The organism is Serratia sp. DD3 (genome assembly GCF_000496755.2).
On the sequence record NZ_AYKS02000084.1, the window covers coordinates 115,344 to 173,014 of the forward strand.

The window sequence follows — 57,671 nt, forward strand, 5'->3', positions numbered from 1 at the left end:
GTCATCAATCTTCCCTATTAAAATATATACCAAGATGAATCTACCTGTTCGACTAAGAAAGCAACTCTAAAATCTCAGCCGTCTTTTGCTGCATTAGCATGACATCGGCTCGTGATTCCACATTTAAGCGTACAACGGATTCGGTATTAGAAAGACGCAAGTTGAAGCGCCAATCCACGAATTCAAAAGTAATCCCATCGGTATAATCAACTTCCCCGGCTAAATCTAAATAATACTGTTTAACCTTATTGATCGCGCTATCCATATCATTTAGTTTGATATTAATCTCCCCTGACGAGGGATAAGCGGCGATACGATGTTTAACTAATTGCCCTAAAGTTTGCCCCTTAACACAGAGCAACTCAGCCACCAACAGCCAGGGAATCATACCGCTGTCGCAGTAAGCAAAATCGCGAAAATAGTGATGAGCGCTCATCTCACCACCATAAATTGCTTCCTCAGTACGCATGCGTTCTTTAATAAAAGCATGACCGGTTTTTGACATCACTGGTACTCCGCCAGCTCGAGTAACAATATCAACAGTGTTCCAACTCAAGCGCGGATCGTGAATAATTTTCGCGCCAGGTTGTTTTTGCAGGAAGGCTTCAGCCAACAAACCAACAATGTAATATCCTTCAATAAACTCGCCATGTTCATCAAACAGGAAACAGCGGTCAAAATCACCGTCAAAAGCAATCCCCATATCGGCACCATTCTCACGCACTGCATTGGCAGTATCTGAGCGGCATTCCGGCAGCAACGGATTAGGAATACCATTTGGAAAGTGACCATCTGGCTCATGGTGAACCTTAATCAACTCCACAGGTACGCTTTTTGCCTTGAACTGAGCTTCAATAGCATCAACAACATGGCCCGCAGCCCCATTACCGGAGTTAATCACCAGTTTAAGCGGTTTGAAATTTTCAGTGTTAACATAAGAGAGCACATGCTCTATATAATCAGCCAATACATTCTGGTGTGTATAACGGCCGGCAACAGCAGATGACAGTGGGAAACGGTTCTCCTCAGCCAACTGCTGGATAATACGCAGCCCCGTATCACCACTGATCGGACGAGAACCTTCACGAATCAGTTTCATCCCATTATAATTGATTGGATTATGGCTGGCGGTGACTTCAATGCCACCATCGGCTTTAAGATGAGAGGTGGCAAAATAAACTTCTTCCGTACCTGTCATGCCGATATCAATAACGTCCGTCCCAGCATCCTGTAAGCCTTTTGCCAAACTCAGTTTTAAGCTTTCACTAGTCAAGCGCACATCGCTGCCCAACACAACCGTTTTTGGCTTGAGATATTCAGCATAGGCACGCCCAATGCGGTAAGCAATATCATCATTCAGCTCTTCACCCAGCTTGCCACGGATGTCATACGCCTTAAAACAAGTTAACTTTTCCATTACCAATCCTTCACTCAAACCCTGCCGTAACGATCATGTAAACGCTCAATATCGTCTTCTTCCAGATAGAAACCCGAACGAACTTCAATCATTTCAAGATCGATACACCCTGGGTTTTCCAGGGTATGCACACACCCAGCAGGAATAAAAGTAGACTGGTTCTCTGACAATAAAAACTCTTTATCATCAAGATTAACTTTGGCCGTACCGCTCACCACAATCCAGTGCTCGGCGCGGTGGAAATGACGCTGTAGGGATAACCCCTCCCCCGGATGGACAATGATCTTTTTCACTTGGTAATGCTCGCCACTGTCGACTTCGCAGATTTTGCCCCAAGGACGGTATGAAGAGGAGTGCTGACGGTAATGATGCAGATTACGCCTCTTTAGCTCATCAACCACTTTTTTAACGTGCTGTACCTGACCTTTTGACGCGATCAACAAAGCATCATTGGTATTGATAACAACCATATTGTCCAGACCAATAGTGGCAACCAAGGCAGAATCTGACGAAATGTAGTTATTGTGAGAGTTGATGGCGATGATTTCTCCACTGTTCACATTACCTAAGCTATCTTTTTCTGACACATCCCACAGAGAAGACCAAGAGCCTACATCACTCCAACCTGCGTCGATTGGGATCACCACCGCATCGCTGGTTTTTTCCATCACCGCATAATCAATAGAATCACTGGGGCAATGTTCAAAGGCTGCTTTTTCCACACGGATAAAATTCATATCACGCTTACTGTCCGCGATAGACTCCCGTGTGTTGATGAAAATCTTCGGGCTGAATGCTTTTAACTCTTGTAAAAATTTGGCAGCTTTAAACATAAACATGCCACTGTTCCAGCTGTATTCACCAGACGCGAGGTATTCACGTGCCTTTTCTAAACCGGGTTTTTCAACAAAGCAATCCACCTTGAAACAGGCGTCGGACAGTAAATTACCACGTTTGATATAACCGTAACCCGTCTCCGGGTGCTCGGGGATAATGCCAAAGGTCACCAAGTGGTTTCGTTTAGCAAACGGCAAGGCAGTTTCAATTGCGGAATGGAAATTTTCTACTTTTTTAACCAGATGATCGGCAGCCAGCACCAGCAGAATGCTATCTGGATCTTGCTCTGCGGCAAGATGAGCCGCCAGGGCAACGGCGGGAGCAGTGTTACGACCAACAGGCTCCAAGATAATATTGGTTGCCAATTGACCAATTTCGCGCAGTTGTTCAGCAACCAGGAAACGGTGATTTTCGTTGCAGATAACTAGTGGCGCAGCTATCTCTACGCCAGCTAAGCCAGACAAACGCCGCAAGGTCTGCTGCAACAGACTAAAACCACTGTCATCAATAGACAGAAATTGCTTGGGAAACGATTCACGCGATAACGGCCAGAGGCGACTCCCGGTCCCTCCAGCCATAACCACTGGAATGATTTTTGACATTAATTAATCCTTTAACTATACCTTTCTTACTTCAAACCGCTTGGGTGTTAGCTACGCTCAATCACTCTAGTCACATAATTGGCTATGCTCCTAGGGGTTAATGAACCTCATCCATAAGGTTCACCCTGCGCGCCAGCACAAGTGCTATTTAAAATGCGCTGCATTTTATCAAGCCATATAAAATACTTTTAATATACAACCTGCTTACTTTCCTTGAAAATCAACCATTTATTTTCTACGTAATTTTGAATTTCATTTCTAAATCTCTCCTCAGAAAAACGCAAGGCATTATCGCGGCAATCAGTCGGGGAAATTGAGTCGCCAACCTGTTCAAACAGATTAACGGCATCCATCAAGGAAGCTGGGGTTTGTGAATTATAAAAAATACCCGTTGCATTCTTCACGCCATAAGGACGAATAGTTTCCAGCACTCCACCTTTACCAAAGGCAATCACAGGTGTTCCGCAGGCCTGGGCTTCAACAGGTGTGATACCGAAATCCTCTTCTGCGGCAAAAACAAACGCTTTAGCTTTCTGCATATGATTTTTCATTATATCATCAGATTGGTAACCAAGAATTTCTACGTTACTACCTGCCTTCGATTTTATCTTGGCCATTTCTGATCCATCACCAATAACAACCAATTTTTTGTCCGGCATCAAACTAAAGGCTTCGACGATAAGGTCCATACGTTTATAAGGCACCATACGTGATGCAGTAAAATAGTAATCTGATTTCTCTTCATGGAGAGTAAATCGTTCAACATCCACCGGGGGATAAATTACATCGGCACTTCTTCCATACACTTTTTTTATTCTACGCGCAATAAAATGCGAATTAGCGATAAAATGATCAACGCTATTTGCCGTACGATAATCCCAGACTCTTATTTTATGTAATAGCCACTTGGCAATTAATCCTTTTAGCCCTTTATCCAACCCTGCTTCTTGCAAATATTGATGTTGCAGATCCCAGGCATACCTTATTGGCGAGTGGACATAGCTAATATGCAACTGGTCAGGACCAACCAGAATTCCTTTTGCAACCGCATGGCTACTAGACAGAATAATATCATGATTAGAAACATTCAATTGTTCGATGGCCAAAGGCATCAGAGGTAAGTATTTTTGATATTTTTTCTTAGCAAATGGTAGCCTCTGAATAAATGTCGTTTTTGCAACTTTACCATGAAATAGACCTCTGGTATTTTCTGATAGGAAGTCTATAACTGAGTATAACTCTGATTCTGGGTAAATATCAATAAACTCTTTAATTACTCGCTCAGCACCAGAATATGTCACTAACCAATCTGCTACTATCGCCACGCTTGTATCGCTTAATGTCATATATTCCTCAAATATTAAGATCACGTTCTGAACTTACCACATATGTTGCGCTGGTGCTTAGGTATTTTGCTTACGTTCAGATACTCAGAACTACCAGAGTCTCCCTAACCCACCAGCACAGGTATCGTTCAAAACAACACACACACTTTATCTATGCACCATCAAACCCTATTTCTTCGCTAATTATGTGAATGAGTATGGTGGTATATTTAATGCATATTATCGCTGGTAGTGGCTCATGAATTATTTTGGTAAAACTCCTACACATAGACAACTGGTTAGTCACATTTTAGTAGGTTTAACCTCTGGTTTATTAATACCACTCATTACATTTTACATTATTCAAAGAATGAATATTAACTTCTTATTAGAATGCTCAAAAAGCTTCAGGCTATGGCATAAATCGAAATGAAATTAATATTTTTAAGTCGAGCGGGTAGAGTTTTTGGTGATGTTTCCAATGATCTCCACGTAGACTATTGTTTACGTTGCTGACAACATGCAACAATCGCTTTGCAAACAAAAATGATATTTTCAAAACTACTATTATCATTTAGTAATCTGTAGGGGTAGAAATAAAATCTTCAATTCATAATCCCCGTGATCTTGCAGTGAATTATAGTGTAAACCAGTCACAACCAAAATAAGGATAACAACACCATCTAATTACTAAATTTTTTAAGCTCTCTGTAAACATAACAACAGGCTATACCAAGTGGAGCAGCGAGTTGGGGGGCACCCATGAACGGCTGGGGATCACCAAGTGGCATTATTACAGCCCCAAGTACAGCAACTAATTGTCCACTTGAACCTAGTGTATTACTTTTTATTATGTATCTCACTCCTCTATTTATAATTATAAAAATCAAAAAGATACAAATGATACTATTAAATATTCCAGAAGTTGACCAAGCATCTATAATACTATTATGCGGAGGCCAACTGGGACTAATACCATATTGACTAGCTAATACCCCTATTTTATTCCCCCAGCCACCATAGCCAAGACCAAGTAGTGGGCTACTCCAAAACATATCCGATGCAAATGCAATAAGATTTAATCTATCATCGGTTGTCTTAGCAACATCTTTGCCAAATGCAGATGACGTAATAATGCTGTCAATATAATAAGTCAACACCATAAATAGGAATGTAAATAAGAGAAAAATAAGCCATCGCAGTCCTAAATTTTTTTTACCAGGTTTTAAAAATGATAAGGCAAAAGTGAATATAAAAGAGCCTAACATTATAAGCACAGCTGATTTAGACCCCGAAAAAAATACCGCGAAAACATTCATTATAAGCAAACATAAAAACATGAATCTACTTACTACCCTTTTTATCATTATAATTAAACCAACACATACTAGATGAAGAGAAGCAGCAGTATTCGCATTATCGAAGACGCCACCGGCTTTATCTATACTCGTCACGTTGAAAGCGTTATCAAATACAAGCCGATCAGGATTCTTAAATAACTCAAGAAAGTTAATAATAAAAGCAGATTCGATGTCGGGTCTGAATCTAAACAATATAATCATAAATGCATTTAGAGAGGAAGATAAAAGAAAAATCTTTATGAGCTTTAAAGCTCCTTCACTGTTTTTTATCTCTTTAAATACTGCATATGTAACAATAAAAATATATCCAAAAACAATATGATACTGCCAAAGCCCTATTGCTGGCGACCAAAAAAAACTAATCAAATTTAGGAAAAGTGAAAGCAGAAAAAAAGAAAACAATGGATCTCTAAGATTTGTAACTTTAATAAAAGGGAGACACATTGCCATAACTATCGCAGATAATGGTATATACGAACCAGCGACCCTGAACAGGTATACTTGATAACAAGATAATATCATCAAGACTGAAAGTATATTTATTACAACTTTTTGTCTACTGAGCATCATAACAATTACATTCCCTAAACTGCTGCTAAGATTATGTCCTAAATTAACTTGACAATGCTTTCTTCAGTACCTGAAGTTATCATTAAATTGGGACATTAGCATGTAAAAAAACAGTTTTTTAATAAAAAGAAAACAGCAGATTCAAGTCCGAAGTATAACGCTACTGATCTGTTCTGGACTTCACTTCCAGCCCCGAGCCAACCAAAAGATCAAATGTCCAAATCAAATGCCCTTAAGTATACATATATTTTCGCTGTGGCTCGCTGTCTGAATACGTAGAATTCGGTAAGGATTTATTTATCTACTCGATGGCAATCTAAATATTCATGATAAGAATACACAGTTATTAATATAGATGAAAAAATATTTTTAATAAAAATAATTATATATCATTAATCGGAATTTGCCCCTGATTTTTTATTATCGTAAACCTCATTTATTATCTCTAGATACTGCATTGCCCCTTTTTCCCAAGAGTGTGCAATCGCAGTATTCCGTGCATTGATTGACATTTCCTTATACAGATTCTCATCTCTTATTAGTTTTATTATTTTTTCACTGATATCCTTTCCATCTTGCTTAATAAAGAACCCATTATAACCATCTTCGAGATACTCGGGGATGCCACCAACATTCGTCATCAATACTGGTAGACCAGTTGACATGCTCTCTAAACCAACTAAAGCCCATGTTTCGTAGGAACTAGGTAAAACAAATAAATCAGCTTTATGGTACATTTCAATCAGCTCTTTACCGAGTACTGTACCAGCAAAATGAACCCGTCCACTTACACCATGCGATTCTACAAGGTCTATATATTTTTTAGACGAACTTCCAGCCCCCCCTACAATATGCAACTGAATAAAATCAGGCAAGTAAGATAAGCTTTCTATAATGAATTGCAAACCTTTCGCCTTAAATTGATGACCAACAAAAATGAGATTAAATTTACCTGGAGATATATTCCTTTCCTTATAAGAATAATATTGAGGATTTACACCATTATTAATATTAAGTAAACTATTTTCTTTTGAACAATATGGTATTACATCAATTAGTGTTTTCTTCGAAACAGCCACTATTACTTTCCCTCTGGCAAATTTCAAAAAGCATAGTTCCCTTATACCTCTAAAAAGAAAAACTGGATTACACCACTTAAAGTACTTTATAATTCCAGTTCTAATTTTATTTTCATAGTTAAAAACATTATGCATGACATAAATATCACCGCAATTACCCTCAAGATTATGGTTTATTACAACTCTATTTTCATCTAACTGTCGAACACAGGCTTTTGAAAATAAAAAGAATAATAAAATCTGAAAAAAATGCCTTATGGTTTTTGTAAGTTTATTTTTTGCTTGCCATTTTTTGAGTTTATTTCCCAATGGAGTATATACAATATCTAAAGATTCAACCTTATTATCACATTGAGCATCAGTTATAAGAATAACATTATAGCCCTGGTCAATGAAGCATTGACTCGTTTCAAAAACAACACGCCCACCACCAGAATCAGTTGCATCACGTGCAACTTGCACAATATAGGGTTTTTTCACCTAATGTATCCTTGATTAAAAAAAATAGACATTTTAACGCAGTAACAAAAAAACACACACCTGTATAAAAATATAATGATTGGTTGGTCTATATACGTCCCAATCAAAACTGCTTGAGCGCAAATCACAATACTAATTTAATGATGAGTCTATACTTTATCATGCTCTAATAATTATGATTTATAGTCGAGTTAAATGATTCTTCTTGTACTCCGTGGAGTATAGAAAAGTAGTCTCAGTTTATTTTCACTGACGATAACGGTTAATTATCTCAAACATCTTTTCAGTCCTAGCTTCATAGGTATAATGTTTAGCTAATTCTTGTATTTTACTTAATGATGGTGCTTTCCCATCTAATATGTTTTCTATTGCCTGTATAAAACCCTCGTTCGAAGTCGTAATCATTATATATTCAGAAAACTCTCTTATCGACACAAGATCAACACTCACAATATTCCTGCCTGCTGCAAGATATTCGAAAAATTTCATCGGAAACATCGAAGCAGTATATTCGTTTATATTATTGGGAAGTAATGCAACATCGAATGCTTTCAAATAATTTGGCAATTCTTGATATGGACGAGGGCCGATAATCTTGATGTTATCTAATTCTTTTAAGCGAGAAACATCTGTAGAGGGGTCTCCCTCTCCGACATCGCCAATCATAACTAACGTCCATTCGGGGTGGGATTTAGCTATTGCGACTAATAGATCAAAATTGACCTTATAACTACTGATTGCTCCAATAAACCCGAGGATTGGAGTTTTATATTTTCGCATATCATCAGGAATTGCCAAGTTTTCATCTAAAGCCTGACTGAAATGATTATAATCGGCAACATTAGAGAAATAATGAACATTGTTGCTCCATTTCTTTCGCGATTCAAACAATGTGGGTGATGTTACAAATACAATATCAACCCCCTTTGTCAATGCTTCTTCTGCAGACTCAAGTATGCTAACTGGCATTCCTGGTTGAGCTTTTATTTCATCAACGCAATGATAGACTGTGTACGAAAACTTATCTATATTCAGAAAATTGCTTGTCAGAGGATTGTATGTCCATAGCATGGTTTCTTTAAAAGCGAGTTTTTTGCACCAAAAAGATAACAAACAACTTAACAAAAATTTATTTAACTTCCTTATAATGGCATATTTATTGAATGGTATTGATATTGGTGACCAAACCCATATGTTCTCCCTCACCTTTCTTGGTGGCTTACTGGCCTTAACCAGTCGAGACATGATTCTTTTTATATCTTTTTTGTTTACGCTAGGTCTGCGTAACCCCAACGATTCTATATATAAGACCCGATGTCCTCTTTTGGCGAGTGTAAGTGCAACATGTTGTTTATTGGTCCAAAAAGGGTTATCCCAGTCAGCTGTGGACAATACTACAATATCCTTTTTTATTTCTAAATCCATACCGATTACCCTTCTGCCATGTCTAATATATGCTTATTTTTTATGGGAAAAAGTGAGTATTCTACGCCTTGTTCCGGGAAGAGCCAAACACCATAGAAAAAAGTAAAGACTAAAAATCATGGTGTTGAATAAAATATTTAATATTAATATTCCACTTTCTATTTTAAGGAATGGACATAGATGCATAATAACCACATAAATAACCAACCCCATACAAACCTTGATAAATGGTAGGGCTAATCCACGATGAATACCCAACACATAAGAACTTAGCACTAATAGACAGATACCATAAAGCGAACTCCCTAGCCCTATACCAAAAGCACCTAAATATTTATAACTGAGTAGATTAAAACCAGCATTAATCACTAATGAAATACTCATTATAAATAACACTTGTTTATTTCTTAAATGTGCGTTCAACGCTTTAAGAAAAATATAACCTATCACTTGAGCCCATAAACCAAGGCACATACCTTGAATAAATTTAGTGGTGGTGATAACAGAGTTTATGTTAAATTCACCGCGATAAAAAAGCAGAGAGATTATATCGTTAGCATAATAAAAAATAAAAAAAGAAATAGCCCCCCCCAAAAAAACCAACAGGCCATATATCTCTAGCAATCTAACTTTGACTGACTCAATTTGCTCAACAGCCCATGTTGACAATCCTGCAAATGCAACCGGGATAGCTAGAAAAAAAACAACTGTATCTGTTATAAATCGGGCATAATCTAATGCAGATACTGCATCAATACTTACCAATGAAGACAGTGCACGCTCTAGAACAATATTGCCTTGCAAGATAATTGGCAATATTAATAGAGGCCGTAGTACTTTCCAGAAGTTAAACAGTATCTTTTTTACTTCTACCCATAAAAATTTTTCAGGGAATGCAACTATTCTTCTTATCCCACTCCTTGTTAATAGCCATCCACAAAAGAATATATAGCTACCGGTAAAACCCCAAGCCAAGAGTGTATAGTTATCTAAATAGAATGCACCGCCAACGCCTAGAAGCATTCCAATATTTTGTATTGAGCTCCTTATTGCCATCGGCCTAAAATCATCATGGGCCATGGAGATATAATTTAATAGCATTGAACATAAATAAAATGGACAACAAATCGCCATTATTTTTAGCAGCGAAATTGATAAATTCCGGGCATCCTGATTTATGCCAGGAGCTAAGACACTCACCCAAAATTCTGAGAAATAGTAAAGAAATAAAAACAAAAACACAGAGAGCGTAAAGAAGAAAAAAAACATGCACCACTTAAATGTGTCTGCTTTGTTTTTATCCTCGAGAAAATATCTTTTATATAATGGTATAAAAGCTGAATTTAAGCTATCGCTGGTCAAAAAAGTGATAGGAACCAGAGTTCCAGCTTGTGCTATCCGATAAGCACCGCTAACCTCCCCAGTACCAAAATATTTTGCCATTAGAACTTCACGAATCAAACCAAGTATTTTAGACAAAACATTACCACTGAATAACTGAGCAATATTTTTTTTCATATATTGTGACTTATCTTTTCTTTATCGAATAGTTTTATGTATTGGTTTATAGAATACTCCAAGGTGTTTTCATAAGGAATATATGCTCGCCGGCTTAATAATTGACCTTTTTTTAATAACTCAACAACAGCCGACGCGGCTTCCCCATAGTTAGCTGAGTGAACTTTACGCACATTCTCATTACATTCAAAAGGTAAATGGTCGGAAATTACTATAGGTAAACCAGCGCTCATTGCCTCAAGTATATTAAGTGGCAAGCCCTCAATCCGTTTTGTCAAGAAGATAAACACATCAGCGCATGCCATTAGCTCCGCTAACTCACTTTTGGTTTTAGCACCGAGAAAAATGACTCGCTCGGAAAGTCCCTCTTTTTTAACCAAGCTTTCCAGACTATTTCTTTCACGACCTTCTCCACACACTAAATAATATGAATTGCCATGCATTTTTAATATTTCTTTAAAAGCGTAAATATTATTGTCAACGCCTTTTTCCTCATGTAATCTCGATATTGATAATAACACCAATGAATCATGGGGGATTTTGTGCTCTTCACGCAATGTATCACGCAGCATAATACTATCGTTGAATACTATATTATCTATTCCATTTTCTATTTTTTTTATCTTTTTAAGATCAATTATCAATTTTGTCGGCATACTCCTCATACTTTCTTCTACAGCACTGCCGATAGCAACAATAGCATCAAATTTATTATAATAAAGTGCATCATTGAAGAAACCAATTACATTTTTTAATGATGACAAGCATGGCTTGATTGCTAAACGTTTCCACTTTGAGCAAAATTCTGCCCATGAAGTCCCATGAGCTTGCATAATAAAGGTACTATTGGGGAATTGCTTCTTAAATTTTAACGTGCGAAATCCAGCTGCACTGATGCTAACTACAGCTTTAACGTCAATTGGATTAAAGGTCTGAATAATCCGCTCAGTTTCTTCCCACCATCTGTGAGAATATTTACCAGACGAGACATCACTGGGTATAATCAACTCTATCCCATTGGGTATTGATTGGGTATTTCTGCTACTAAATGGTGTTGTAACCACCTTGACATCATAGCCTTTTTTAACCAAAACATTAGCCATATCCCAGGCAACAACTTCCATCCCGCCTACATGATGAAAGGGGAGTGAACGTGAAAAAATTATCACCTGTTCAGCCATTAATTAGCCCTTTATATATCGCTTCTAATTTTGTCGTTTGTATTTTTAAGTTGAAATTCTCAACGATGTGCGTCCTTGCGTTACCCCCCATAATACGCCTTAACTTACTATCATTTATTAGATGCAGAATTTTCTCTGATAATGAATTTACATCAAACTCGTCAACCAGATAGCCATTTTTTTCATCAATAACAACTTCAGGTATACCGCCATGCCGAGTTCCGATAATGGGCAGCCCAGTAGCCGCGGCTTCCAACAAAACCATACCAAGTCCTTCAGAGTCACCAGATTTTGCTTTAACACTTGGTAATACTAGCATACTGGATTTTCTCATCCACTTCATAACTTCGGAATGTGGTTGACCTCCAGCAAATATAATATGCTCACTTAAACCGAGAGATGAAACCTGTCCACTTAACTGAGAATAGAGGGGGCCCTCTCCTATTATTACCAATTTATGCCCGTCAAGCTTTTTAACAATTTTATGTAATGCTGAAATAAGCGTTGACGTTCCCTTCTTTTCCACCAATCTAGCAACGTGCAGGATAATTCGTTCCTCTTCACCGTACTCCCTGGGTTGATACTTATCAACATCAACTCCTATATAATGTCTAATAAGTTTATTTTCATCAACCCCATTGCGAACTGCTGTATTAGCTATAAAATCAGATACACAGATAAACTTATCCGCATTTAGTTTAAGTTTATTCCAGAAAAAATAATAATTAATCCAAGCTGGTGACTTTGAAAGCAAAAACCGCTCTCTTGAAGTTGTAATATCAAACCCATGTAACGTGGTTACCAACGGTACTTTTATTTTCTTGGCAACTTCTAACGCATACACAGAATCAATTGCAAAATGCGCATGAATTAAATTAACCTCACTGCCTTTAAGCAATTTTTCATAGGCATAGGGGTCCCTAGTTAGTGCATTCCACACTTCACTTGCCCTTATGCTTTTTTCCTTATTTTGAGCGAAAATCTTATAGTTACTTATATTCAAATTATTATCAAATGCCTTACGACCCAAATAAAAAATATTATATTTTTTGATCGCTTCAGATTGACTGGTAATAAATGTTTCTGACTTTTTAAATAGCTGATTTCTAAAAATAGCAACTGTGTCCATCAAATCCTCACACCTGGTGTATACCCATTATTTCTTGAATTACTTAGGCATTGGCCAGTCCTGCTCATCAAATAGTTACTTAATACTCAGATATATTCTCAGGCTTACCATCCATAAGTAAGCAGAATTATACCCCCCACTGGCTACATGTTAAGCACTTTATAATCTACCAGTATCCAGCTTTATTTATAAATTTTTTAAAATAGTCAAAGTGATTATCTTTAGAGCAAACCATACGTTCCAATTTTTTATGTGTAAGAGATCATATTCAACTCTTTTTCCATTTTATCGAGTGTATCTGTTTCACCACGCCAACCATTTGCTTGCGCCCATCCAGTTATTCCTGGCTTCATTTTATGACGAAGCATATTCCCTTTAATCATCTTCCTGTACTGCTCATTATGAGCCACTGTATGTGGTCTAGGTCCAACGATTGAGAAATATACTCGTCAGACTTCAAGCTGCTTGGGTGTTGGCTGCATCCGCTCGCACCAGTCACATAGTTATCTATGCTCCTGCGACTCCCGGCCAGCCCTGGCCTGGCCTGGCCGCCTACAAGCAACTCGAATTATTTAGTGTATAGCAAATGAAAAATCAATATCCTCAATATGTTTTAAAGGCATATTGAGCCCTGTCATTGAAAAATCGAATCTTGAATTATTTTGGGCATAGAACCTATCGCACTAGGTCCTTAATATCAGGACTTATAACTATAATCATAATGGTCATAGCCATAGCTATAATAGTTGGTGGCTTTCCTAATAACCCCATTTAAAATCACCCCTTTGATTTCGACGCCATTCTGTTCAAAACGTCTAATACTGACTTCAACTTCTTTTGGGGTATTTATTTCAAAGCGCGCCACCAGTAATGCAGCACCGGCAAGTTTACCTATAATCGCCGCATCAGTAACAGCGAGAATCGGCGGAGTATCCACCAACACCAGGTCATAATTTCCTGATGCCTCATTGATTATTTCCGAAAAATGTTTATGCATCAATAATTCAGACGGATTCGGTGGTATTGTCCCACGGGCGATAAAATCCAGCCCGGGCTGGGTGGTCTGTTGAATAACAGAAGCAATGCTAACTTTGCCGGAGAGTAGATCAGAAAGCCCCTTCCCTCCCTCCAGACCAAGCAGTTGGTGTACGTATCCCTTACGCATATCGCCGTCGATAAACAACACTTTCAGGCCTGCCTGGGCGACCACTGCAGCCAAGTTGGCACTAACAAATGTTTTACCGATGCCAGGACTAGCACCAGAGATCATTATTATATTATTTTTGGCTTCAATCATCGCGAAGTGCAGGCTGGTACGCAGGCTGCGAATTGCTTCAATCGCCAAATCTGTCGGATTATGTAACGACAACAGTGAGTTAGAGTCAGTATTTGCTTTTTTACCTTTGGCCCTATTTTTAGATTGAAACTCGATATCTTTCTTTTGTTGCCACTCTGACAGCGGAATACTGGCGTAGACATTAATCCCTAAATCTTCCAACTGCTCTGGGTTTTCAATGCCGCGATGTAAGAATGAACGCAATAATACATAACCGATGGATAACATGGCTCCCAGCACCATACTGAGTAAAATCACAATCAGCCTTTTAGGTTGTATCGGCTTTATTTGTGTCACCGCCTGATCGATAATGCGCACATTACCTATGGTGCTGGCCTTGGAAATACTCAGCTCTTGTTCTTTATTCAACAACTGCATATACACTTGCTGCCCTGACTGCACATCACGACTTAAGCGTAATATCTCCTGCTGCGTTTTTGGCATCGCATTAACGCGCTTATTGAATTTGTCACGCTCTGTTTCCAGGATTTTACGTTTTTCTAGCAACGCTCGGTAGGAAGGGTGTTCCTTGGTGTAAAGCTTGGAGATCTCAGCTTCTTTAAAGGTTAACTCATTAAGTTGAGTATCCACTGCTACAATCGAGTCCAAAACGGATTTTGCTTCCAACGAAAGATCCACCGAATCTTTCTGTTGCCGGTATTGATTGAGCTTACTTTCTGCAGCATCCAGTTCACTGCGCACTTTCGGTAATTGAATCTTTAAAAAATCCAGACTCTTCTCATCTTCTGCCGATTTTCTTGCTACGTTCTGTGCCAGATAGTTGTTGCTGATAGTATTCAGGATATTTTTTATCAATACTGGATCGGCTCCGGTCAAACCTAACCCCAGCACTCCAGTATTTTTACCTTTATCCGCAACCTCATAATTGTCGAGTAATTTAGTGATCGCGTCCAATTCATTGATTTTAGTGATTTTAAATTCAGTGCCTGGAGCAGCCTGAATATCACTAATCAATATGGAGAATCCGTCTTTTTCCAGCAAATTACCAACCTTACCATTGGCATAATGCTCACCATCTCTTGAAATGATGTAACTATTATCCGTACCGACCCTGAGAGTAACAACCGGTTCATCACTCCAGGAAGAAGGTAACGCAAACTTCGAAATCACTAGGTTGCCAGGCACCTGTTTGGTTAGACGGGCGAAACCCTTACCAAAAATTGGGAAATATTGCTGTTCAACGATGGTAGTGAGCGCCAAATCCTCGATTGTTTTACCTAAAATCATTCTTGATTTAAGTAATTCGATTTGTGGTGCTGAATCGGGCTGACTATCGGGTAACACCTGGCTAATGTTGTTAAGTAAAGAGTTACCACTATTTTGTTCCACCTGAATCAATGCATCAGCACGGTAAATCGGGGTGGCAAACAAAGAGTATAAGATCCCCAAGATCAAGAATGCTGTCGTAACCGCCATAATTAGCCAACGGCTATCAATTAACTCCCCGATCAAACGCCCTAGATCAATCTCATCTGACCTGTCATTACTGGAATTATTGACTTTGTATTTTTCTGACATTAGTAATCCTGACTGATTAACGGCTTAATGCTTGCACCCATTTTTGGGCAGAATCATTGAGTAGATGGTAGACAAACTCAAAGGCTTCACGACTCTTGCGGTAAGGATCACTAATTTCACTTTGCGCCAACCAGTGACCAAAAAGCATGGTTTTGCCCCTTACCTCCGGTGCTAACCGGCACACAGCCTCTATATGTTTCTTTTCCATCACAAGGATCAGATCATACTGCCGGCACATGGCTGCGGTTAACTGTTTACCCTGATGCCCAATAAGAGATAGCCCATGCTGATTTGCCACCTCGATTGCACTGGCATCCGCCGGTTTACCCACCAAGGCGCTGAGCCCGGCAGAGTCAATTTTCTTATCAGGCAGTGCCCGCTGCAACAGGCGCTCCCCAGTTGGGGAGCGGCATATATTGCCAATACAGACAACGAGTATCGAGCTAAACATCATAAAATCCTAAGGCCAGTTTCTTATACGTAAGATACCTTCAGTAAGTTCATTAAACCCTGAAATTGTAGGTACTAGCTGGCTAACTACACGGTTCCAACGCGTAACAGGCGCGGTGGTAACATACACAATATCATAAGGCTCTAATTGGAACTCGGTTCCCATCACTAATGCCGTTGCGTCAGAGGCATTTAGCTGATAGATGCTGGCCAGCTTGCTTCCCTCGCTGCCACGTAGAGGGCGAATCACAAATATTCCCGTTGCATCAGCGACTAACTGGTCTATACCGTCTGCATTTCCTAGGGCTTCAGTTAACGTCATACCGCTGCGGTCCATTTTCAAGGTCGCTTGTTTTTTAACTTCACCCATCACGAACACTTTTAGATCGTCGTTACGCGGAATGTAGAGAATATCACCTGGGTAAAGCAGGCGGTTTTGCTTCAAGTCGCCTTTTTGCAATAACGCCTGCAAAGAAATACGCTGCTCTTTGCCATCGTGTGTGAGCACCACGTTACGCCAGTCTGCATTTTCAGCAAGGCCGCCGGCATTATTAATAGCATCCATAACGGTTAGCGGCACGTTAGTGATTGGCTGCTGGCCAGATTTGGCAACCTCACCAGTTATATAGGCTTTTTGTGAACGGAAAGCTGCAATACTCACGTCCACCTGCGGGCTTTCGATATACTGCGCCAAACGGTCAGCAATATCATTACGTACCTGGCTTGCCGTTTTGCCAACGACGGACACTTTGCCAATATACGGATAAAAGATGGTGCCATCGGCATTAACCCAGTTACCGGTGTCACTGGCGCTGCGGTATTGGCCTGCAGGGGTGGTCAGCTCAGGGTGGTCCCAAACCGTAACCATCAGCACATCACCCACCCCAATGCGGTATTCATACTTCTGCAAGGCCAGTTCAAGTTCGGGGTTGTTCTGTGCTACTACCGGTTTTGGTCGCAATTTTTCAACCAGGCCCGGCGTCATAGGGTAGATATTCACCAGTCGGTTAAGGTTAAAATCGCTGTCGTCTTGGCGGATAACGTTTTTGCCGCTGGTGGAAAGGTTGGTTCCAGGAACGATAGTACAACCGCTGATCGCAGCGAACGATACCAGTAGTGGTATCAGTTTCCATTGTTTCTTTGCCATCGAGTTTTATCACTTCCAATGTAGTCAATCTTTAACGCTAAGCAACTGGCCGACCATGGTCGCCTAGTAACATGCTTAACAAATTTTATTTTGGGGTAGGTATGCCGTTATCTCCACACCTTTATATTCGTTATATTTCAAGTCGCCTGGGTGTTGGCTGTATACGCTCGCACCTGTTACATAGTGGACCTTGCTTCTGCTGGCTCTCAGCCTCAGCGCCTAGATGCAACTCAAATTATTTTGAATATAAACACACTCATAGAGCAAACGTTAAGACTGAGCATGCAAATATACTATTGTCAAAGTCGAAATGTATTGCCGCTTGCACTATGGCTGTAATCATATGCGGGTTATTTTGGTACGTCAAAGGGCCGCAGATCATTTTGCGCAGGACCATAACTATAAAGATTATTTATTTTGATTGCAGCAAAAATTGCTAAAGAGCTCGGCCCATTTACGGAAGGCTTTGCCCCAGGTTGGCTGCCATAAACCATCGGTCACAGAGGCACGCAATTTGATACGTCTTCTTCCGGCACCGGCTCCACCATAATCTTGCTGAAACCAGTCCACACAAAACGCTGGATCATCCTGGTCAGGTTTTCTTTACTCAGCTCGGCAGTCGTGTCGTACAGCAATACATCCTGCAGCAACACAATAAAAGGGTGATCGCCAACCATCAGTTTGGCACATAGCATCGAATGACCAAGTCCTTTAGCTTGCCCCTGCCGCACTCATATTTTTAATCAATAGATTACCACTGTGTTAAAGCACTTCAGGCACGCTACCGCCCTTGGCTTTCAGCTACCAATGCACTGTACACAATGTTTGAACCGGAAGTATTATGGCAATCACCACTAATGCAGATTAACCAGGGGTCCGTTCGGGATTTTACGAAAGACAAGTCGCAAAAGCTGTAATAAACCCGCATTTTATTGCTAAAAAGAGAACCCCAAATAATATTATACTATCATTCTAGTAAAACAAGCCTTAAATAGGCATTAAATGCTTTTTCAGAATAATACTAATAGCGAATTTTGGAGCCAAGCATCACGGCCGGCTGCTACAGACATATATGTTTGGCGGCGAGCATAACCATATCCATTTGATGGTGGCGTTCCACCCGAAGGTTTCGGTCTCCAATCTGGTTGGCAAGCTAAAAGGGAAGTCCTCATACATGCTGCGCCGAGAGTTCTGGGAGCGGATCAAGACGATGCTATGGGGCAACCATTTTTGGTCGCCCAGTTATTGCGTGGTGTCGTGCTGAGGCGCTACGTTGGAAGTGATAAAGCAGTATATCGAGGAGCAAAACGCCCCGCCGAGCGAACAGGCCGTGCAGCGGTCTAAGGCCTTGACCAAAACCAATTTACCTCCAGCTTGACCCAACCCTAAAGGAGCAGGATTGCGCGGGCGTTTCGTTCAATGGCGTCAACTACTGTGCTCACCTCAATAATAGTGGTCTTGTCTGCTGACCCGCTATGTTTGATAATACTCTCCCTCAGGTTAGGTAAAAAACTTACTGCACTGGCACCAATAGCTCAGTCGCCACTACCACCACAATCAGACCCACAATTACCGGTACTGAAGTGCGTTTTACCACTTCGAATGGGGATATTTTCGCCATCCCGGAAACCGCTACTACCACACCAGAAACCGGTGAAATTGTGCGCCCCAAGTTAGAAGCTTGCAGCATCGGGATCACCAAATAAGCCGGGTTGACGCCCATCTGTGTTGCCAGTTTTGGAATCAACTCCACAAAGGCATAGAACGGCGCATTACCGGAACCGGTCATCATGGCTGCTAGCATGGTAATCACCACCAATACCAACATCATAATGATGCCGCCGGTGCCAAACGACTGTGCAGTGTTAATCAGGGCACTGATAAAGCCCACGGTGCTTAGCCCTTGCGCGAAAACCCCAGCCGCAACCAACAACATCACCACGCTGGTAAAGGCATCTGCCATGCCACGGTAAGCCACTTCCAGCCCGGTAAACACCGTTTTGCCATTGAAGGTGCGGATAAATTCAATCACCGCCGCCAGGAACATGCAGATCACCAGTATGGTAATAATATGCAGTGAAGGCCCCCATTTACCGTCAAACACCAACACCCCAATGATCGGCGTAAACGGCAAAATGGCGTAAAAACTAGGCGCATGGGTGGTGATTTCACTCACGTCCATGATGTGGTGCTCTTCATTACTTCTCTTATCCAGATAACGTTGCCAAAAGAAATGAGCAATCGCCATGCAGATAATGGCCGCAATGGAAATGGGCAGTGTGGTTTTAAATGCGAAATCCACCAACGGCATTTCCGCCGCTTTGGCCGCCAGTACCACGTCACCCGAAGTCGGGGAAAGGATAATTGCCGCTGGTGAGGCGCAGATGGCTGCTGCCGCGCCACGGCTGATGCCCACATTCACCATCAGTGGGAACAGGGTCGCCATTAACAGCACCCCCAACCCGGTGGCTGAAGACACCGCTAATGACATCAGGCAAGCCACAAAATAAGCAGCAATCATCAGTAAATAGGGGGAGTTGATCATCTGCAATGGGCGTGACGCCAGCTTGACCACCACATCATTGGCACCAATGTGTGACATATAGGCAGCAAAACCGCATAGCATCATAATCATCATGCCGAGGTCGCCACCGCGACTCATCAGCAGGATTTTAACGTATTCAAAGACATCGGTAACTCGCCAGCCAGTTGACGTGGCGCTGGCAGGTAATACGCTTTTGCCCATAATGGCGCTCACTGCCAACAGCAGTAATCCGCCAACCAGCAATACCCCTGTCGCTGAGTACCCTTTGATAATATATCGGCCTACGCCCACGGCCACCAGAGCACCGATTAGAAGTTCGATCATAATTCCTCTGCTTATTATTTATTTAAGTTCAATGCTTTTCTGCCCAATAACGCCATACCTTGCCGAAAGTCTGCATAAGATATTATGACATCAATCAAGGTCGCACGCGGCGTCATCAGGAAAAAATTAAAATTTATGGCAGGAGTAACAGTTTCAGCTTAGGCAAAGTTGTGCCCATGCAAGTTGCAGTCTGTCTGCAACTTGCATGGCGATAAGTCTAAATAACAACGATTACAGCTTATCCAACAGCTTGTTCACATCACGGCCTGTCTGATTGGATTTATTTTTTTCCGTCCATTTATTCAGTGCCTCTTTGGCACGATCCTGCAACGTTTTACGCAGCAGTTGATCGAGCTGTATCTGGTAATTGAGCTGTTGCCACGGGCCATAAACACGTAGTGGGATAGGTGTTTTAATCAGTTGGGCGATCAGGGCGTTATTACCTTGCCACCCCTCTTTTACCAACACATTCATCATGATGTCACACTGCCGACCGGCTATATCCAGCCGGCCCTCCCCAGTCAAGCTGAGCAATGGCGATTCTGCGCTCAGCGTACTGAGTGTCAGTGTTCCTTTACTCAAACTGCCTTTGGCCGTCATCTGTTTGATTTCGGTATGCCGTTGGTAGTTGTCTTGCCCACGTACACTGTTGTCATTACGTGCTACTGCTTGCTGGATCAACTGCTGAATATTAAATTGTTTCAGTTGGGCATTCTGCAAACTCAACTCTGCGGTGCCTTGCCAGTTATGCTCGAAAGAAGCAGCGTTTAATTGGTCTCCACTTAAATTACCTTGCATGCTGAATGCGCCAGTTAATGCCAAAGGCATATCAAACGCTTTAAGCAAATCACCTAACTCAATTTGCCGCAATACCGGCTGGACTTTGATCAATGGCCGGTTTGTTCGAGCATCTAACGAACCTGGCAGGGCAAAATCCCCCGCCGCCAACTTGCCAGACAGCACGTTTACTGTCAGTAACCCCTGCTGATTGTTGGCGTCCGCCACCAATTGAGTGATGTTCATTCCACGGTAAGTAACCTGATCCACCTGCAGGTTAATTTGTGCCTTGAAATTGCGTAATGCCCGCAGACTCTGTTGCGGCCCATCTATCTGATTGGCGATAACTGGTGCGGCGGCCACCGCTTGTTGCGGCGCCGTGTTATCAGAAACCGCAGTCCGCCAACCGGAAAGTGCATCCATATTCAGTTGCGCCGCGCTGAGGTTTAATTTATAGGCTGGTATCGGCCCAAACTGAGCACTGGCATCACCAGTCAGTTGGCTATCATTGGCGCTGAGCAACAATTGGCTAAGCACCCACTGCTGTGTAGGCTGGTGATAAACCGCTTGTACGCTACCCTGCCCCTGGATCCCTGCAGTGGGAATATCTGCCCCCTCCAACTGGTAGTTGAACTGGCTAACCTTGGCAGTAATCTGCTGGGGGTACTGCAACAAATCAATATCTGCAGCCAAGGTAAAGGCCAAATCACGCTGGTCACGATTCACCCGGCTGGAAAGATCCATTTTTGCCTGATGCTGCCCAGTGCGTTGCAAGTTTAAATTAATGTCACGAACATTAATCTGCTCATTGTTGACTCGCTGCCAAATCAGCAAGCTATCGACAATCTGCAGATTATCAATTTCAAACTTCCACAGTGATTCACTGATTTCATCCAATTGATTTGCACCGGGGGCAACTGGCGCATTGGGCTGGTTCTGCTTTTCACTATCAGCGGTCAACCGGAACACTGCATTTTTAAGCATCACCTGTTTGATATCAAGCTGATGAGAAAGAAGCGGTAGCAAGCGGACATCCAGGCGCATATTGTCAGCACTGACCAGCGGTAGCGCAGCACCGGGCGCGGTCACCGTCATCCGCCCGGCAAGAATGCTTAATTGCGGCCAAACATGCCAACGCAGGTCACCTTCCAGCGTCAAATGGTAGCCACTGCGCTGCTCAACCTGCTTGACCATATAGGCACGAAAATCGTTCGGATTCACCAACAGCACCAATGCAGCCATCCCAGCTATCAGTACTACCAGCAAAATGGCCAATGTTGTTAGCAATCTTCTCATACCAACCTCTTGTCTATACTAATCTGGCTTACTTTCTGCATTTCTGCACTGTTAGTCCTTATCAATACGGCTGGCCACTGCCCCTTGCTGATCTTTATATTTCGCATCCTGGCGACGATTATAGGGGCGTGCTGCAGGCCCGGAAAGCGGCTCAAAACTCAGTGCACCAATCAGCATACCTGGGCGCAATGCTAACGGCAGCTTACCTGAATTATAGAACTCCAGCACAATTCGGCCCTGCCAGCCGGGATCAATTCGGTGTGCCGTTACGTGCACCATCAAACCCAGGCGTGCCAAAGAAGAACGGCCATCAAGCCAACCCACCAGATCGTCTGGCAGTGTCACCGACTCCAGCGTCACGGCCAAGGCCAGTTCACCGGGGTGCAGAAAAAAGGCTTCTCCCTCCGGCAGGACAATCTCATCGCTCATGACGCGATCAAGTGCCTCGCTAACTTCATCTTTTGGCCCGCTAAGATCGATAAATGCCGCGGTATGGCCACGAAATACACGAAACTGGTTGCCCAAACGGACATCTACAGTGGCCCCATTAATACGCTCCATAGGTGGGCGTGGGGAAATTACCAATTTGCCATTGTCCAACCAGGCTTCTATATCGCGGTCGCAGAGTCTCATTATTTTATCTCCATTCCATACTCTTCATTTTGTTTGGGTATGGGTGCGTAATCGGCTACAAAAACTGCCATATAATCAGTAAAAGGTCTATGCCAGCTTGTAAATACTTCACCAAAGATCACTGAATTTTTAATCAGTTACTCAAAAAACTGGCTGATTTTAGCCTTCAAGATATCAATTGCAATGCGGTTTTTACCCCCGCGCGGGACGATGATATCGGCATACTGTTTGGAAGGTTCAATAAACTGCAGGAACATCGGACGAACCGTTTTTTGATACTGCGCTATAACGGACTCCATCGAACGCCCGCGCTCATTCACATCACGCCTCATACGGCGCATCAGGCAGATATCTAATGGCGTGTCGACAAAAATCGAAAAGCTCATTTCCTGGCGTAAGCGGCTATCCGTCAATAGCAGAATGCCTTCCAGAATAATCACCCTTTTCGGTTCCAGATGGATAGTCTCTTTTTTGCGCGTATACTCGTTGTAGCTGTAGAGCGGTAATTCAATCGATTGACCTGCTTTCAACATTTGTAGATGCTGAAACAACAAATTGTGGTCCATGGAACTCGGGTGGTCATAGTTAGTTTTCACCCGTTCTTCCATGGTCAGATGCGTCTGGTCTTTATAATAACTGTCTTCCGGGATCACACCGATATGTTGATCACCCACTTGTTCACGCAACTCACGATACAAGGTACTGGCGATCAGGCTTTTACCCGAAGCCGATGCACCCGCAATACCAATAATGACACACTGATGTGACTGGTCAGTCATAACTTAACAACCTGATTTAATAGTCGATAATGGGGCAAGACAAGCTGCAGCCATCAGAACTGCAGCTTGATGTCTTAAAGACAGTTACAGCGCGCGGAAAGCGATCTCCGTGGGGATCGTGTCCCCTAGCCAGTACATCTGTGCAGCAACGCGCCCAGCCAATTGCCGGTAAATCTCGGCAAACTCGCTATCAGGGCGGCTGACCACCGTCGGTTGACCACGGTCGAGATCTTCACGCAGCGAAATATGTAACGGCATTTGCCCTAACAGGGTGCTGTTATATTTCTTCACCAGCTTATCGGCACCGCCAGTACCAAAAATAGGTTCATGGTGGCCACAGTTGCTGCAGATATGCACACTCATGTTCTCCACAATACCCAACACCGGCACATGCACTTTCTCAAACATCACGATGCCTTTTGCCGCATCCAACAAAGCAATGTCCTGCGGTGTGGTCACCACTAATGCAGCGGTCACCGGGATGTTCTGTGACAGCGTCAACTGAATATCCCCAGTACCCGGCGGCATATCCAACACCAGGTAATCCAGGTCAGGCCATATAGTATCCTGCAACAGTTGTAGCAGTGCCTTGCTGGCCATTGGGCCACGCCAAACCATGGCATTATCGTCAGTCACCAAATAACCAATGGAGTTGGTTGCCAGGCCGTGAGCCATAATCGGGGCCATATGTTGGCCATCTGGCGAGGTGGGCCGCTGGTGCTCGGTGCCCAGCATATTGGGGATCGACGGGCCATAAATGTCCGCATCAAGAATGCCCACCTTGCTGCCCTCTGCCGCCAGTGCCAACGCCAGATTCACCGCCGTGCTGGATTTACCGACACCACCTTTACCGGAACTAACCGCGATAATGTTACGTACGCCGTTAATACCTGCCTGTTCGTTGGCACGTTTTAAGGTGGCAATATCATGCTTGAGTTTCCAGTCAATAGCCTTGGCACCGGTCACGCGCAGCAGTTCATCGCTAACGCTTTCTTGCAAAGCGGCGAAACCACTCTGCCAGGCAAAAGGCATGGTCAACTCAATGTGCAATACATGGTCCAGCAACGCACAACGGTGGATGGCTTTCAGTGTGGTCAGGTTGTTTTTTAGTGTTGGGTGTTCAAAGGTGGCCAATACGCCGGTCACCAGGGCTCGCAGAACTTCAGGATTGCTCTGCTCAGGAGATTTTGCGTTCATCCCGGCTCCTTGATTTTTTTATATGGATAGCATGATGACAAGCATAACAGAACTCAGTAGCAACTCGCGCATATAACAGCAAGAAACCACCCTAGCAGCAGACAGCATGATCAGGTAACATCAAAGACCCTTTTATTACTCACTACAGAAAGCAAGTTCTCACTATGGCTCAAGTCGCGAAAAAATTACTGGTGACGTGCGCGCTACCATACGCAAATGGTTCCATCCATCTCGGCCACATGCTCGAGCACATCCAGGCAGATATCTGGGTGCGTTACCAACGAATGCGCGGCCATGAGGTTCATTTTATCTGTGCGGATGACGCGCACGGCACCCCAATCATGCTGAAAGCACAGCAGATGGGGATCAAGCCGGAAGAGATGATTGCGGAAATGAAGCGTGAGCACCAGCAGGACTTCGCTGGTTTTGGCATCAGCTATGAAAATTATCACTCCACCCATAGCGAAGAGAACCGTGAACTGTCGAGCCTGATCTATCGCCGTCTGAAAGAAAACGGTTATATCAAGCAGCGCGTCATTTCACAGCTTTACGACCCGGAAAAAGGCATGTTCCTGCCGGATCGTTTTGTCAAAGGCACCTGCCCTAAATGTAAAGCGCCGGATCAATACGGCGATAATTGCGAAGTATGCGGTGCTACTTATAGCCCAGCGGAACTGATCGAACCCAAATCGGTGGTGTCCGGTGCTACGCCGGTCATGCGTGACTCCGAACACTTCTTTTTCGATCTGCCTGCGTTCAGCGATATGCTGCAAGCCTGGACTCGTTCGGGTGCATTACAAGAGCAGGTCGCCAATAAAATGCAGGAGTGGTTTGAATCGGGTTTACAGCAGTGGGATATCTCCCGCGATGCACCCTATTTCGGCTTCGAGATTCCGGATGCTTCCGGTAAATATTTCTACGTCTGGTTAGATGCCCCTATCGGTTATATGGGTTCGTTCAAGAACTTGTGTGACAAACGCGATGACCTGGATTTTGACGAATTCTGGCGTAAAGAGTCCACCACTGAGCTGTATCACTTTATCGGTAAAGATATCGTCTATTTCCACAGTCTGTTCTGGCCAGCCATGTTGGAAGGCAGTAACTTCCGCAAGCCAACTAATCTGTTTGTTCACGGTTATGTCACGGTGAACGGTGCCAAGATGTCAAAATCACGCGGCACCTTTATCAAAGCCAGCACCTACCTGCAGCACCTGGATGCGGACTGCCTGCGTTATTATTACGCCGCCAAGCTCTCTTCGCGCATTGACGATATCGACCTAAGCCTGGAAGACTTCGTGCAACGCGTTAATACCGATATCGTCAACAAAGTGGTCAATCTGGCTTCCCGTAACGCTGGCTTTATCAGTAAACGTTTTGCCGGGCAATTGGCTGACCATCTGGCGGATCCTGCGCTGTATCAGACCTTTGTTGATGCGGCGGAAAGTATTGCCCAAGCCTATGCCAGCCGTGAAACTAGCCGGGCCATCCGCGAAATTATGGCATTGGCAGATCTGGCCAACCGTTATGTTGATGAGCAAGCACCTTGGGTTGTGGCAAAAGAAGAAGGGCGCGATGCTGACCTGCAAGCCATCTGCTCAATGGGGATCAACCTGTTCCGCGTGCTGATGAGCTACCTGAAACCGGTACTGCCTGCCTTAACTGAACGGACCGAAGCATTTCTTAACTGTGAACTGAGCTGGGACAGTATCCAGCAACCGTTACTGAGCCATCAGGTTAATCCCTTCAAGGCACTGTTTAATCGTATCGACCTCGATAAAGTTAATGATATGGTTAATGCGTCTAAAGAAGATATGGCAGCCCCCAAAGTGGTCACTGGGCCGTTGGCCGACGCTCCGATTCAGGAAACCATCAGCTTCGATGATTTCGCTAAAGTAGATATGCGTATTGCGCTGATCAAAAGTGCCGAATTGGTAGAGGGTTCCGACAAGCTGCTGAAATTGCAACTTGATCTGGGTGGTGAATCACGCCAGATTTTCTCTGGTATCCGTTCTGCCTACCCAGACCCAGCACAACTGGTGGGCCGTTTAACGATCATGGTGGCCAACCTGGCACCACGTAAAATGCGCTTTGGTGTTTCGGAAGGCATGGTGATGGCCGCAGGCCCAGGCGATAAAGAGATCTTCTTACTGAGCCCAGATAGTGGTGCGCAGCCAGGTATGCAGGTGAAGTAAACTTTATTCCTGTTACCCTAGTGATGGGCGCACCGGCGTGTGCGCCCATGGCTGATGTGCCGCTTGAAGTTGAATGGTGAAAGGTACATTTAAACAGGATGATTTATGAAAGGATTCCCCCCGCAAATTAAGTTCTTACTGGCCAGTTCATTAGTGCTGACCATTGGCCGTGGTATTACACTTCCTTTTATCACCATTTACCTCACCGAACATTTCCACTTGCTACCGAAAAGCGTAGGTGCAGTGCTGGGTATCAGCCTGGGTATTGGCATTATCAGCAGTTTTTATGGTGGTTATCTGGTAGATCGTTTCAATAAAAACCACCTGATACTGTTGGCCATTCTGCTATTTTCCCTGAGCTTTTTTGCTATTCCCTGGGCGCCAGGTTCAGTTGGCGTCATTATGGTGATGGCCATTCTGCACGCCGCTTATGCCATACTCGGCATCGCTATCAAAGCCTGTTTCGCCAGTTGGCTACCGGTCACGCAACGTATCAAAGCGTTTTCACTTAATTACACGCTAGTCAATGTGGGCTGGGCGATTGGCTCATCACTGGGGATGATGGTCGCCGGTTATGGACTGTTGTTGCCTTTTTACTTGTCTGGCGGCCTGGCGTTACTGGTGGTGATCACACTGAGTTTGCGTTTGAGATACTATCAGTCCCCTCCGTCAGCAGAAATCAGCGGTGCTCCGCTGACCATACCCAGTTTCCGCCAGACCATCGCTATTTTGCGTGGTGACCAACGGCTGATTTACTTCACCATTGGCGGCACCTTGGGGGCGGTGGTATACGGTCAGTTCGCCGGCTATCTGTCGCAATATCTGATTACGGTTGCCAATGCGGAGTTTGCCTATCAAGTGATTGGCGTGGTGATGATCGTCAACGCCGGTATCGTTATCACCCTGCAATATCTGTTCAGCCGTGGTATGCGCCAAGACAATATGTTTCGCTGGCTAATGCTGGGTACGCTGTTCTTTGTGCTGGGGTTGATCGGCTTTTGGCTGGCCGGGCAATCCATCCTGTTTTGGGCAGTGGCGATGGCGATTTTCAGCCTTGGGGAAATCATCGTTATCCCGGTGGAATATATGTTCATTGATTTCATCGCCCCAGCCCACTTGAAAGGCAGCTACTATGGGGTGCAAAGCCTCGGTAATCTCGGCGGAGCCATCAACCCGGTAATGTGCGGTTTCTTGCTCAGCTATAGCTCACCCGCAGTGATGTTTATGATGCTGATTGCCACAGCGTTACTCAGCCTGCTGTTTTTCTTTTTTGGCCATCGGTTGGCGGTACAGCAGCAACCCCTTGCCAGGCACAGTACGGTGCAATCAGAAAACGCCTAGTACATATTGTGGTGTAGCTCACATTTTAATTGTATGATGAATGTTTCGCGTTAGCTGGGAAATACTATGGGCAACCTTCTTCTTGTGGGCTGGAAGTACATCAGAGCCATCGCGCTGATCTACCTCTGTCTATTTATCGGTAATACCATCGCAGCACTGTTACCAATCGCCATTCCCGGCAGCATTATTGGTATGCTGGTGTTGTTTGTCCTACTTTCCTGGCAAGTTCTCCCTGCCAACTGGCTCAAGCCCGGTTGTCATTTGTTTATCCGTTATATGGTGCTGTTGTTTGTGCCCATCGGTGTCGGCGTGATGAAATATTACAATCAGATCGTTGACGACCTGCTGCCATTAGTGGTCTCTTGCCTGGTCAGTACCCTGCTGGTGTTTGTGGTTGTCGGCTATAGCTCACACTATTTCCACCGCGAGCGCAGGATTAGCGGGCAATCCCCAAACCAGGGGGAAGAGAAATGATCCACACTATCTGGTGGTCTCTGCCACTGACATTGTTGGTTTTTTTCGCCGCACGTAAGTTATCACAATGGCTGAAGATATCCCTGCTCAACCCGTTGTTGGTTTCGATGGTGGTGATTATTCCCTTTTTACTGCTGACGGGTATTCCCTATGCAGACTATTTTCAAGGGAGCAAAATTCTCAATGACCTGCTGCAACCGGCGGTGGTTGCCCTCGCCTTTCCGTTGTATGAGCAGATCCACCAAATCCGTGCCCGTTGGAAGTCGATCATTACCATCTGCTTTATCGGCAGTATCACCGCGATGATCACCGGGGGAGCTATCGCCCTGTTATTAGGAGCAAAACCCGATATTGCCGCCTCAATCTTGCCTAAATCGGTCACGACCCCGATTGCCATGGCGGTCGCCGACTCGATTGGTGGTATCCCGGCCATCAGTGCAGTCTGTGTGATATTTGTTGGTATGTTCGGTGCGGTTTTGGGGCACTCGCTGCTTAATCTGCTAAAAATCAATACCAAATCTGCACGCGGTCTGGTAATGGGTACCGCCTCGCACGCATTAGGGACTGCGCGCTGCGCGGAAATGGACTACCAGGAAGGGGCATTCAGTTCACTGGCATTGGTTATCTGCGGGATCATCACCTCGTTGACCGCCCCCTTTATATTCCCGGTGCTGCTGCGTCTATTTGGCTAATATACCCGTCGCCATGCAAGCTAAGCGCTTGCTGGCAGTCTGCTTAACGACAAAACTTGCGACAGCTCTCGCAATTTCGATTTACATTGCATTCATTTCATTACAAACAAGATAATCATCACATTTTGTTGTTGGCAAGCTGCCTAAAATGTTGCCTCGTCAACTTGTAGAGAGACTTGCTATGCACCCGCGCTTCCATGCAGCCTATCAGCAACTACCGTCTGTTTTGCAATCAGCTATATTGCCTTACCTTGATGCGGCAGATTTCTCAGCTATGTTCAAGGCGGACCAAGTGGCGACGCTCAAACAAGTTTGCGGGTTAAATGGCAGCACGTTGGCATTTGCCCTGCTCCCTTTGGCTGCGGCCTACTCATTAACACCCATTTCGCATTTCCAGGTAGGGGCCATCGCCCAAGGTATTAGTGGCAATCTCTATTTTGGCGCCAATATGGAATTTAGTGGCGCGCCTTTGCAGCAAACGGTGCATGCGGAGCAATCAGCCATCATCCATGCCTGGCTGCACGGGGAGAGCAAACTAAGTGCTATCACGGTTAACTACACGCCCTGCGGTCATTGCCGGCAATTTATGAATGAGCTAAACAGTGGTAGCGCACTGCAAATCCAGTTGCCAACACGGGCTGCTGCAACACTGGGTGATTACCTGCCGGACTCTTTCGGGCCGAACGACCTTGCCATTAGCAATTTGTTGATGGATCCGATTGATCATGGCTGCCAGTTGGCACTGAATGACCCACTGGTCAACGCTGCTCTGGACGCCGCCAACCGCTGTCATGCTCCTTATAGCACCGCCTACAGTGGTGTCGCCCTAGAGGGTGAAGATGGCGCAATCTATGCCGGCCGCTATGCAGAAAACGCCGCATTTAATCCTAGCTTGCCACCGCTACAGGCGGCACTGGTGCTGATGAACCTCTCCGGTGCTGATTGCCAAAAAATCCGTCGTGCCGTATTGGTTGAAGGCCAAAATGCTCTACTGACACAATGGGATGCAACCCGGGCAACCTTGGCATCATTAGGCTGTCAGCAGATAGAGCGGATCACTTTCTAGTACCATCATTAGCAATGGTTACAGGCAACCCCTTGCATTTTTAACAACGTATACGGCCTTAACTAACAGGGAAAGGTACTTTTCCAAACGCGACCCTGTATGTCTCCAAAACCGAAAATGACTACTGGCCGAGCGACGAAGAAATGTGCAAGACACCGGGCGCGATTAAAGTCACGTTTACCTTGGCACAAACGTCTATTGCTCCTTATACAACACAAGGTCGTCTGAAGTTATATTTTCCAAGTTCTACGTTGCTCCCAAGCATAGAAGTGCTTGCAACACCAATACATACGCCAAGCCATACTGCACATCTGTTCAACTCTGAAGGTCAACATATTTTACTCTGGATAGAACTAGTGCATAATCGTGCGCTAACGTTTATCAAATCTGAGATACCACTTGAGTTCGGCTCCGACCGCAAACAAGCAGTCACCAGACGCTTAAAACCCTTTGCAGATATCGCGTAAAAACAGCTATAGGTTGACGATGCACATTGACTCGCCACCCCATTGACCAAGTCACTAAGCGTGAAAAAGACTATCGCTGGGTACGTATAGAATACCCACCGTTCATGCTACCGTAACCGCGATCAAGCAGACGACCCGTTAAATAATATACCGTGGGCAGGTTCTTTGCTCACGTTGACCTTAAAGGCCATAGTTATGGATGCTATTCAAAATCAAGAAAAAACAGATTCCCTACTCTCATTCTATCGCGTCGGTGATGTAAACTTCCTGCTCACTGCTGGCCCCGACATGATTAATGAACATCTCCGTGAAGGGAAGATATGGGAGCCCGCCACATTACAAATATCACAGCTCTTAATTGAGGGTATTGAAAAGCCAGTTATTGTCGATATAGGGGCAAATATTGGCGCTTACGCGGTGCCTATGGGGAAGAGTATCTTAGCTCAAAAAGGGAAATTATTCGCCTTTGAACCACAGCGTCAGGTGTTCTACCAACTCTGCGCCAATTTATTAAACAACAATCTGAGTAACTGCTTTGCTTACCAGATGGCCATTGGGGATGTTGATGGTGAGATTGAGGTCCCTGTACTAGATATTTTAACCGAGAAAAATCTAGGAGCACTGTCGCTGGATGCCAATATTCGCATGCAGCAAAATATCCTCAGTTCAACTATTGAAGAGTACGAACAGGTAAAGATATCGACGCTCGATTCGTTGTCATTACCCAAAGCAAATCTGGTTAAAGTAGATGTTGAAGGACTAGAGCTCGAAGTCTTTAAAGGCGCTCGCAAATGGTTAGTCGAGTCGGGTCATCCAGCGATTCTCTTTGAGGTTTGGGGAGACTACATGAAAGATATGATAGCCAAACGTAACCGTTTAATGAATTTAATGACCAGAAACTTAGGTTACGAAGTCATATTGTTTGGTGAATTGTGTATCGCTCAACACCCAAGTAATAAACGCCTTGAAATCGAGCGCACAGCGGAAGGGTTAGAGCTTCGTCGACTTTAAGTACAGGTTAGCTCATGGGGATGACGTCGCACATTATCCGGTCTTCTCCTCCTCAAGGGCATAGATATTAATTATAGTTATACGCAAAATAATTCGAGATGAACCTCTCCGGCGCTGATTGTCAGAAAATCCGTCGAGCCGTATTGGTTGAAGGCCAAAATGCCCTACTGACACAATGGGATGCAACCCGGGCAACCTTGGCATCATTAGGCTGTCAGCAGGTAGAGCGGATCACTTTCTAGCGACATCCCTTTGCAACTTGCAGGTGAATATCCACCTGCAAGTTGAATAAATGTCACTATTACCCACAAATTTACCCACTCTTTACTAACAATTGCTGTACATATTTTTCGTATCTCTTAAGCTGTGCCCCTCAATTAGCGCTGAAGGTAGCCCGACGTTAGGTGTTTATCCTCGGATACCTGATCAGCACCAAAAAAACTATCTGATACGTTGAAGAGCAAAGTTGATGGAACTTGAACACGAAAGCAAACGTCCCCTCTATATTCCCTATGCTGGCCCCATTCTGCTGGAATTTCCCCTGTTAAACAAAGGCAGTGCCTTTACTGAAGAGGAACGTAGTCAATTCAACCTGCACGGCCTGCTGCCGGAAGCGGTAGAGACCATTGAAGAACAGATGGAACGCGCTTATCGTCAATATCAGGATTTCACCAACGACAACGATAAACACATCTATCTACGTAATATTCAAGACACTAACGAAACCCTATTTTATCGGTTATTGGACAGCCACTTAAGCGAGATGATGCCCATCATCTATACCCCGACGGTAGGGGAAGCCTGCGAACATTTTTCCGATATCTACCGCCGAGCTCGTGGCTTATTTATCTCTTATCCCAATCGTGAACATATCGATGATATGTTGCAAAACGCCACCAAGCAAAATGTCAAAGTGATCGTCGTTACCGACGGCGAACGTATTCTTGGCTTGGGTGATCAAGGTATCGGCGGTATGGGGATCCCGATCGGTAAGCTCTCGCTCTATACGGCTTGCGGAGGGATCAGCCCAGCTTATACCTTACCGGTGGTGCTGGATGTGGGGACCAATAATCCACAACGTTTAAACGACCCGCTGTATATGGGGTGGCGTCATCCGCGTATTTCAGGTGACGAATATTATGCGTTTGTTGATGAGTTTATCCAGGCGGTTAAACGCCGTTGGCCGAATGTGTTGCTACAGTTTGAAGACTTTGCCCAGAGCAATGCCACACCACTGCTTAACCGCTACCGCGATCAGCTATGCTGCTTTAACGACGATATCCAAGGCACAGCTGCCGTCACGCTGGGCAGTTTAATTGCCGCCAGTCGCGCTGCGGGTAGCCAATTACGCGACCAGACTGTCACCTTTCTCGGGGCTGGTTCCGCCGGTTGTGGCATTGCCGAGCAAATCATCGCCCAGATGAAATCCGAAGGGCTGAGCGAAGAAGAAGCCCGTGCCAGGGTCTTTATGGTGGACCGTTTTGGTCTGTTAACTGACAAGCTGCCAAACTTGCTCGATTTCCAAAGCAAGCTGGTACAAAAAAGCGAAAATCTGGCTGGGTGGCATACTGAGAGCGATGCTATCTCATTGCTGGAAGTGGTACGTAATGCTAAACCTACCGTTCTGATTGGTGTATCCGGTCAGCCAGGGCTGTTTACCGAAGAAATTATCCGTGAAATGCATCAGCATTGCCCACGCCCAATCGTGATGCCGTTGTCCAACCCGACCTCCCGCGTGGAAGCCCGGCCGGAAGATATTATCAACTGGACAGAGGGTGCGGCGCTGGTAGCCACCGGTAGCCCATTCCCGCCAGTTATCTATAAAGAGCAGCAATTCCCGATTGCCCAGTGCAATAACTCCTATATTTTCCCGGGGATCGGCCTTGGGGTGCTGGCATCAGGGGCAACACGGGTTACCGATGCCATGCTGATGGCAGCCAGCCGCGCATTGGCCAGTTGTTCACCACTGGCAACCGATGGCCACGGTGCCTTGCTGCCGAGTATCGAAAATATTCAACAGGTCTCCCGGTGTATTGCCATAGCAGTAGGTAAAGCGGCCCAGCTACAAGGCGTCGCGATGGTCACCTCGGAAAAGGCCCTCACCAATGCGATTGAACAGAACTATTGGCACCCACGCTACCGCAACTATAAGCGGACTTCGTTTTAACTAGTCGCGGAGTCAATCCGCTGAATCTCTGGGCAGGCAATCGGTTCTGCCCGGAGAGATACCCAAGATTGCTGAAAAATAACGCATAACGCCCGCTGTCTGCTGCACATCGCTTGCGTCTACGGTACAGGTACAGTAGCCTTGAAATTATCCCGATAACCCCGCGCATAAGGCATCGATATGTTGAGACGCCTAATAATTGGCCTGTTAACCATCATTTCAATACTGATGCTGACAGCTTTTGCGCTCGATCGCTGGATAAGCTGGAAAACGGCCCCTTATATTTACGATGAACTGCAAGCGCTACCATCGCGTCAGGTGGGTGTGGTGCTCGGTACTGCCAAATATTATCGCAGTGGTGTGATCAACCAATATTACCGCTACCGTATTCAAGGGGCGATCAACGCCTATAACAGCGGAAAGGTAAAGTACCTGCTGTTAAGCGGCGACAACGCTCAACAAAGCTATAACGAACCCATGACCATGCGTCGTGATCTGATTGCTGCTGGCGTTCCCCCAAGCGATATCGTGCTCGACTATGCCGGGTTTCGTACCCTCGACTCCATTGTGCGTACCCGTAAAGTCTTTGACACCAACGATTTCATTATCATTACTCAACGCTTCCATTGCGAACGCGCTCTGTTTATTGCGTTGCATATGGGGATTCAAGCGCAATGCTATGCGGTGCCCTCCCCCAAAAATATCATGACGGTACGTGCACGGGAGCTTTTCGCCCGCTTGGGCGCATTGACTGACCTCTATATCCTCAAGCGAGAACCACGTTTCCTTGGCCCGTTAATCCCCATCTCTGCTCTGCACGAGGTACCTGAAAATGCACAGGGCTACCCTGCCGTATCGCCGGAACAGTTAGTGGAATTAGAACAAAAACTAGCAGCAGAAAAGCAGAGCACCGCACCAGTAGAAAAAAAGAACTGAGCAGTTGATCCTTTATGGCTAGACTCTAATTGTCGGTATTATTAGCACGCATTGCGCCAGTTTTAATGGCAATGCTATTCCCCACCAAGGAGAGTGACTCTTATGACTCCACATAGCCAACCGGTACTGATTGTGATCGACTTACAAAATGATTACTTCCCACAGGGTAAATTCCCGCTGTGGAACACGGAAGTGGTATTGGAAAATATCAAAGCGGCCATCAATAAAGCCAATCAGGCAAATATTCCGGTGATTGTGGTACAACATATTGCTGATAGCAGTAAAGGGATTGCGCCATTCTTTAATGAAAACACCCCCGGTGCCGATAATCATGCTGAAATTGTTGCTGCGGCCCCTAATGCCATTGTGGTCAAGAAAGCCTTTGCCGATAGCTTTTTCGCCACGACGTTGGAACAAGAGTTACAAAAGTTGGGCGCAACAGATCTGTGGATTTGCGGCATGATGACGCAGAACTGTGTCACCCATACTGCCATTTCAAAATCAGCGGAAAAATATGCGGTTTCAATATTACCGGACTGCTGCACCACCGTCAGTGAAATACTGCATCTGATCGCCTTAAATGCCGTCTCCACCCGGGTTCCGCTGGTGAATTCAACAGCGCTGCTGTAACGTCCTCCCCCGCTCTAAACATTGGGCGGGGCGTTTTGACGCGCCAAGCCAAAACATCCATGCCTTACCCCATCACATACCGACGCTTTTATTCCACTGTGGGCGCGCCGGGCATCCCCACGGCCAGAGAAGTCAACTTTCGCCATAGCCACTCAACTGGCCCTTGCTTGAAATAGCGTAACCAGAGTGCGGAAAACAACAGATTAACCAACCAGACCAAGGGCACGATCGCCAGCAGTTGTAAGCGGTCGAATTGCTGATAAAACCCTAAACGGTAGAACAGTATGCTGCAGACCACGGTTTGCAGTAGGTAATTACTCAACGCCATGCGCCCAACCAGTGCTAACCCCGCGCTGATACGCAATTTTGATAACTTGGGCCAATAACCATAAATCAGTGCCAAATAGCCCATCGCCTGCAAGGGTGAACCGAGCTCCCGGGGAACTTGCAGCAGAAAACCACTCCAACGGTAATCCCAATTTAACCGCCATTGCAACGCTACAGCGGGCAGTTGTAATAACAATGAGAGGGGAATCAGCCAAGCCGCTTGACGTAAATAGTAGGCTGGGGGATAAGCGTGACTCAGCCAACCACTGCGCATCAAAACGGCCCCCAGCAGCATCAGACCCGCTAGTTGCCAACCATATTGCACGCCAATCGCCAACAGGGTAGAAGAGAGCTGATCGAGGCGGTTGCGCCAAGCTTCCACGCCCCCTTGGAGTTTCCAGAATTTCTCATATTGCAATTCAGCAGTACTGGGCAACCAGAAACTACTCGGTTCACCGTGGGGCAGTAAACCCAACAGCAACAGTAGTGCCACACCAATCAGATACAGCACTACAGCAGTTTTCAGCAGGCTATAAGTATCTGCGGCATCTCGCACCATCCGCCAGCACACTAGGCCAATCAGCCCATAGGTCAGCAGAATATCGCCATCCCACATAAAGATGCTGTGCACCAAACCAAACAGCACCAACCAGGATAAGCGGGCACGGATCCACTGCTTACCCCGTGGCAGTAACAGTTGTAATCCGGCACCAAATAGCAGGGCGAACAAAGTCAGAAACTTGACCTGTACCAGCAGATCCAACACCGCCCAAGTCCAGGCATCAGGCGTTGAGGGGGCACCAAGATAAGCGGGATTCAGGTAGGCGGCTTTCGGTAAACCAAAGGCCGAGATATTCATCAATAAAATACCGAGCACGGCAATACCGCGTGCGTAATCCAGCGTGGCAATACGGGGGCGCGGAGGGATGGGGTTAGTGGTGTTCATTGTATACCGCGGTGCCAGGTTCACTAAAAAGGCGCCTACTGGCGCCTGACTTTATACCCTTATACTAGCATCATAATTAATGATGGCGTACCGCACGCAGAAATTCCTGCCGGGTATTCTGGCTGGACTTGAACAATCCGCCCAATGAGGTGGTGGTAGTGGCACTGGTGGCATCACGCACGCCTCTGGCTTTAACACAGTAATGCACGGCATCAATCGACACTGCCACATTGTTGGTACCCAACAAGGTTTGCAACGCCAGCAGGATCTGCTGAGTCATCCGCTCCTGCACCTGAGGGCGCTGTGCAAAGAACCGCACAATGCGGTTAATCTTCGACAAGCCAATCACTGAATCTTTAGGGATATAAGCCACCGTGGCTTTACCATCAATAGTAACAAAATGGTGTTCACAGGTGCTGGTCAGCGTAATATCACGCACCGTCACCATTTCATCCACTTTCATCTTGTTCTCGATCAGCGTAATTTTCGGGAAGTTGGCATAATCCAAACCGGAAAATATTTCATCAACATACATTTTCGCAATGCGCTTCGGGGTTTCAGCCAGGCTATCATCGGATAAATCAAGATTCAGCAACTGCATGATTTCCGTCATATGCTCTTGAATACGGCGCTTGCGTGTTTCACTGTCCAGCATTTCCCCGCGCAGTGGGGTTTCCAACCCATGCGACTCAAGTGCAGCATGAACCAGTGCAGCTTCTTTGCTTAATAATGTCATGGCGATATCTCTCCAGCAGACGGCTTGACCCTACCTATACTCATTTCGATTCAAACTGTCAGCGTGTTAGTTCCATTTGAATTATTTGGGTATAGAACGTGAGCCCGATCATATTTCGTTCCACTCTAAATGAGAATGCGTCTTTTATCCAGTGATTGTATTTCATCCTGGAATGAAATTTCTGCAATCAGTTCACAGTAGATTGATATGAGCCCTTCTGATTGAATTGAATTCAATCAGGGCAATGTTGACTTGCATGCCATGGCACGTGTTGGTGTATTAATCACTAACAGACCAGCAATTACCAACCCGGCCACTGCCACATATAAGGCCGGCTCGAGGCTGTGGGTCAAGACCGTGGATAGTGCTGAAAGCATCGGGCCCACCAGTTGCCCAACCGCATATCCCGTGGTTAGTAATCCAGCCATATAACGGGCATGATTAGGTGCCAATTCCCGGCCATGTTGAATCGCCAGTTGTACCACACTCATCATCCCTCCCCCCGTTAACAGCGCCCCCAGAACCAGGCCAGAGATCCCCGGTACGACCTCCGCACTCAACACTCCCAATGCCTGAACCCATAAAGTGATGGCCAAACGGGTTTGCGTGGTCAGTTGATGACGAGTCAGAATACCAATAATAATGCCCAACACCGCAGCAGCACCAAAAACGGGCCAAACAAACTGAGCAAACAGACTGCCAGGAAAACGAACCGTAGCCATTTGTGAGAGAAATGTCGCTGGCAAGATATAACCGAAACCCGCCAGACTATAGCTCCATACCAAGCGCTTCAGCGCAGGGGTCAATACCAGTGGAACTACAGGCTCATCAGGACGGTGCCACTCGCCCGCCCGTGGCAGATTAACGCTAATCATCCCCGCCAATACCAAAGCCAATCCGCCATAAACCAACCAGGCTTGTGAAGCACTCAGGGCCAAACTATGGATTGCTACTGCTAACATACCGCTGATAAAGATCCCGGTACCAGGACCAGCGAATACCACAGCACTCAGCGCCGGATGACCATAATGAGCCAAGCGCTCGTTAGCCCAGGCAGCCACCAGTACCAGCGACCAGCCACTTGCCCAACCCACAGCAAAACGCACCGCACCATGCCACCACACGCCATCTATCACGGCAGAAAACAAGGTCAGCCCTACCGCTCCCCCTATCCCTAACCACAAGCGGCGCTCCACATGATGACTGGCACGCATGGCGTCATAAGCCCCGAACAGATACCCCAGATAGTTCAGGGCCGCCACCAACCCGGCACCCGTCAGGCTGAACTGATGCTCTGCAATCATCAACGGCACCTGCGGCGTAAAAGCAAAGCGGCCAATACCCATTGCCACAATCAATGCAATAAAACCACTCAAAGCAATTCTTAACGCCATGAATATCCCTAATCGGTTAAAAAAAGTTGCCGCCATCATGCCGCAGCGCAAATTACGCAAAAAATGAATCATGTTATAGCGTGAAATACCTCACTATACCCTGCATACTTATCGCTTAAATCTGTTTTAGTTAGCGACCACAACGCCAAGCAACGTGAGCGGGTGTTTATACCCAAGTACATTACACAAGGAAATAAGAATGGACATGATCAAAACCCGTGCAGCGGTGGCTTGGGGCCCAAACCAACCGCTGACAATAGAAGAAGTCGATCTGATGCCGCCGCAGAAAGGTGAAGTGTTGGTGAGGATTGTGGCCAGCGGTGTTTGTCACACCGATGCCTATACCCTGTCAGGCAAAGATCCTGAAGGCGTATTCCCGGCGATCCTCGGGCATGAGGGTGCTGGCATCGTCGAGGCGATTGGTGAAGGAGTCACCAGCGTCGCTGTGGGTGATCATGTTATCCCGCTGTACACACCGGAGTGTGGCGAGTGCAAATTCTGTAAATCCGGCAAAACCAACCTTTGCCAAGCGATCCGTGCCACTCAAGGTAAGGGATTGATGCCCGATGGCACTACCCGCTTCTTTAAAGATGGCAAACCCATTTTCCACTATATGGGCACCTCAACCTTCGCTGAACGCACGGTAGTCTCTGAAATCTCACTGGCAAAAATCAGCAAAGCAGCCCCGCTGGAAGAGGTCTGTCTGCTTGGTTGTGGGGTCACCACCGGGATGGGCGCAGTGCTCAACACCGCCAAGGTAAAAGCAGGCGATACGGTGGCCATTTTCGGCTTGGGTGGCATTGGGCTTTCGGCGATCATCGGTGCTCAAATGGCCGGTGCCAGCCGCATCATTGGCATTGACATCAACACCAGTAAGTTCGATTTGGCTCGCAAACTGGGTGCCACCGATCTGATCAACCCGAACGATTACTCTAAGCCGATTCAGGAAGTGATCGTAGAACTGACCGACGGTGGCGTCGATTTCTCATTTGAGTGTATCGGCAACGTCAATGTGATGCGTTCCGCGTTGGAGTGTTGCCACAAGGGATGGGGTGAATCGGTGATTATCGGTGTCGCCGGCGCGGGCGAAGAGATCGCTACCCGTCCATTCCAACTGGTCACCGGGCGGGTGTGGCGCGGTTCCGCATTTGGCGGTGTGAAAGGCCGTAGCCAGTTGCCGGGTATCGTGCAACGTTATCTGGACGGTGAGTTCGCGCTAAATGATTTCATTACTCACACCATGGGGCTGGATGAAATTAACCACGCGTTCGAGCTGATGCATGAAGGCAAATCGATCCGTTCAGTGATTAATTTCGATAAATAAGCCATTTCGATAAATAAGCCAGGAGGCTGAGGGTGAACACATCACTAGAACTTCTTGAAGAGCACCGACTGTTCGGTGGCTGGCAACGACGTTACCGTCATACAGCGCAGAGTCTGAATTGTCATATGAACTTCAGCCTTTATCTGCCGCCACAGTATGATAATAGCCCAGCGCCAGTGCTGTACTGGCTTTCTGGGCTGACCTGCAATGATGAAAATTTTACGCTGAAGGCCGGTGCCCAACGTATTGCCGCCGAGTTAGGATTGGTCCTGGTGATGCCAGACACCAGCCCACGTGGTGATGACGTACCCAATGATGAGAGCTATGATCTGGGCCAAGGCGCAGGGTTCTATCTCAATGCCACTCAAGCCCCGTGGGATCGGCATTTCCACATGTATGACTACATCAGTAACGAACTGCCGGCGTTGATTAAGCAGCATTTCAACGTCAGTGATCGGCAGTCGATTGCCGGTCATTCGATGGGGGGACATGGGGCGCTGATGATAGCCTTTCGCCATCCGCAACGTTTCCGTTCCGTGTCCGCTTTCGCCCCAATCGTCAATCCTTCTCAGGTGCCCTGGGGGCGCAAGGCCTTGGCGGCTTATCTGGGTGATGATGAAAGCCAGTGGTTGCAGTACGACAGTTGCCATCTGCTGGCCAATGGCGCAGAAAAGCTACCGGTGCTGATCGACCAAGGCGATGCCGACCCGTTTCTTGCCGAACAACTGCAACCCGCCACGCTAGTTAAACTGGCCCAGCAGCTTGACTGGCCATTAACGCTACGCATGCAACCCGGGTATGATCACAGCTACTTCACCATCGCCACTTTTATCGAGGATCATCTGCGCTTTCATGCCGAGCACCTGATCAAATGATGGCGTGTCCCCTCTGCAAAGAGGGGAAATACAGAAAATGGCTCACCCTTTCAATTTAGGATCCAACGCATCCCGCAAGCCATCACCCAACAAGTTGAACGCCAACACGGTAAGGAAAATTGCCAAGCTTGGGAAAATCGCCACATGCGGCGCAATCACCATATCTGCCCGCGCCTCATTAAGCATGGCACCCCATTCCGGGGTCGGTGGCTGAGCCCCCAGCCCAAGAAACGACAGACTGGCCGCAGTGATAATCGACGTACCGATACGCATGGAAAAGTAAACCACAATTGACGAAATGGTACCGGGCAAAATATGCCGCAACATAATGGTCCAGTCAGAAGCACCAATACTGCGGGCAGATTCAATATAGGTCAGGTGCTTCAACACCAAGGTATTGCCACGCACCAAGCGGGCAAACGCCGGGATACTAAAGATAGCCACCGCGACAATCACATTTGCCATGCCGCTCCCCATAATTGCCACCACACCAATGGCCAGCAAAATACCCGGGAAAGCAAACAGCACATCGCTGATGCGCATCACGATACGATCCCACCAGCCTTCGTAATAACCCGCCAACAAGCCGAGCACGGTACCGATCACGCCCCCCAATAATACCGAGAAGATACCGGCAGTTAAGGAAATTCGTGCCCCCATCAGGATGCGGCTGAAAATATCCCGCCCCAATGAATCAACCCCTAACCAATGGGCCAGCGAAGGGCCTTCGTTGAGTCGGTCATAATCGAAGTAGTTTTCTGCATCGTAAGGGGCCAGATAAGGTGCCAACAAGGCAGCAACAATCATTAACAGTACAAACACCCCCGCCGACATGGCCAGCGGTTGGCGCTGAAAACGACGCCAGAATTCGTGCCACGGTGTACGCACCCTATCAGGGTTGATAGCCGGCATGGCCTTAAGTGCAGCATTACGCCGCCAATACTTCATCATGCGGCCTGCCTATTGATAGCGAATTGAAGGGTTGATTGCCGCATACAGCATATCCACCAACAGATTGATCAAAATAAACTCCAGCGAAAACAGTAATACCTCCGCCTGAATCACCGGATAATCACGCATTTCCACCGAGTCCACCAGTAAACGCCCTAGCCCCGGCCAGTTAAATACTTTTTCGACAACAATCGAGCCACCAAGCAGAAAACCAAACTGCAACCCCATCATGGTGACCACCGGGATCATGGCGTTACGCAGCCCATGTTTGACGATCACCAACGACTCTCGCACCCCTTTGGCACGAGCGGTACGCATATAATCTTCCTGCATCACTTCCACAAACGAAGCACGGGTAAATCGGGCCATCACTGCCGCCACCGCCGCACCTAGCGTGATAGAGGGTAAAATATAATGCCGCCAGCTATCGGCCCCCACGGTAGGCAGCCAACCGAGATTAACCGAAAACACCTGCATCAACAGCATGCCCAAAGCAAAAGCCGGAAAAGAGATGCCAGAAACGGCCAGTGTCATCCCTAAGCGATCTGGCCAACGGTTTCGCCATACCGCAGAAACGATACCAATCGCCATACCCAGAATAACCGCCCATATCATGCTGGTCAGCGTCAGCCAGAAGGTTGGCATAAAACGCGAAGCAATCTCTTCACTCACTGGGCGCTTGGAAACCATCGAGGTACCAAAATCCCCTCGCACTATATTGGCCAGGAAATGCACAAACTGCTGGGGCAATGGCTTATCCAGCCCTAAATCCTGACGCACCAATTGGACTACGGTTTCATCGGCATCTTGCCCCGCCACCAAGCGTGCCGGATCCCCCGGCAGCAGATGCACAAACAAAAACACCAACACCGCTACGATCAACAGTGTTGGGATCAAGCCCAGCAGGCGTTTTATAAAATAATTAAGCATTACGCATATCCAGATTCAGGCCATCACTCCCTCTGGGCTTTCCAGCCCAAGAGGGAGTGCCCCGCTCTATTTCATATCTGCCTGATCAAAGTTAAATGAGGTATCTGGCATCACATAGAAACCGCTCAACTGCTTGTTATTGGCCGAGAGCAAACGTTCAGTGGCCAGGAATATCCATGGGGCATCTGCCCAGATATGGTCCTGCGCATCTTTATACAGCGCCTGTTTTTGCGTGCGATCGGTGGTGGCCAAGGCATCAGCCAAATCTTTATCTACCTGTGGGTTACTGTAGAAAGCGGTGTTGAACTGTTTGGGTGGTGCCGCTTGGGTAGAGAACAGTGGCGAAAGTGCCCAATCCGCCTCACCGGTGGAAGCCGACCAACCGGTATAGAACATCCGCACCCCAGTATCCTTCACTCCTACACTTTCCACCTGTGCTGCGCGTTGACCGGCATCCATCGCCGTAACGCTCACTTTCACCCCCACCTGCGCCAGTTGTTGCTGAGTAAACTGCAGCACTTTCTGCGCGGTACTGTGGTTATGGGAGGACCATAGGGTGGTGGTAAAGCCATCGGGATAACCGGCCTCTTTTAACAGTTCACGTGCTTTGGCTGGGTCGTATGGCCAGGGCTGATAGCGGGTAGCAAAATCGATGGCCGGTGGCACTGGCCCTTCTGCTGGCACCGCATAGCCTGAAAAAGCCACTTTAATCAGTGCATCTTTATTGATGGCATAATTCAGCGCCTGACGTACTTTCGGGTTATCGAACGGTTTTTGCGTCACATTCAGGCTGATATAACGTTGCAGGATGGAGGGCGCGGCCACCAGATCCAACTTGTCGTTTTTCTCCAGCACCTTGGCCTGCTCATAAGGAATCGGGAAAGCAAAGGTGGCTTCACCGGTTTGCAGCATCGCCGCTCGGGTGTTGTTATCTACCACCGGACGCCAGGTGATGCTATCGAGCTTCGGCAAGCCAGCTTGCCAATAGCCATCAAACTTTTTCACTTTGACAAAGTCGGTCTGGTTCCAGGTTTCAAACTGGTATGGGCCGGTACCCACCGGGTGGAAACCGATCTCTTTACCATACTGCTGAAGGGCCGCAGGTGAAATCATCACTGCTGCCGGGTGTGCCAGGTTGTTGATAAAGGCAGAAAATGGCGTTTTCAATACGATGTTCACCGTGCTGGGATCCACCACTTCGGTTTTATCAATCATTTTGAACAGATTGTAGCGCTTGAGGTGATTATCAGGATTACTGGCGCGATCGAGATTCACTTTCACTGCGGCGGCATCAAAAGCACTGCCATCATGAAATTTCACCCCGGGATGCAACTTGACGGTGTAGGTCAAACCATCGCTGCTCACCTGATAGCTGTCTGCCAGCACGTTCACCAGTTTCATGTCTTTATCAAAGCCAAACAGCCCCTGATAGAAGGATTTGGCTACTGCCTGCGACAAGGTATCATTAGCATCGTAGGGATCGAGAGTGGTGAAGTTGGACGCCACAGCAATGACCGCATCTTTGGCGGCCCAGGCTGGGCCCGCAGTCATCGCCAACAGTACCGTGGCTAGAAGATGACGCTGGAATTTTTGCTTATTCATAAGGCTCTTCCTCTTGAGCAAGGCTAAAATGCACCGGCGATAGGGTGCCGAGCCACAAAGTGCCCGGGCCCCACCTGCACTAACGGTGCAGTAACGGGTTCATCCCCCAGCGCGCGGATCGGGCTGGGTATTTCATCCACCAGCAGTGGCTGGGGTTGACGTTCATAAGCCGGATCAGCCACCGGCACCGCCGCCATCAACTTACGGGTATAGGCGTGTTGTGGGTTATCAAACACCGCACGACGTGGGCCAATCTCAACTATCTGCCCCAGATACATCACCGCCACGCGGTGGCAAATACGCTCTACCACTGCCATATCATGGGAAATAAACAGAAAGGCAATCCCCAGTTCACGCTGCAAATCGAGCAGTAAATTGGCGATTTGTGCCTGTATGGAAACATCCAATGCGGACACCGCTTCATCAGCAATCACCACTTTCGGATTAAGCGCCAACGCTCGGGCAATGCAGATACGCTGGCGCTGCCCGCCGGAAAACTCGTGCGGGTAACGCCGCGCATGTTCAGGTTTCAACCCGACACGCTCCAATAACCAGGCGACGCGTTTTTCTGCACTCTCCCCCCGAGCAACGTTATGCACCAACAACGGTTCCATAATCGAGAAGCCCACCGTCAAACGCGGATCAAGGGAAGCGTAAGGGTCTTGGAAAATAAACTGAATATCACGCCGCAGATGCTGCAAAGCCGAACCTTGCAATTGATTGATCTGCTGACCATTGAAAATAATAGTGCCGTGCTGACTCTCAACTAACTTGAGTAACGAACGGCCGGTGGTGGATTTGCCACAACCCGACTCCCCCACCAACCCCAGGGTTTCGCCAGGGTAGAGATCAAAACTGACATTCTCCACCGCATGGACACGGCGTGTAACACGGTTGAAGATGCCGCTACGTAAATCGAAATGCGTGCTTAACGCTTTTACCTGCAGGATCGGCGTAGCGCCAGCCGGTATGGTATCTTGCGGCTGCCCTGCCTGTTGGTCCCCCAGTAAAGGGAATTTTTCCGGAAAGTCTTTCTGCGCCATCGCCCCTAAACGAGGTACCGCCGCCAGCAATTCACGGGTATAGCGTTGCTGGGGTGCGGCAAACAGCGAACCGACATTCCCTTGTTCCACCTTCTGCCCCTGACGCATCACCAGGACGCGATCAGCGATTTCCGCCACCACCCCCATATCATGAGTAATGAAGATCACCCCCATCTGCATCTCTTGCTGTAATTCGCGGATCAACTGCAGAATCTGCGCCTGAATAGTGACATCCAGCGCCGTGGTGGGTTCATCGGCAATCAACAATACCGGTTTGCACGATAATGCCATGGCGATCATCACCCGTTGACGCATGCCGCCAGATAGCTGGTGTGGGTAACGATCCAGTACATTTTTTGCTTCAGGAATACGCACTAGGTCAAGCATATGCAATGCTTCTTGCCGGGCGCTACGGTGATTCATTCCCTGATGTAAACGTATGGATTCCGCGATCTGCTCGCCAACCGGAAATACCGGATTAAGTGACGTCATCGGTTCCTGAAAGATCATCGCCATATCAGCACCACGTAACGTCCGCAAAGTGCCTTGTTTTGCCTTGGCCAGATCCAGCACCTGCCCGTTACGACGGCGGAAATAGAGACTCCCTTGGGTTAACTCACCGCCACCCTGCTCCACCAAGCGCATTAATGCCAGGGAAGTGACCGACTTGCCGGATCCCGATTCACCGACAATCGCCAAGGTCTCCCCACGGTCAACCTCAAAAGAGAGATCATGAACCGCCTCGACGATTTGATCTTCCTGACGAAATTGCACCCCAAGATGACTCACTGCTAACACGCGCTGTGGCGGTAATATCAGTTCGCTGGTGCCCAATGGTAAAATAACGGTGTCGGTCATGTCCCTTTCCCGATAAACGTTCAGTGGTAGGTACCCATTACATGTATATCAATGAGAGCGCCAACGCGTTGGTCGTGAACGCCATGGCCGGGTTAAATGCCCTATGAGAAACAAGGAAATAATAATTATTCGCCGCTTTTCGACTATATTTAGCGCGGCAAGGGATGTAAAGCACAAACTTGTCAGCAAGGGTTAAAATGAGTCTTCTTAGAATTTTTTGTGCATTGAAATAACTGAATAGAATAAAAACAACGTATTATCAGTCCGTTAATAAGCAGTCAACCTGGTTAGGCGCAGTAACAGTGGCATTTGTTACCCATTCGCGCACTGTTAAAAACCCGACCCCGGTTGGCGTAGAAATTCCAACTCCTCAGGCGTTGATTCCCGGCCTATTATCGCGTTGCGATGGGGGTAACGCCCAAAGCGGTCAATGATCGCTTTGTGGCGTATCTCATACTCCAACTGATTAGCATTATTTAATTGGCGAAAGAGCAATAAAGCCTGCTGGTGAATCAGCGCAGATTCAGAGTGCATAAACGGCAAATAGAGAAAACCGCGTTGTACATCAGGCAACGTGGTGTCTAATCCGCTGGAGATCGCTTCTTGCGCCAGCACCAACGCCATACCGTCACAGGAAAAGGAGCGCGGCGTGTTGCGAAACAAATTCCGACTAAATTGGTCAAGGACAATAATTTCCGCCAGGCGCCCAGCAATCGTCTCACGCCAATGGGCCAGTTCCCCCTGCGCTGCCACGTGCCACAACTGGCCGAAGCGCTGATGCAACAAGCGATCAAACTCATCATCTTTCTTAAACCACATGCGCGGGTCAATTTCTTCAAACCAAAAATCCAATACCTGCTTATGCTCCAATACCTGCTTATGCATAGTTGCTCCTGTTAGTTACTCTCACACAGTTATTGTCAGACAGTCATTGCCACACGGTTGTTGGCCTCACTTGGCTTATCTTACATTCTCCCGTTCGACGTTATCTGCCATAATAACGCCACTTTGCCGGAAAGTTCGCCTACGTTGATTACGGAGTCCCTGTTATGGATCATTGCACTACTTCTGACCTTATTTCTCTTGAGCAAGCCCTAGAGAAAATGCTCTCGCAGATTATGCCTTTGCAGCAGACTGAATCCGTCGAACTGACCAATGCCGCAGGGCGTATTACTGCCACGCCGGTGATTTCACCCATTGATGTCCCCCCCTTCGCTAACTCGGCAATGGATGGCTACGCAGTACGTGTTAACGAATTAAACGCTAATACAGCGTTACCCGTTGCAGGTAAAGCCTTTGCCGGTGCCCCATTCACCGAACAATGGCCAGCTAATACTTGCATCCGGATTATGACTGGTGCCCCTATTCCCGCCGGTGCTGATGCGGTGGTGATGCAAGAACAGGCGGAAGTGAGCGACCAGGGTGTCTGCTTTAATGCGCCAGTGGTCGCCGGGCAAAATATCCGCCTAGCGGGTGAAGATATCCTGCAGGGTGCCCATGTGCTGCCTGCCGGCGTAAAACTAGGGCCTGCCCAATTGCCATTACTGGCTTCGCTGGGGATAGCTGAACTTCAGGTGATGCGCAAACTGAAAGTGGCGCTGTTCTCTACCGGTGATGAGTTGCAGCGGGTTGGTCAACCATTACAAGCCGGGCAAATTTATGACACCAACCGTTTTGCGGTACGCCTGATGCTGGAACAACTGGGTTGCAGCGTTATTGACCTGGGTATTATTCGCGATGATCAGGCGGCTTTGCGTGCCGCATTTATTGAAGCAGATCAACAAGCAGACGTAGTGATCAGCAGTGGCGGCGTTTCTGTTGGTGAAGCGGACTACACCAAAAAAATGCTGGATGAACTTGGTGAAATCAGTTTTTGGAAACTGGCAATCAAACCAGGTAAGCCGTTTGCTTTCGGTAAGCTTAACCATGCCTGGTTCTGCGGCCTACCCGGTAACCCGGTTTCTGCCGCCCTGACCTTCTACCAACTGGTGCAACCTTTGCTGGCGAAACTGGCGGGTCACACTGAATGGCAGCTACCACCACGCCTGAAGGCTCGTGCCTTAACCCCACTGAAAAAATCACCCGGTCGCCTGGATTTCCAACGTGGCATTTTCAGCAGCAATGCCGATGGTGAGTTGCAAGTCAGCACCACCGGGCACCAAGGTTCCCATATCTTCAGTTCCTACAGCCAAGGCAACTGCTTTATCGTACTGGAACGTCAGCGTGGCTCAGTAGCGGCGGGTGAAATGGTGGAGATTGAGCCGTTTAATGCCCTGCTGAGGAGTTGAACATGTTGCCGGAATTAACTGATGCGGAAACACTGCGCTATAACCGCCAGATTGTGCTGCGGGGGTTTGACTTCGAGGGGCAAGAAAAATTAAAAGCCGCCCATGTGTTGATTGTTGGCCTCGGCGGCTTAGGCTGTGCGGCCGCCCCCTATCTGGCGGCGGCTGGCGTCGGTCATCTGACCTTGGTTGATTTCGACACTGTCTCACTGTCCAATCTGCAACGCCAACTTTTGCACCGTGATGCACGTATTGGTATGGCCAAAGTGGACTCTGCATGCATCGAACTAGGCGCAATCAACCCACATATCCAGATTGATACCATCAATCATCAATTGGATGAGCAGCAGATGGCAGCGCAGATTGCCGCTTGCGATGTGGTGCTGGATTGTACCGATAACGTGCCCACCCGCGACCTACTCAACCGCCTTTGCCATGCACAACGTAAACCGCTGGTTTCAGGGGCCGCTATTCGTATGGAAGGGCAACTTAGTGTGTTTACCTATCAGCCCGATGAACCCTGCTACCACTGCTTAAGCCGGCTGTTTGGCGATAATGCGCTGACCTGTGTTGAAGCTGGGGTGATGGCGCCACTGGTGGGCACTATCGGTACCCTGCAAGCCATGGAAGCCATTAAGTTGCTGGCAAGTTATGGTCAACCCTTGCTGGGCAAGTTGTTGCTGTTTGATGCCATGAGTATGCAGTTTCGTGAAATCAAACTACCGAAAAATCCACAATGTGCGGTATGTGGCGCTAATAGCTGACGCCCTACACCCTGATTTATTCAAGCGGTACTGCAGATAGAGCGGCGACTGATTAGTCACCAGGCAGGATTAAATCATGGGCCATCAATAATGGCCCATGTTAGTCACCGTAAAATCAGACAATCCCTTGGCTACGCAGGTAGTCTTCATAGTTGCCGGTAAAGTCGATCACCTTGTTTGGCGTCATTTCCAGAATACGGCTGGCCAATGAACTGACGAACTCACGGTCATGTGAAACAAAGATCAAGGTGCCTTCATACAATTCCAGCGCCATGTTCAATGACTCAATGGACTCCATATCCATGTGGTTGGTAGGTTCATCCATAATCAAAATATTCGGGCGGTGCATCATTAGCTTGCCAAATAACATCCGCCCCTTCTCACCACCGGACAGTACCTTCACCCGCTTTTTAATGTCATCCTGGCTAAACAATAGGCGGCCTAATATACCGCGCACGGCCTGCTCATCATCGTTTTCCTGTTTCCACTGACTCATCCATTCAAATACCGTCAGCGTCTCATCAAACTCGTATTCATGATCCTGAGCGTAATAGCCAATACTGGCATTTTCAGACCACTTAACACTGCCGTGATCTGGGGCTAAATCACCCACTAATGTTTTCAGTAAGGTTGATTTACCAATACCGTTAGCACCCAGAATGGCTATTTTCTCCCCTACTTCGACCATCAGGTTGAGTTTCTTGAACAACGGGCCATTATCGAAGCCTTTGGTCAGTCCTTCCACTTCCAGCGCGTTACGGAACAGTTTCTTATTCTGTTCAAAGCGGATAAATGGATTCTGGCGGCTAGAGGCTTTAACCTCTTCCAGTTGGATTTTATCAATCTGACGGGCACGGGAGGTGGCCTGCTTAGATTTAGAGGCATTGGCACTAAAACGGCTGACAAATGACTGCAGTTCGTTGATTTGTGCCTTTTTCTTGGCATTATCCGCCAGCAACCGTTCACGAGATTGAGTGGCCGCGGTCATGTACTCATCATAGTTGCCTGGGTAGACCCGCAATTCACCGTAGTCCAGATCCGCCATATGGGTACATACCATATTCAGGAAGTGACGGTCGTGGGAAATGATCACCATGGTGCTGTTACGCTCATTCAGCACCTGCTCCAACCAGCGAATGGTATCGATATCCAGGTTGTTGGTCGGTTCGTCGAGCAGCAGAATTTCCGGATTGGAAAACAACGCCTGTGCTAACAAAACACGCAGTTTAAAGCCGGGAGCGATCTCGCTCATCGGGCCGTAATGCTGTTCCTGTGGAATACCCACACCCAGCAACAGTTCGCCAGCGCGTGCTTCGGCGGTATAACCGTCCATCTCGCCATAGGCTACTTCCAGATCAGCCACTTTATAGCCATCTTCTTCGCTCATCTCTGCCAAGGCATAGATACGATCGCGCTCTTCTTTCACCGCCCACAGTTCGGTATGGCCCATGATGACGGTATCGAGTACGCTGAATTGTTCAAAAGCGAACTGATCCTGGCGCAATTTACCCAAGCGCTCATTGGGGTCAAGAAACACGTTACCCGCCGTCGGCTGCAAATCGCCACCGAGAATCTTCATCAATGTTGATTTGCCACAACCGTTCGCCCCAATCAAACCATAGCGGTTACCGCCACCAAATTTAATAGAGATGTTTTCAAACAACGGCTTACTGCCGAACTGCATAGTAATATTGTTAGTGCTTAACACAGCGCTCGCTCTTCATGTCATTAAAATGTGATTTGGCGCGCATTATGCCATAACCCGACAGCGAGATGTGGGAAGTTTTGCTGATGATTTGCTCAACCTGAATGAAACCTGACCCGATGACTATCGGCGGCCACTAATACGATGTTGTTAAGTTTATAACTTGGTGATCTAACCATGAAAATGGCGACTATCAGCAGGAGCCTGTTCTCGCGGTTCCAGCCCATAATCACGAACCACCTCGGCTACCCGTAACCGATAATGTTTCAGGACCGTTTGCCGACCACAAGCCTGAGCCTGGCGGTGTTGTTCCAGGTTACGCCACTGCTCTACCGCAGCTTCATCGCGCCAGAAAGAGAGTGACAGCAACTTTTCTGGGTCATTCAAGCTCTGGAAGCGTTCAATGGAGATAAAACCGTCAATCTCCGCCAACAGTGGCTTTAACTGCGCCGCCAGCTCAAGATAGCTTTCCCGCTGCCCGTCTGCTGCCTGCAATTCAAAAATCACCGCGATCATCATTTGCTCCTTAAAGAAAACCTCCCCCAGCAGATCGCTTGGGGAGGGCATATGATTACTTTATATCGACCTGATAAAAGATATGTTTGCCAAAGGGATCGATTTCATAACCAGAGACTTCTTTACGCACCGGTTCAAAAATCGTCGAGTGAGCAATCATCACTGCAGGCATTTGGTCATGCATCATCTGCTGTGCTTCTTTATACAACACCGCTCGCTGTTGCTGATCAGTGATGGATTTGGCTTTAGCGATCAATTGATCAAACGGCGCATAACACCACTTGGCCGAGTTTGAACCATTGTTGGCTGACTGGCAGGTAAACAGTGGGCCAAAGAAGTTATCTGGGTCACCGGTGGCGGTGGTCCAACCCATCAATGCCGCCTGGTGTTCCCCCTCCTTTACCCGTTTCAGATATTCGCCCCACTCGTAGGTGGTGATCTTGGTCGTCACGCCAATTTTTGCCCAATCGGTCTGGATCATCTCCGCCATACGTTTGGCGTTCGGGTTATAAGGGCGTTGTACCGGCATTGCCCATAAATCGATGGTCATTCCATCGGCGAAACCGGCCTCTTTCAACAGCTCTTTAGCTCTTTGCGGATTATAATCGTAATCCTTCAACTCACTGTCGGCACTCCAGATACCTGGCGGCAACAGGTTTTTTGCCTCCGTACCGGTCCCGTGGAATACCGCTTCAATAATCGACGGTTTATTAATCGCCATCGCCAACGCCTGGCGCACTTTAACGTTATCCAATGGCGCTTTCTGGGTATTGAACGCCAGGAAACCGGTATTCAGCCCCGCTTTGCTCATCAGGTTGATGTTGGCATTCTCCTTGATGCGCGGTAAGTCCGCCGGATTGGGGAATGGCATCACCTGGCATTCGTTTTTCTCGAGTTTGGCATAACGCACCGAAGCATCTGGCGTAATGCTGTATATCAAGCGGTCGATTTTCGCTTTACCCTGCCAATACTCCGGGAACGCGGTAAACAGAATGCGCGAATCTTTCTGATATTGCGCCAATTTAAACGGCCCGGTGCCAATTGGGTCCATATCGACTCGCTCTGGTGTCCCGGCTTTAAGCATCGCATCAGCATATTCCGCTGACAGGATTGAGGCGAAGTACCATGCCAGATCAGCCACAAATGGTGCCTCTGCATGGGCCAGAGTAAAGCGCACGGTATGGTCGTCCACCTTGTCGATAGCGGTAATCAGTTTACCGAACTCGAGGCTTTCAAAGTTTGAGTAGTTGCCGTTAGAAACATTATGGTATGGGTGAGCGGGATCTTTCTGGCGCATAAACGAGAAGATCACATCGTCTGCATTAAAATCGCGCTGTGGCGTAAAATATTTATTGCTCTGAAACTTAACCCCTTGGCGCAAATGAAAGGTGTAGACCTTACCATCTTCGCTAATGTCCCAGCTTTCCGCCAGGCTGGGCTGCAGTTCGGTCGTCCCTACCTTAAAATCCACCAAACGGTTATAAACCGGTACGGCACTTGCATCAACACTGGTGCCTGCGGTATAGAGTTGCGGGTTAAAGTTTTCCGGAGATCCTTCTGAGCAGTACACCAGGGTCTTCGCTGCGATAGTGGTGCTTACAGTAAGTGCAGCTATCGCCAGAGCAAGTGTGGTCAATTTGCTTTTCATGTCCATTTCCTGTTCTTATTAGTTCAGTCCCACATAAATAACATCAAATTTAATTTGCAACCAACTGATTTTATAACCAAGTTCAATGAAGTTGCAGATAGGCGGCGACGCAGCGAAGCCCCAGGAGCTTACACGAGTAAGTGACTGGGGTGAGCGAGGAAAGCTAACAACCCTGTAGCTTTATTGGCGCCGGGTATATTAATAAAGAAGGAATCACTATGAATACCCCACTCTCCAGTCAATTAACCCAACGCTTCTTTCGTTACTTGGCAATCAGCAGCCAAAGTAACGCCAGCGCGACTACGTTGCCCACCACTCCCGGCCAATTCGCCATGGCCCAAGCGCTGGCAAAAGAGTTGATGCAGTGGGGGCTGGAGGAGATTGTCATTGACGAGCAGGCAACGGTAACTGCGGTTAAAAAAGGGAATGTCCCCTCGGCACCACGGGTAGGCTTTATCACTCATATCGATACCGTTGATGTCGGGTTATCACCGGATATTTATCCACAAATTCTGCGTTTTACCGGGGAAGACCTCTGTCTCAATACGGAGCAAGATATCTGGCTACGCGTGGCAGAACACCCGGAAATTCTGGCCTATCAGGATCAGCAGATCATCTTCAGTGACGGTACCAGTGTGCTCGGTGCCGATAATAAAGCAGCGGTCACCGTGGTGATGACCCTGCTGGAAAATCTGACCGCAGAACAGCGTCATGGGGATATTGTGGTGGCGTTTGTCCCGGATGAAGAAGTCGGTTTGCGCGGAGCAAAAGTACTGGATATTGAGCAACGGTTTAATGTCGACTTCGCCTGGACCATCGACTGCTGCCAACTGGGTGAGATCGTTTATGAGAACTTCAATGCGGCGGCGGCTGAAATCCATTTCACTGGCGTCACCGCCCACCCCATGTCATCAAAAGGGGTACTGGTTAACCCGCTGTTAATGGCGACCGATTACATCAGTCATTTTGATCGCCAGCAAACACCGGAGCACACCGCCGGGCTTGAAGGTTATATCTGGTTTAATGGTATGGAAGCGGGGCAGAGTGAAGCGGTACTACAAGCCAGTATTCGTGACTTTGACAAGGCCAGTTTTGAATGCCGCAAACAGCAGATTGCCGAGGTAGCAGAGAAAATTGCCCGGCAATATCCCACTGCAAAAGTGACCTATCAGATTGAAGATATTTATAGCAATATCAGCAATGCCATCGGTGAAGACCGCCGCGCCATTGACCTGTTATTTAAAGCGATGGAAACCCTGGGCATTACCCCAAAACCCACGGCCATGCGCGGTGGTACCGATGGTGCCGCGCTATCAGCCAAAGGTCTGCTAACCCCCAACTTCTTCACCGGTGCCCATAATTTCCACTCGAGATTTGAGTTTTTACCGCTGAAATCCTTCGAAGCCTCTTATCAGGTCGCCTTGCAGCTCTGTTTGTTGGCGGCAAAAAATGATGTTTAGTTAGCTGTTATAGGCCAGCGTTAATTAAAGGAGTGCTGGCCTTGTAGTTTACAATCCCGCCCCTGTAAGGGCTGATTTATTTGTATAACAAGGCAGTATCATAAATCCGCTTTTCGCTCTCCGACTCCTGCAAGTATTTTCGCGATCAGTTCCCCAAGGCCTCACACAAAGTTAAATAAAATGTGATCACTCTGATGCTGGCGGTTGTGTAGACTTCAATAAGGTAAATAAAGAGCGGTGATACAGCATGCAAAAAACAAAACGTATTCTGATTGTCGAGGATGACGCTAATATCGCCGAACTTTTGCAATTACATCTGCGCGATGAAGGCTATGACATCAGTCATGCTGCTGACGGTAATCTCGGTATGGCGATGCTGGAACAAGGGGGCTGGGATGCCTTGATCCTTGACCTGATGCTGCCGGGCATTGATGGCCTGGAGATCTGCCGTCGCGCCCGCAATATGACGCGTTATACCCCGATCATCATCATCAGCGCACGTTCCAGTGAAGTGCATCGGATATTGGGGCTCGAGTTGGGGGCGGACGACTATCTGGCCAAGCCATTTTCTATGCTGGAATTGGTCGCCCGGGTAAAAGCGCTGTTCCGCCGCCAAGAAGCTATGACCCATAACCTACGCATGGAAGCAGGAACATTAAGTTGTGCCGGGCTGACTATTGACCCTATCGCCCGCGAAGTTCACCTGAATCAACAGCAGATAGAGCTGACACCGCGTGAATTCGACCTGCTATACTTTTTTGCCCGCCATCCCGGCAAGGTATTTTCTCGTCTCAACCTGCTCAACCAAGTCTGGGGCTACCAACATGAAGGCTATGAGCATACGGTTAATACCCATATCAACCGCCTAAGACTCAAAATTGAACGTAATCCGGCAGAGCCCGAACTGATTATCACGGTGTGGGGCAAAGGCTATAAATTCGTGGCGTCACCGCAAGGATAGATGATGAAAAACCTCACACTAACACAACGCCTGACGCTGGTTTTTGCCCTGCTACTGTTACTTTGCTGTTCACTCTCTGGCCTGCTACAGGTGCGCAGCAGCACGCAATATAGCCATGCAGTGATCCAACAACTTTCGGGCAATCTGGCGCAACATATCGCCACCAGCAATCCGTTGTTAAGTTCAGAAGGCTGGAACAATCAATCCATACGCTCCCTGTTCGATCAACTGATGGCGGTGAACCCCAGTGTGGAAGTTTATCTTCTCGATAAACAAGGCAATATTGTGGCTGATGCCGCACCACAGGGGCATATAAAGCGCCAAAAAGTCGATTTGTTACCCATCCAATCGTTACTTGAGGGCGCAAAACTACCGGTTTATGGTGATGACCCACGTAATCTGACCAATAGAAAAGTGTTTAGCGCCGCGCCATTAACAGTGAATGGCGAGGTGGCCGGTTTCCTCTATGTCGTTCTGCTGGGGGAGGACTATGATGCTCTGGCCAATAATGCGCAGCTCAACGCCACCCTTTACTCAGCACTCTGGTCAATGGGATTAGTGGTGTTGTTCGGGTTGTTGGCGGGGAGTATTGCTTTCCATTGGGTTACCCGCCCTATTCGCCGCCTGACTCAGCAGGTTAGCCTGCTCGATAATGAGGGTATCGTTGCCCTGCAAAATTATGCCAATACACCCGCAGAAAAGCGTAATAACCACCGTGATGAAGTGAGTCTGTTGCAACAAGCCTTCCGCCGTATGGCGCTACGTATTACCGAGCAGTGGCAAGCTCTGTCACTGCAGGATCAACAGCGGCGTGAATTCATCGCCAATATCTCTCACGACCTGCGTACCCCACTCACCTCGCTACACGGTTATCTGGAAACCCTGTCGGTAAAAGCTGCCAGCCTGACGGAAAATGATCGGCAACGTTACCTGGATATTGCCTTGGCTCAGAGCCGTAAAGTGGGCAATCTGGCACAGGAGTTGTTCGAACTGGCTCGATTGGAATATGGCGTAGTGAAACCGCAGAAAGAACCCTTCTCTTTCAGTGAGCTGGTACAAGATGTCTTCCAGAAATTTGAGCTGGCGGTGGAAGCGCGTGATCAACAGCTACGGGCCAATATTCAGCCCGGCCTGCCACTGGTCAATGCCGATCTGAGTATGATGGAACGGGTGCTGACCAATTTGCTGGATAACGCCATCCGCCATACCCCGGCAAATGGCCTGATCGAAGTTAAACTGTGGCTACAGGATGACAAAGTCATGGTGCAGATCAATGACAGTGGGCCCGGCATTCCACATGAATTGCGGCCGGACCTGTTTATTCGCCCGTCCATTCTCAGCAACGCCCGTCGCCATGTAGGTGGTTTGGGGTTGATGATTGTAAAACGTATTCTGCAACTGCATGGCAGCGATATTATTTTGG

At 47.0% G+C, this 57,671-nt stretch carries 45 protein-coding genes and 3 pseudogenes (1 of these 48 only partly in view); 18 read left to right on the forward strand and 30 right to left on the reverse strand.

Features of this window, described 5'->3' with window-relative positions; translation table 11 throughout:
• Positions 1-52: 52 nt before the first annotated feature.
• The 14 genes and pseudogenes from cpsG to IO95_RS16615 all read right to left on the reverse strand — a co-directional run.
• Positions 53-1,417, reverse strand: coding sequence for a phosphomannomutase CpsG (cpsG, locus tag IO95_RS16555; RefSeq protein ID WP_023492173.1), 1,365 nt, complete (start codon positions 1,415-1,417; stop codon positions 53-55).
• A gap of 14 nt (positions 1,418-1,431) precedes the next feature.
• Positions 1,432-2,856: a mannose-1-phosphate guanylyltransferase/mannose-6-phosphate isomerase gene (locus IO95_RS16560; RefSeq protein ID WP_037386168.1), complete on the reverse strand. Its 1,425-nt coding sequence runs from the start codon at positions 2,854-2,856 to the stop codon at positions 1,432-1,434.
• Positions 2,857-3,044: 188 nt separating this feature from the next.
• The gene (locus tag IO95_RS16565; protein WP_037386171.1) at positions 3,045-4,202 is read right to left on the reverse strand and encodes a glycosyltransferase family 4 protein; all 1,158 of its coding nucleotides are present in this window, start codon (positions 4,200-4,202) and stop codon (positions 3,045-3,047) included.
• Positions 4,203-4,864: 662 nt separating this feature from the next.
• Positions 4,865-6,112, reverse strand: coding sequence for an O-antigen ligase family protein (locus tag IO95_RS16570; RefSeq protein ID WP_037386174.1), 1,248 nt, complete (start codon positions 6,110-6,112; stop codon positions 4,865-4,867).
• 392 nt (positions 6,113-6,504) lie between these two features.
• Positions 6,505-7,671, reverse strand: coding sequence for a glycosyltransferase family 4 protein (locus IO95_RS16575; protein ID WP_037386177.1), 1,167 nt, complete (start codon positions 7,669-7,671; stop codon positions 6,505-6,507).
• Between the two features lie 246 nt (positions 7,672-7,917).
• Entirely contained in the window at positions 7,918-9,096 is a 1,179-nt protein-coding gene (locus IO95_RS16580) for a glycosyltransferase (protein WP_037386179.1), read from the reverse strand.
• Positions 9,097-9,129: 33 nt separating this feature from the next.
• Positions 9,130-10,614 (reverse strand): murein biosynthesis integral membrane protein MurJ, encoded by a 1,485-nt coding sequence (gene murJ / locus IO95_RS16585; RefSeq protein WP_051791273.1) that lies wholly within the window; start codon positions 10,612-10,614, stop codon positions 9,130-9,132.
• On the reverse strand, positions 10,611-11,795 hold the full coding sequence (locus IO95_RS16590; protein WP_037386183.1) for a glycosyltransferase family 4 protein: 1,185 nt from the start codon (positions 11,793-11,795) through the stop codon (positions 10,611-10,613). Before IO95_RS16590 ends, murJ begins: the two co-directional genes overlap by 4 nt.
• The gene (locus tag IO95_RS16595) at positions 11,788-12,924 is read right to left on the reverse strand and encodes a glycosyltransferase (protein ID WP_037386185.1); all 1,137 of its coding nucleotides are present in this window, start codon (positions 12,922-12,924) and stop codon (positions 11,788-11,790) included. The genes IO95_RS16590 and IO95_RS16595 overlap by 8 nt, the downstream gene beginning before the upstream one ends.
• Before the next feature lie 166 nt (positions 12,925-13,090).
• Positions 13,091-13,361 (reverse strand): annotated as a pseudogene (locus IO95_RS24275) (sugar transferase); the annotation flags it as partial.
• Between the two features lie 260 nt (positions 13,362-13,621).
• The gene (gene wzc, locus IO95_RS16600) at positions 13,622-15,799 is read right to left on the reverse strand and encodes a tyrosine-protein kinase Wzc (RefSeq protein ID WP_037386187.1); all 2,178 of its coding nucleotides are present in this window, start codon (positions 15,797-15,799) and stop codon (positions 13,622-13,624) included.
• A 16-nt stretch (positions 15,800-15,815) separates the two neighbouring features.
• A complete protein-coding gene (locus IO95_RS16605; protein WP_023491722.1) occupies positions 15,816-16,250 on the reverse strand; it encodes a protein-tyrosine-phosphatase in 435 nt (144 codons plus the stop codon).
• Positions 16,251-16,259: 9 nt separating this feature from the next.
• Positions 16,260-17,396, reverse strand: coding sequence for a polysaccharide export protein (locus IO95_RS16610; RefSeq protein WP_023491721.1), 1,137 nt, complete (start codon positions 17,394-17,396; stop codon positions 16,260-16,262).
• 515 nt (positions 17,397-17,911) lie between these two features.
• A pseudogene (locus IO95_RS16615) lies at positions 17,912-18,127 on the reverse strand (UTP--glucose-1-phosphate uridylyltransferase); the annotation flags it as partial.
• Positions 18,128-18,468: 341 nt separating this feature from the next.
• On the opposite strand from IO95_RS16615, the gene tnpA reads away from it, so the two are divergent.
• Positions 18,469-18,660 carry an IS200/IS605 family transposase gene (tnpA, locus tag IO95_RS26525; RefSeq protein WP_072011691.1) on the forward strand — a complete coding sequence of 64 codons (192 nt, stop codon included), beginning with the start codon at positions 18,469-18,471 and terminating at the stop codon, positions 18,658-18,660.
• Positions 18,661-18,909: 249 nt separating this feature from the next.
• Here tnpA and dcuC read toward each other — a convergent pair whose 3' ends face one another.
• The 5 genes from dcuC to apbC all read right to left on the reverse strand — a co-directional run bounded on the left by dcuC (position 18,910) and on the right by apbC (position 24,947).
• On the reverse strand, positions 18,910-20,265 hold the full coding sequence (gene dcuC, locus IO95_RS16620; RefSeq protein WP_023490071.1) for an anaerobic C4-dicarboxylate transporter DcuC: 1,356 nt from the start codon (positions 20,263-20,265) through the stop codon (positions 18,910-18,912).
• Between the two features lie 231 nt (positions 20,266-20,496).
• Positions 20,497-22,338 (reverse strand): outer membrane assembly protein AsmA, encoded by a 1,842-nt coding sequence (gene asmA / locus IO95_RS16625; RefSeq protein ID WP_023490070.1) that lies wholly within the window; start codon positions 22,336-22,338, stop codon positions 20,497-20,499.
• 51 nt (positions 22,339-22,389) lie between these two features.
• On the reverse strand, positions 22,390-22,971 hold the full coding sequence (gene dcd, locus IO95_RS16630; RefSeq protein WP_023490069.1) for a dCTP deaminase: 582 nt from the start codon (positions 22,969-22,971) through the stop codon (positions 22,390-22,392).
• 137 nt (positions 22,972-23,108) lie between these two features.
• Positions 23,109-23,750 (reverse strand): uridine kinase, encoded by a 642-nt coding sequence (gene udk / locus IO95_RS16635; RefSeq protein WP_023490068.1) that lies wholly within the window; start codon positions 23,748-23,750, stop codon positions 23,109-23,111.
• 84 nt (positions 23,751-23,834) lie between these two features.
• Entirely contained in the window at positions 23,835-24,947 is a 1,113-nt protein-coding gene (gene apbC / locus IO95_RS16640) for an iron-sulfur cluster carrier protein ApbC (protein ID WP_023490067.1), read from the reverse strand.
• Between the two features lie 164 nt (positions 24,948-25,111).
• Between apbC and metG the strand changes: the two genes are divergently transcribed.
• The 10 genes and pseudogenes from metG to IO95_RS16685 all read left to right on the forward strand — a co-directional run bounded on the left by metG (position 25,112) and on the right by IO95_RS16685 (position 35,923).
• Complete coding sequence (gene metG / locus IO95_RS16645; RefSeq protein WP_023490066.1) at positions 25,112-27,139, forward strand: methionine--tRNA ligase; 2,028 nt, start codon at positions 25,112-25,114, stop codon at positions 27,137-27,139.
• A gap of 105 nt (positions 27,140-27,244) precedes the next feature.
• The gene (locus IO95_RS16650; RefSeq protein WP_023490065.1) at positions 27,245-28,480 is read left to right on the forward strand and encodes an MFS transporter; all 1,236 of its coding nucleotides are present in this window, start codon (positions 27,245-27,247) and stop codon (positions 28,478-28,480) included.
• Between the two features lie 66 nt (positions 28,481-28,546).
• Entirely contained in the window at positions 28,547-28,954 is a 408-nt protein-coding gene (locus tag IO95_RS16655) for a CidA/LrgA family protein (RefSeq protein ID WP_023490064.1), read from the forward strand.
• Positions 28,951-29,646, forward strand: coding sequence for a CidB/LrgB family autolysis modulator (locus tag IO95_RS16660; RefSeq protein WP_023490063.1), 696 nt, complete (start codon positions 28,951-28,953; stop codon positions 29,644-29,646). Before IO95_RS16655 ends, IO95_RS16660 begins: the two co-directional genes overlap by 4 nt.
• A gap of 181 nt (positions 29,647-29,827) precedes the next feature.
• Positions 29,828-30,712, forward strand: coding sequence for a cytidine deaminase (cdd, locus tag IO95_RS16665; RefSeq protein ID WP_023490062.1), 885 nt, complete (start codon positions 29,828-29,830; stop codon positions 30,710-30,712).
• 662 nt (positions 30,713-31,374) lie between these two features.
• On the forward strand, positions 31,375-32,190 hold the full coding sequence (locus IO95_RS16670) for an FkbM family methyltransferase (RefSeq protein WP_023490060.1): 816 nt from the start codon (positions 31,375-31,377) through the stop codon (positions 32,188-32,190).
• Between the two features lie 98 nt (positions 32,191-32,288).
• Positions 32,289-32,432 (forward strand): annotated as a pseudogene (locus tag IO95_RS26140) (cytidine deaminase); the annotation flags it as partial.
• Between the two features lie 227 nt (positions 32,433-32,659).
• Complete coding sequence (locus IO95_RS16675; protein WP_023490059.1) at positions 32,660-34,357, forward strand: NAD-dependent malic enzyme; 1,698 nt, start codon at positions 32,660-32,662, stop codon at positions 34,355-34,357.
• A 180-nt stretch (positions 34,358-34,537) separates the two neighbouring features.
• Positions 34,538-35,293 (forward strand): outer membrane permeability protein SanA, encoded by a 756-nt coding sequence (gene sanA, locus IO95_RS16680; protein WP_023490058.1) that lies wholly within the window; start codon positions 34,538-34,540, stop codon positions 35,291-35,293.
• Between the two features lie 102 nt (positions 35,294-35,395).
• Complete coding sequence (locus IO95_RS16685; protein ID WP_023490057.1) at positions 35,396-35,923, forward strand: isochorismatase family protein; 528 nt, start codon at positions 35,396-35,398, stop codon at positions 35,921-35,923.
• 88 nt (positions 35,924-36,011) lie between these two features.
• Here IO95_RS16685 and yeiB read toward each other — a convergent pair whose 3' ends face one another.
• The 3 genes from yeiB to IO95_RS16700 all read right to left on the reverse strand — a co-directional run bounded on the left by yeiB (position 36,012) and on the right by IO95_RS16700 (position 39,326).
• Positions 36,012-37,196 carry a DUF418 domain-containing protein YeiB gene (yeiB, locus tag IO95_RS16690; RefSeq protein WP_037386191.1) on the reverse strand — a complete coding sequence of 395 codons (1,185 nt, stop codon included), beginning with the start codon at positions 37,194-37,196 and terminating at the stop codon, positions 36,012-36,014.
• A 76-nt stretch (positions 37,197-37,272) separates the two neighbouring features.
• On the reverse strand, positions 37,273-37,932 hold the full coding sequence (folE, locus tag IO95_RS16695; protein WP_023490055.1) for a GTP cyclohydrolase I FolE: 660 nt from the start codon (positions 37,930-37,932) through the stop codon (positions 37,273-37,275).
• A gap of 236 nt (positions 37,933-38,168) precedes the next feature.
• The gene (locus tag IO95_RS16700) at positions 38,169-39,326 is read right to left on the reverse strand and encodes a YbfB/YjiJ family MFS transporter (protein ID WP_023490054.1); all 1,158 of its coding nucleotides are present in this window, start codon (positions 39,324-39,326) and stop codon (positions 38,169-38,171) included.
• Positions 39,327-39,525: 199 nt separating this feature from the next.
• Between IO95_RS16700 and IO95_RS16705 the strand changes: the two genes are divergently transcribed.
• A complete protein-coding gene (locus IO95_RS16705; protein WP_023490053.1) occupies positions 39,526-40,650 on the forward strand; it encodes an S-(hydroxymethyl)glutathione dehydrogenase/class III alcohol dehydrogenase in 1,125 nt (374 codons plus the stop codon).
• A 32-nt stretch (positions 40,651-40,682) separates the two neighbouring features.
• Complete coding sequence (gene fghA / locus IO95_RS16710) at positions 40,683-41,525, forward strand: S-formylglutathione hydrolase (protein ID WP_023490052.1); 843 nt, start codon at positions 40,683-40,685, stop codon at positions 41,523-41,525.
• A 42-nt stretch (positions 41,526-41,567) separates the two neighbouring features.
• Here fghA and gsiD read toward each other — a convergent pair whose 3' ends face one another.
• The 5 genes from gsiD to IO95_RS16735 form a co-directional block, all read right to left on the reverse strand.
• The gene (gsiD, locus tag IO95_RS16715) at positions 41,568-42,473 is read right to left on the reverse strand and encodes a glutathione ABC transporter permease GsiD (protein ID WP_023490051.1); all 906 of its coding nucleotides are present in this window, start codon (positions 42,471-42,473) and stop codon (positions 41,568-41,570) included.
• A 12-nt stretch (positions 42,474-42,485) separates the two neighbouring features.
• A complete protein-coding gene (gene gsiC / locus IO95_RS16720; RefSeq protein WP_023490050.1) occupies positions 42,486-43,406 on the reverse strand; it encodes a glutathione ABC transporter permease GsiC in 921 nt (306 codons plus the stop codon).
• A 66-nt stretch (positions 43,407-43,472) separates the two neighbouring features.
• Complete coding sequence (gsiB, locus tag IO95_RS16725; RefSeq protein WP_023490049.1) at positions 43,473-45,008, reverse strand: glutathione ABC transporter substrate-binding protein GsiB; 1,536 nt, start codon at positions 45,006-45,008, stop codon at positions 43,473-43,475.
• A 23-nt stretch (positions 45,009-45,031) separates the two neighbouring features.
• Entirely contained in the window at positions 45,032-46,909 is a 1,878-nt protein-coding gene (locus IO95_RS16730) for a dipeptide ABC transporter ATP-binding protein (protein WP_023490048.1), read from the reverse strand.
• A 330-nt stretch (positions 46,910-47,239) separates the two neighbouring features.
• Entirely contained in the window at positions 47,240-47,794 is a 555-nt protein-coding gene (locus IO95_RS16735; protein WP_023490047.1) for a DUF924 family protein, read from the reverse strand.
• A gap of 164 nt (positions 47,795-47,958) precedes the next feature.
• On the opposite strand from IO95_RS16735, the gene moeA reads away from it, so the two are divergent.
• Together moeA and moeB are read left to right on the forward strand one after the other, a co-directional pair.
• The gene (gene moeA / locus IO95_RS16740; protein ID WP_023490046.1) at positions 47,959-49,197 is read left to right on the forward strand and encodes a molybdopterin molybdotransferase MoeA; all 1,239 of its coding nucleotides are present in this window, start codon (positions 47,959-47,961) and stop codon (positions 49,195-49,197) included.
• Between the two features lie 2 nt (positions 49,198-49,199).
• Positions 49,200-49,958, forward strand: a complete 759-nt coding sequence (gene moeB, locus IO95_RS16745; RefSeq protein ID WP_023490045.1) for a molybdopterin-synthase adenylyltransferase MoeB — start codon at positions 49,200-49,202, stop codon at positions 49,956-49,958.
• A 115-nt stretch (positions 49,959-50,073) separates the two neighbouring features.
• Here the strand turns inward: moeB and IO95_RS16750 are convergent, their stop codons facing one another.
• From IO95_RS16750 to IO95_RS16760, 3 genes are all read right to left on the reverse strand, one after another.
• Positions 50,074-51,666 (reverse strand): ABC-F family ATPase, encoded by a 1,593-nt coding sequence (locus tag IO95_RS16750; protein ID WP_023490044.1) that lies wholly within the window; start codon positions 51,664-51,666, stop codon positions 50,074-50,076.
• Positions 51,667-51,834: 168 nt separating this feature from the next.
• Complete coding sequence (locus IO95_RS16755; RefSeq protein WP_023490043.1) at positions 51,835-52,179, reverse strand: antibiotic biosynthesis monooxygenase; 345 nt, start codon at positions 52,177-52,179, stop codon at positions 51,835-51,837.
• A 55-nt stretch (positions 52,180-52,234) separates the two neighbouring features.
• Positions 52,235-53,827 (reverse strand): ABC transporter substrate-binding protein, encoded by a 1,593-nt coding sequence (locus tag IO95_RS16760; RefSeq protein ID WP_023490042.1) that lies wholly within the window; start codon positions 53,825-53,827, stop codon positions 52,235-52,237.
• A gap of 218 nt (positions 53,828-54,045) precedes the next feature.
• Here IO95_RS16760 and pepT point away from each other — a divergent pair, with 218 nt between their 5' ends.
• The 3 genes from pepT to IO95_RS16775 form a co-directional block, all read left to right on the forward strand.
• On the forward strand, positions 54,046-55,287 hold the full coding sequence (gene pepT, locus IO95_RS16765) for a peptidase T (RefSeq protein WP_023490041.1): 1,242 nt from the start codon (positions 54,046-54,048) through the stop codon (positions 55,285-55,287).
• A gap of 247 nt (positions 55,288-55,534) precedes the next feature.
• On the forward strand, positions 55,535-56,248 hold the full coding sequence (locus IO95_RS16770; protein WP_023490040.1) for a response regulator transcription factor: 714 nt from the start codon (positions 55,535-55,537) through the stop codon (positions 56,246-56,248).
• A gap of 3 nt (positions 56,249-56,251) precedes the next feature.
• Positions 56,252-57,671 carry the 5' portion of a HAMP domain-containing sensor histidine kinase gene (locus IO95_RS16775; RefSeq protein ID WP_023490039.1) on the forward strand. Its footprint extends 53 nt past the window's final position, so 1,420 of the gene's 1,473 nt are visible here — the first part of the coding sequence; it begins with the start codon at positions 56,252-56,254; its stop codon lies beyond the right edge, outside the window.

What these genes read in the sequence shown, in the direction of transcription:
- cpsG (WP_023492173.1), bottom strand. Translation starts at nt 1,417, where the DNA reads ATGGAAAAGTTAACTTGTTTTAAGGCGTATGACATCCGTGGCAAGCTG.
- IO95_RS16560 (WP_037386168.1), bottom strand. Translation starts at nt 2,856, where the DNA reads ATGTCAAAAATCATTCCAGTGGTTATGGCTGGAGGGACCGGGAGTCGC.
- IO95_RS16565 (WP_037386171.1), bottom strand. Translation starts at nt 4,202, where the DNA reads ATGACATTAAGCGATACAAGCGTGGCGATAGTAGCAGATTGGTTAGTG.
- IO95_RS16570 (WP_037386174.1), bottom strand. Translation starts at nt 6,112, where the DNA reads ATGATGCTCAGTAGACAAAAAGTTGTAATAAATATACTTTCAGTCTTG.
- IO95_RS16580 (WP_037386179.1), bottom strand. Translation starts at nt 9,096, where the DNA reads ATGGATTTAGAAATAAAAAAGGATATTGTAGTATTGTCCACAGCTGAC.
- murJ (WP_051791273.1), bottom strand. Translation starts at nt 10,614, where the DNA reads ATGAAAAAAAATATTGCTCAGTTATTCAGTGGTAATGTTTTGTCTAAA.
- IO95_RS16590 (WP_037386183.1), bottom strand. Translation starts at nt 11,795, where the DNA reads ATGGCTGAACAGGTGATAATTTTTTCACGTTCACTCCCCTTTCATCAT.
- IO95_RS16595 (WP_037386185.1), bottom strand. Translation starts at nt 12,924, where the DNA reads ATGGACACAGTTGCTATTTTTAGAAATCAGCTATTTAAAAAGTCAGAA.
- wzc (WP_037386187.1), bottom strand. Translation starts at nt 15,799, where the DNA reads ATGTCAGAAAAATACAAAGTCAATAATTCCAGTAATGACAGGTCAGAT.
- IO95_RS16605 (WP_023491722.1), bottom strand. Translation starts at nt 16,250, where the DNA reads ATGTTTAGCTCGATACTCGTTGTCTGTATTGGCAATATATGCCGCTCC.
- IO95_RS16610 (WP_023491721.1), bottom strand. Translation starts at nt 17,396, where the DNA reads ATGGCAAAGAAACAATGGAAACTGATACCACTACTGGTATCGTTCGCT.
- tnpA (WP_072011691.1), top strand. Translation starts at nt 18,469, where the DNA reads ATGTTTGGCGGCGAGCATAACCATATCCATTTGATGGTGGCGTTCCAC.
- dcuC (WP_023490071.1), bottom strand. Translation starts at nt 20,265, where the DNA reads ATGATCGAACTTCTAATCGGTGCTCTGGTGGCCGTGGGCGTAGGCCGA.
- asmA (WP_023490070.1), bottom strand. Translation starts at nt 22,338, where the DNA reads ATGAGAAGATTGCTAACAACATTGGCCATTTTGCTGGTAGTACTGATA.
- dcd (WP_023490069.1), bottom strand. Translation starts at nt 22,971, where the DNA reads ATGAGACTCTGCGACCGCGATATAGAAGCCTGGTTGGACAATGGCAAA.
- udk (WP_023490068.1), bottom strand. Translation starts at nt 23,750, where the DNA reads ATGACTGACCAGTCACATCAGTGTGTCATTATTGGTATTGCGGGTGCA.
- apbC (WP_023490067.1), bottom strand. Translation starts at nt 24,947, where the DNA reads ATGAACGCAAAATCTCCTGAGCAGAGCAATCCTGAAGTTCTGCGAGCC.
- metG (WP_023490066.1), top strand. Translation starts at nt 25,112, where the DNA reads ATGGCTCAAGTCGCGAAAAAATTACTGGTGACGTGCGCGCTACCATAC.
- IO95_RS16650 (WP_023490065.1), top strand. Translation starts at nt 27,245, where the DNA reads ATGAAAGGATTCCCCCCGCAAATTAAGTTCTTACTGGCCAGTTCATTA.
- IO95_RS16655 (WP_023490064.1), top strand. Translation starts at nt 28,547, where the DNA reads ATGGGCAACCTTCTTCTTGTGGGCTGGAAGTACATCAGAGCCATCGCG.
- IO95_RS16660 (WP_023490063.1), top strand. Translation starts at nt 28,951, where the DNA reads ATGATCCACACTATCTGGTGGTCTCTGCCACTGACATTGTTGGTTTTT.
- cdd (WP_023490062.1), top strand. Translation starts at nt 29,828, where the DNA reads ATGCACCCGCGCTTCCATGCAGCCTATCAGCAACTACCGTCTGTTTTG.
- IO95_RS16670 (WP_023490060.1), top strand. Translation starts at nt 31,375, where the DNA reads ATGGATGCTATTCAAAATCAAGAAAAAACAGATTCCCTACTCTCATTC.
- IO95_RS16675 (WP_023490059.1), top strand. Translation starts at nt 32,660, where the DNA reads ATGGAACTTGAACACGAAAGCAAACGTCCCCTCTATATTCCCTATGCT.
- sanA (WP_023490058.1), top strand. Translation starts at nt 34,538, where the DNA reads ATGTTGAGACGCCTAATAATTGGCCTGTTAACCATCATTTCAATACTG.
- IO95_RS16685 (WP_023490057.1), top strand. Translation starts at nt 35,396, where the DNA reads ATGACTCCACATAGCCAACCGGTACTGATTGTGATCGACTTACAAAAT.
- yeiB (WP_037386191.1), bottom strand. Translation starts at nt 37,196, where the DNA reads ATGAACACCACTAACCCCATCCCTCCGCGCCCCCGTATTGCCACGCTG.
- folE (WP_023490055.1), bottom strand. Translation starts at nt 37,932, where the DNA reads ATGACATTATTAAGCAAAGAAGCTGCACTGGTTCATGCTGCACTTGAG.
- IO95_RS16700 (WP_023490054.1), bottom strand. Translation starts at nt 39,326, where the DNA reads ATGGCGTTAAGAATTGCTTTGAGTGGTTTTATTGCATTGATTGTGGCA.
- IO95_RS16705 (WP_023490053.1), top strand. Translation starts at nt 39,526, where the DNA reads ATGGACATGATCAAAACCCGTGCAGCGGTGGCTTGGGGCCCAAACCAA.
- gsiD (WP_023490051.1), bottom strand. Translation starts at nt 42,473, where the DNA reads ATGAAGTATTGGCGGCGTAATGCTGCACTTAAGGCCATGCCGGCTATC.
- gsiC (WP_023490050.1), bottom strand. Translation starts at nt 43,406, where the DNA reads ATGCTTAATTATTTTATAAAACGCCTGCTGGGCTTGATCCCAACACTG.
- gsiB (WP_023490049.1), bottom strand. Translation starts at nt 45,008, where the DNA reads ATGAATAAGCAAAAATTCCAGCGTCATCTTCTAGCCACGGTACTGTTG.
- IO95_RS16730 (WP_023490048.1), bottom strand. Translation starts at nt 46,909, where the DNA reads ATGACCGACACCGTTATTTTACCATTGGGCACCAGCGAACTGATATTA.
- IO95_RS16735 (WP_023490047.1), bottom strand. Translation starts at nt 47,794, where the DNA reads ATGCATAAGCAGGTATTGGAGCATAAGCAGGTATTGGATTTTTGGTTT.
- moeA (WP_023490046.1), top strand. Translation starts at nt 47,959, where the DNA reads ATGGATCATTGCACTACTTCTGACCTTATTTCTCTTGAGCAAGCCCTA.
- moeB (WP_023490045.1), top strand. Translation starts at nt 49,200, where the DNA reads ATGTTGCCGGAATTAACTGATGCGGAAACACTGCGCTATAACCGCCAG.
- IO95_RS16755 (WP_023490043.1), bottom strand. Translation starts at nt 52,179, where the DNA reads ATGATCGCGGTGATTTTTGAATTGCAGGCAGCAGACGGGCAGCGGGAA.
- IO95_RS16760 (WP_023490042.1), bottom strand. Translation starts at nt 53,827, where the DNA reads ATGAAAAGCAAATTGACCACACTTGCTCTGGCGATAGCTGCACTTACT.
- pepT (WP_023490041.1), top strand. Translation starts at nt 54,046, where the DNA reads ATGAATACCCCACTCTCCAGTCAATTAACCCAACGCTTCTTTCGTTAC.
- IO95_RS16770 (WP_023490040.1), top strand. Translation starts at nt 55,535, where the DNA reads ATGCAAAAAACAAAACGTATTCTGATTGTCGAGGATGACGCTAATATC.